Source organism: Pseudomonas sp. NPDC089408, from assembly GCF_044749445.1.
Lineage (GTDB): Bacteria > Pseudomonadota > Gammaproteobacteria > Pseudomonadales > Pseudomonadaceae > Aquipseudomonas.
Genome location: NZ_JBIVHY010000018.1, coordinates 57,672 through 102,680 on the forward strand (window position 1 = coordinate 57,672; position 45,009 = coordinate 102,680).

Here is a 45,009-nt window from a genome sequence, read left to right on the forward strand (position 1 = left end):
ATGAGCACCGGCACCCAGATCATCAGCCAGCCACGCACCCGCCACGAGCAGTGGCTGCTGCAAACGGTCGAAGAGCTGTCCCGCGAAGCCGGCATCAAAATGCCCGAAGTGGGGATCTTCCCAGCTTACGAGGCCAACGCCTTCGCCACTGGCTGGAACCGCAACGACGCGCTGGTAGCGGTGTCGCAGGGCCTGCTGGAGCGCTTCTCGCCCGATGAGGTGCGTGCGGTACTGGCCCACGAAATTGGCCACGTGGCCAACGGCGACATGGTCACCTTGGCGCTGGTGCAGGGCGTGGTGAACACCTTCGTGATGTTCTTCGCCCGCATCATCGGCAACTTCGTCGACAAGGTGATCTTCAAGAACGAAGAAGGCCAGGGCATTGCCTATTACGTGGCCACCATCGTGGCCGAGCTGATCCTGGGCATTCTGGCCAGCATGATCGTGATGTGGTTCTCGCGCCGCCGCGAATACCGCGCCGACGAGGCCGGTGCTCAGCTGGCCGGCACCTCGGCGATGATCGGCGCGCTGCAGCGCCTGCGCGTGGAGCAAGGCCTGCCGGTGCACATGCCGGACACCATGAAGGCCTTCGGCATCAATGGCGGCCTGAAGCACGGCCTGGCGGGCCTGCTGATGAGCCACCCGCCGCTGGAAGACCGCATCGAGGCGCTGCGCCGCCGCGGTTGATCCACCTGGTAATTAGAAAAGGGCGACTTCGGTCGCCCTTTTTTTGTGTTTGCCTGCACCGGCCTCTTCGCGGGTAAACCCGCTCCTACATGGGTACATATTCGCCTGTAGGAGCGGGTTTACCCGCGAAAGGGCCGGTACAGGCTACACACCTGTCAGCGGCCAACCCGGTACACCCGCTCCAACAAACTGGATACCCCGGCCTGCGCAAACTTCGGGCTCTCCCCGATCACCTGCACAACCTCCACCTCATCCACCTGCCAACCGGCAAAGCCCTGCCGCAGCTCGTCATCCCCCACCGAAAACGGCGGCCCGGCCAGCAGCGACTGGTCATAGTCCAGCGTCACCAGCAACCCACGGCAAACCGCTGGCAACAACGCCGACAGTGCCTGCATGTACGCCGCCCGCATCTGCACCGGCAAGGCAATGACCGCCGCCCGGTCATACAGCCCCCCGCAATCACCGACATCCTCGGCCCGCAAGGCAAAGAAATCGCCGCACCATAGCTCCACATCGCCACTGCGCCACACCTCGAACGCGCCCTGCTGACGCACTTCGGCTGCAAGCCCATGCTTGCTGAAGAAGCCCTCCACTGCCCGCCGCGACAGCTCCACACCCAACACCCGATAGCCCTGCCCGGCCAGCCAGGCCATGTCCAGGCTCTTGCCGCACAGCGGCACCAGCACGCGACTACCCGGCGCCAGCTGCAACGTTGGCCAATACTGCTGCAGGTACGGGTTCACCTGCGCCTGGTGAAAGCCGATCTGGTTGTCGGCCCACCGTTTTTGCCAGAACGCTGGCTCCATGTTCACTCCCGATTTTTAGATGGTTTGTTGGTAAAACTTGGTTTGGATTTCGATCTGTAGTTGATCGAAGATGGTTGCATCTTAACCTTCAGGACCCCCGCCATGCTGCCCAGCCTGTTCATTTCCCACGGTTCCCCCATGCTTGCCCTGCAACCCGGTGCCAGCGGGCCGGCACTGGCCGGGCTGGCTAATGCCCTGCCCCGGCCGAAGGCGATCGTGGTGGTGTCGGCGCACTGGGAAAGCCGCGATCTGCTAGTAACCGTTAACCCACAGCCAGAGACCTGGCATGACTTCTACGGCTTTCCACCCGCCCTGTATGCAGTGCAGTACCCGGCACCGGGAGACCCTGCGCTGGCCGGCCAGGTCAGTGAGTTGTTACAGGCCGCGGGGTTACCCGCGCGGCTGGATGCGCAGCGGCCGTTCGACCATGGCGCGTGGGTGCCGCTGTCGCTGATGTACCCGCAGGCATGCATTCCGGTGGTGCAGGTATCGCTGCCCAGCCACATGGGGCCGGCGCTACAGGTGAAGGTGGGCCAGGTGCTGGCCGGGTTACGTGGCGAGGGTGTGCTGCTGATTGGGTCGGGCAGCATTACCCATAACCTGGGCGAGCTGGACTGGCATGCCGGGCCGGAGGTGATCGAGCCTTGGGCGCTGGCGTTCAGGGATTGGGTGGTGGACAACTTGCAGGCGGATGACCGGGAGGCATTGCTGGGTTATCGGCAGCAGGCGCCGTTTGCGGTGCGCAACCATCCGAGTGATGAGCATTTGTTGCCGTTGTTTTTTGCCCTTGGGGCTGGAGGCCGATTCAAGGTGGTGCACCAGGGTTTCACCTTGGGGGCATTGGGAATGGACATTTATCGGTTCGACTGAAGGGCCTCTTCGCGGGTGAACCCGCTCCCACAGAAGATCCCACAGCTTTAAAGGCCTGTGCTGTACCTGTGGGAGCGGGTTTATCGAGGCGTCGAACCGCCGCGAAGAGGCCGGCACAGGCAAAAAAAATCCCCGACTTAGGCCGGGGATTTTTTCATTACGCCAGGATCAATCCTCGCGGTAGCGACGCAGCTTCAGCTGCTTGCCAGCCACGCGGGTGTCCTTGAGCTTGGACAGCAGCTTCTCAAGGCCATCTTCCGGCAGCTCGACCAGGCTGAAGCTGTCGCGCACCTGGATGCGGCCAATGGCGTCACGCGCCAGGCCACCCTCGTTGAGGATCGCGCCCAGCAGGTTCTTGGCGGCGATGCCGTCACGGGCACCCAGGGCAGTACGGCAACGCACGCGGCCTTCGGCCAGTGGCAGCGGCGCACGGCGCTCGCGGTCACCACGGTCAGGGCGCTCGCCACGCTCACCACGTTCGGTACGCTCGCCACGCGGGGCACCAACGCCCGGCACCAGCGGCTGCTCACGCTCTACCGCAGCCAGGTCCAGCGCCTGGCCATTGGTGGCCTTGCGCAGCAGGGCCGAGGCCAAGGCGCGGGCGCTGCAGCCCAGGTCGTTGGTCAGGCGGTCGAACAGGTCGCCATGGGTGGCTTCTGCTTCGGCTACCAGCGGCGCCAGGCTGTTGGTCAGCTTCTTGATGCGGGCATCCAGCACGGCCTGAGCATTTGGCAGGCGCGCTTCGGCAACCTTCTGCCCGGTAACACGCTCGATCACCTGCAGCATGCGGCGCTCACGCGGGGTGACCAGCAGCAGCGCACGGCCATCGCGACCGGCACGGCCAGTACGGCCGATACGGTGCACGTAGGACTCTGGGTCGTACGGCATGTCAACGTTGAACACGTGAGTGATGCGCGGTACGTCCAGGCCACGGGCAGCAACGTCGGTAGCGACGACGATGTCCAGGCGGCCATCTTTCAGCGAGTCGATCACGCGCTCACGCTGGTTCTGGGCGATGTCGCCGTTCAGCGCGGCAGCCTTGTAGCCCTTGGCTTCCAGCGCGGCGGCCAGGTCCAGGGTAGCTTGCTTGGTACGCACGAAGGCGATCAGCGCGTCGAACTCTTCCACTTCCAGCAGACGCAGCACAGCCGGGATCTTCTGGTCGGCGTGGACCATCAGGTGGGCCTGCTCGATCGCGGTAACGGTCTGGGTCTTGGTCTGGATCTTGACGTGCTTCGGTTCACGCAGGTGACGCTCGGCGATCGAACGGATCGACGACGGCAGGGTTGCGGAGAACAGTACGGTCTGACGGGTAGCCGGGATTGCGTCGAAGATCACTTCGAGGTCGTCCATGAAGCCCAGCTTGAGCATCTCGTCCGCTTCGTCCAGTACCAGGTACTGTACGGTCGACAGGACTTTTTCGTCACGACGCAGGTGGTCGCACAGGCGGCCCGGGGTAGCGACGACAATTTGCGCACCGTTGCGGATGGCGCGCAGCTGTGGGCCCATCGGGGCACCACCGTACACGGCAACCACGTTTACGCCTGGCATCTGCTTGGCGTAGGTTTCGAAAGCGGTAGCGACTTGCAGCGCCAACTCACGGGTTGGCGCCAGGATCAGGGCTTGCGGTTCGCGCTTGCTCACATCGATCTTGTTCAGGATCGGCAGGGCAAAGGCAGCGGTCTTGCCGGTGCCAGTCTGCGCCTGGCCGATCATGTCGTGACCGGCGAGGATGATCGGGATCGATTGTTGCTGAATGGCGGACGGCTCTTCGTAGCCGGTAGCCACAACGGCAGCAACAATGTTCGGATTAAGATCGAGAGCGGCGAAGCCGCCGGTTTCCTGGGTCATGGGTCTGCCTCTAAGTGCATCCGCAAAGACCCATGCTGCAAAGCTGCACATGCCTTGAAAGACCGGAAGGTCACCCAGGCAGCTTTGTCGGCGGGGATTTGCGAAAACGATTGAAAAAGAAAACTTTGGGAAGGTCCGCCTAGCGGACGTGCAGCCGAAGCTGGACTCGGGGGATTTGCACCACCTGATTTTGAGGTCCGCTAAAAGACCGGCGCGTACTATACCCGAAATAGTGCGGGTACGTGAGGAATATTTTCAGGGGGCGGGGCCAGTATCGGGCCATCAATCAGAGCGAGCTGAATCGATAATCCCCGAATGCTGTCGCGGCCCCTGTAGGAGCGGCCTTGTGTCGTGAAAGGGCCGCAGAGCGGCCCCGGCAATGTCCGCTGCGAAGCTGAAAATGTGGGGCCGCTGCGCGCCCCTTTCGCGACACAAGGCCGCTCCTACAGGGAACGCGACAGCGTTCAGGTTTCGCATAAGCCGCACCAGCCATTCAGGTAGCCGGCCGAATCTCGCGAATCAACCCTTCAAGGCTATACCCCAACCGCGGCGCCAGCGCCTCGGCCCGCGCGCGCAGCCCGTCCAGGTCCAGCCCCTGCTCCAGGTCCGCCGGCACCAGCAGAATCACATTGCCCTCCTTCACCGGCAACTCCCAGTAATGCCGGTGATACAACCCGCGCAGCAACGCCGCGCCCAGCGGCTTGCCGTCATCGGTGGCCCACTGGTTGATCACCAGCCAGCCACCCGGGTTCAGTTGCTGCTGGCAGTTCTCGAGGAAGTTCCACGCCAGGTGCCCGACCCCCGGCCCGTGGTCGGTATACAGGTCGACGAACAACAGGTCGGCCTTTTCTGCCGTGGGCAACAGCTCCAGGGCATCACCGATACGCACATACAGCCGCGGGTCGTCGTCCAGGCCCATGTACTCCATGGCCAGGCGCGGCACATCCGGGCGCAGTTCGATGGCTTCGATATCGTCCAGCGGCAGGTACTTCATGCAGGCCTGGGTCAGCGTGCCGGCCCCCAGCCCCAAAAATAGCGCGCTCTCCGGCTGCTCATGGCACAAGGCGCCCACCAGCATGGCGCGGGTGTAGTCGTACTCCAGCCAGCTGGGGTCGGCGGTGAACACGCAGCTTTGCTCGATGGCATCGCCGAATTCCAGAAAGCGGTAGTCGTCTACTTCGTACACGCTGATGACGCCAAAGGCATCCTCCACCCGTGCCAGTAGCCGCTCTTCCCGTTCCGCCGTCATGCTCACACCTACCCGCGCAAAAACGCGCATTGTCCGCCATCACCCTTGATGCAACAAGCACGGCGCCAACTGTTACCATGGCCCATAGCCGACAACCGACAAGACCGAGCCCGAGATGAACCAACCGTGGAGCCCTGACAGCTGGCGCGCCCTGCCGATCCAGCAGCAACCGACCTACCCCGATGCCGCGCACCTGCTGAAGGTCGAGCAGACCCTGGCCAGCTACCCGCCACTGGTGTTCGCGGGCGAGGCACGCGAGCTGCGCCGGCAATTTGCCGAGGTGACAGAAGGCCGCGCCTTCCTGTTGCAGGGTGGCGATTGCGCCGAGAGCTTCGCCGAGTTTTCGGCCGCAAAAATCCGCGACACCTTCAAGGTGCTGCTGCAAATGGCCATTGTCATGACCTTTGCTGCCGGCTGCCCGGTGGTCAAGGTCGGGCGCATGGCCGGGCAGTTCGCCAAGCCGCGCTCGGCGGGCGATGAAACCATCGGCGACATCACCCTGCCGGCCTACCGTGGCGACATCGTCAATGGCATTGGTTTCGACGCGAAAAGCCGCATCCCCGACCCGGACCGCCTGCTGCAGGCCTACCACCAGGCCACCGCCAGCCTCAACCTGCTGCGCGCCTTCGCCCAGGGCGGGTTTGCCGACCTGCATCAGGTGCACAAGTGGAACCTCGATTTCATCGCCAACTCGGCGCTGGCCGACAAGTACCACCAGTTGGCCAACCGCATCGACGAAACCCTGGCGTTCATGCGTGCCTGCGGCCTGGACAGCGCGCCGCAGCTGCGCGAAACCAGCTTCTTCACCGCCCACGAAGCGCTGCTGCTGAACTATGAAGAAGCCTTCGTGCGCCAGGACAGCCTGACCGGCGACTACTACGACTGCTCGGCGCACATGCTGTGGATCGGCGACCGCACGCGCCAGCTGGACGGCGCCCATGTCGAGTTCCTGCGTGGGGTGCACAACCCGATCGGGGTCAAGGTTGGCCCGAGCATGAACCCTGAAGAGCTGATCCGCCTGATCGACACGCTCAACCCGGCCAACGACCCGGGGCGCCTGAACCTGATCGTGCGCATGGGTGCGAGCAAGGTGGGTGACCACCTGCCGGGGCTGATCCGCACCGTAGAGCGCGAAGGGCGAAAGGTGTTGTGGAGTTCCGACCCGATGCACGGCAACACCATCAAGGCCAGCAGCGGCTACAAGACCCGTGATTTTGCGCAGATTCTGGATGAGGTGAAGCAGTTCTTCCAGGTGCACCAGGCCGAGGGTAGCCATGCGGGCGGCATTCATATCGAGATGACCGGGCAGAACGTTACCGAATGCATCGGTGGCGCGCGGCCGATTACCGAGGATGCGTTGTCGGACCGGTATCACACCCATTGTGATCCGCGGATGAATGCTGACCAGTCGTTGGAGTTGGCGTTTTTGATTGCCGAGACGCTGAAGCAAGTAAGGCGCTGAATCAAGGCTGGCTACACCGGCCTCTTCGCGGGTAAACCCGCCCCCACAGGTACAGCACAGCGTTCAGGCCCTGTGCCAAACTGTGGGAGCGGGTTCACCCGCGAAGAGGCCAGCACGGGATTACCTTATTTACGCAGTGGATCATCCCAGAAATGCCGCTCGGCCTCTTGCTGGATATCCGCCCGGCTCAACCCCAGATCATGCAAAGTCGCATCACTGAGGCGGGCCAGCTCCTGGCGCTGGCGGTACAGTTGCAGCCAGCGCGCCGGGCGCTGCAAGGCCGCATGCCACAGGTGGTTCAGGGTAAAGGCAGGTTGATGGATGCTGCTGACATGACCTTTCATCGTGAAGCCCTCCGTGTTGATGGCCCCAGTGTCACGCCGGGCATAAGATCAATCCAACGAATGTTTCTGATGCCATGCATCTCGGAGATTGATGCAATGTCCCAGTACCAGAGCCTCGATGCGGACGTGCTGCGCACCTTCATCGCCATCGCCGAGCAAGGCGGCTTCACCCGCGCCGGCGAGGTGGTCAACCGCACCCAGTCGGCGGTCAGCATGCAGATGAAACGCCTGGAAGAAGACATCCTGCAGCGCCAGCTGTTCGAGCGCGACGGCCGCCAGGTCCGGCTGACCGCCGAAGGCCAGGTGCTGCTGGGCTACGCCAGGCGCATCCTCAAGCTGCATGGCGAAGTGTTCAACACCCTGCGCATGCCGCACATGGTCGGCCTGGTGCGCATCGGCACGCCGGATGATTACGCCATGCGCTTTCTGCCAACCATCCTGTCGAGTTTTGCCCAGGCCTACCCGCTGGTGCAGGTGGAGGTGCATTGCGATTCGTCCAAGCAATTGATGCTGCGCCAGGACTTGGACCTGACCATCGTCACCCGCGAGCCGGGCAACGAGATAGGCCAACTGCTGCGCCAGGAACGCCTGGTGTGGGCTGCCGCCGAAGGCTTCTGCCCGCAGGAACAACGGCCGATGCCGGTGGCGTTGTTCAATACCGACTGCTTCTGCCGGGCCTGGACCTGTAATGCACTGGAGGCACAGGGCATCGATTACCGCATCGCCTACACCAGCCCGAGCCTGGCGGCGATCTTTGCCATTGTTACGGCGGGGTTGGCGGTGACGGCGCAGTTGCAGAGCCTGATTGGCGGCAACATACGGATTCTGGGTGAGAAAGAAGGGTTACCGCAGCTGCCGGTGGCCAATGTGATGCTGGTGCGCAGTACCCAGAACCCTTCGCCGATTACTGACTGCATGGCTGGCTATATTGTCGAAGGGTTCAAGTAAGCCGGGGCTGCTGGGCAGCCCATCCGACCGGTCCGGCGCCCCGGCAAGGCCGCTCCTACAAGGGTACGCGGTCCCCTGTAGGAGCGGCCTTGCGTCGCGATGGGCCGCAAAGCGGCCCCAAATTCTCAAAGTTCGAAACCAAGCATCACCGCACACACCACCAAAAACACACAGAACATCGCCCGCAACACCTTTTCCGGCAACGCATGGGCCAACTTCACCCCCCAGCTGATGCTCAGCAAACCACCCACCGCCAACGGCAACCCCACACCCCAGACAACACTGTGATGCACCCCGTAAGTCACCAGGGTGACCAAGGTACTGGGCGCCGCCAGGGCCAGCGACAACCCCTGCGCCACCACCTGGGTGGTGCCGAACACACTGGTCAGGATCGGCGTGGCCACCACCGCCCCGCCCACCCCGAACAGGCCGCCCATGGTGCCGGAAAAACTGCCCAGCACACCCAGCCAAGGCCATGCGTAACGCATTTCGGCACTGGCCGGCGCCACCTTCATGAACATCCGCGCCACGTTCCACACCGCCAGTGCCACCAGGAAGCCGACAAAGCCCAGGCGCATGGACTGCGCATCCAGCCCCACCGCCCAGATCGACCCCAGCCAGGCGAACACGAAGCTGCACAGCGACAGCGGCACAGCATGGCGAAGTTCGATGCGGTTGCGTTGGTGATAGCGCCACAGCGCCAGCAGCACGTTCGGCACCACCATCACCAGCGCCGTACCCTGCGCCAATTGCTGGTCCAGGCCAAACAGCACGCCCAGCGCCGGGATCGCGATCAGCCCGCCACCAATGCCGAACAAGCCCCCCATGGTGCCCAGGGCAGCGCCCAGCACGATATACAACAACCACTCGATCATCAGGGCCTCGTTTGCCTGTACAGATAATGCGAGCATGCTAACGATTGCGCGCTGGCGGGGAAACGCACAGCAGCGCACAATGGCTGTGCGTTTTTCGCAAAAGCAAGGCAGCCATGAGCCCCGATACTCTCACCGACCAATTGAGCCTGTTCCTCGATGTGCTGGAAACCGGCAGTTTCTCCGCCGCTGCCCGCCGCCATCCGCTGACGCCGTCCGCCGTGGCGCGGCGCATCGATAACCTGGAAAGTGCCGTGGGCAGCCGCCTGTTCACCCGCAGCACCCATGCCGTGCGCGCAACCCCTGCGGGCAATGCCTTTGCCGAGCGGGCCAGGCGCATCATCGAAGAGCTGCGCCTGGCCCGCGCCGAAGCGGTGTCGTTGAGCAATGCACCCGAAGGGCTGATTCGCATCGACGCCCCCGCCGCGTTTGGCCGCCGCCACCTGGCCCCGGCCATTGCCGATTTCCTGGTGGCCTACCCGGGCCTGGACGTGCAACTGCGCCTGATCGACAGCTTCGTCGACCTGCACGGCAGCCACCTGGGCGAGGTCGACCTGGTGCTGCGCGCCGGCCCGCTGGCCGACACCCGCCTGGTCGCCACGCCGCTGGCCTACATGGTGCGCATCGCCTGCGCCAGCCCGGCCTACCTGGCCAGCCGCGGCATGCCCACCTGCCCCAGCGAATTGCCCGGGCATGATGGCCTTGACTGGGACGGCCTGGCGCCGCCCTTCGCCTGGCGCTTCGAGGTTGGCGGGCAAACCCGCCTGTACCGCCCGGCACGCATGCGCATGGCCGCCAACAACGCCGAAACCCTGCTATTCGGCGCGCTCGCCGGCCTGGGCATTGCCCACCTGCCCACCTGGCTGATCAGCGAATATCTGCTGCGCGGCGAGTTGGTGCCATTATTTTGCGACGGCGGCCTGCCTGAAGCCGAGACCAGTGGCATTTATGCGCTGCGCCTTGAACATGAAACGAACTCTCGCAGCCGTTTGCTGCTCGAATTCCTCAAGAGCCGCTTCAGCCCGATTCCACCCTGGGACCTGGCCCTGCGCAGCGAACTGCGCGCGTAATGCGCGCACGCGTGATCAGTGCCAGAATTTCCCATTGATGACCCTCAAGGACCTGCATGAACGCCGACACCCAAGCCTCCTGTGACGAGCTGCTGCTGGACAACCAGGTCTGTTTCGCCCTGCACTCCACCTCGTTGCTGATGACCAAAGTCTATAAACCGCTGCTACAGGCGCTGGGCCTGACGTACCCGCAATACCTGGCCATGCTCGTGCTATGGGAGCGTGACGGGCTCACCGTGGGCGAAATCAGCCAGCACCTGCTGACCGACCCCGGCTCGCTAACCCCGCTGCTCAAGCGCCTGGAAAGCGAAGGCCTGCTGCAGCGCAACCGCAGCCGGGAGGATGAACGGGTGGTGCTGGTGCAACTGACCGACAAGGGCCGCGCCCTGCAACAGCAGGCCAAGGAGGTGCCACAGTGTATCCTCAAGGCCAGTGGCCGCAGCCTGCAGCAGTTGCAGCAATTGCAGGCCGACCTGCTGAACCTGCGCGAAAGCCTGCAGAAAAACCTCTGACGACTAAGCTGTGCAATGGCCGTTTGGCGGAACAGTGAATATTTATCTTGCGCGCTAACTAATTGCGCGCTAATTTAAATCCCACACCAACCCGCGCCCTCCTTCAACGGGAGCGCACAGCACATTAGCGAGGCTCAAGATGCAAAAGGTCACTCCGCTGTACATCGCAGAAGCTACCTCCACCGGTGGGCGCGACGGCAAATCCCGCTCCAGCGACGGCAAGCTGGAAGTCAAGCTGAGCACCCCCAAGGAACTGGGCGGCGCAGGCGGTGACGGCACCAACCCCGAGCAGATGTTCGCTGCCGGTTACTCGGCATGCTTCATCGGCGCCTTGAAGTTCGTGGCCGGGCAAGAGAAGAAAGCCCTGCCGGCAGACGCCTCGATCACCGCCAAAGTGGGCATCGGCCAGATCCCGGGCGGTTTCGGCCTGGACATCGACCTGCACATCAACCTGCCGGGCCTGGCCCAGGCCGATGCCGAAGGGCTCGTGGAAAAGGCGCACCAGGTGTGCCCGTATTCCAATGCCACCCGCGGGAATGTGGATGTGCGGCTGCACGTGACCGTCTAAAGCTGCAGAAATCGCACACAAAAAAACCCGGCCGAGGCCGGGTTTTTGGCGCATCACAAGAAAATTACTTCTTGGAACGGCCTTTGAAGCTGTTGTCGCGAGTGTCGATGTCGATCCACTCGTCGATCTGGATGAAGTCGGCAACCTGGATCTCGGTACCGTTCTTCAGTTTGGCAGGCTTCATGACCTTGCCCGAGGTGTCGCCGCGAGCAGCGTTCTCGGTGTAGACAACCTGACGGCTGATGGTGGTCGGCAGTTCTACCGATACCAGGCGGCCTTCGAAGAACACGGCTTCGCAGATGTCTTCCATGCCTTCTTCGATGTACGGTAGAACGGCGTCGATGTCTTCGGCGTTCAGTTCGTACATGGTGTAGTCGGTGGTGTCCATGAAGGTGTACGAGTCACCGCTGATGAACGACAGGGTCGCTTCTTTGCGATCCAGGATCACGTCGTCCAGCTTGTCGTCCGCACCGTATACGGTTTCGGTCTTGTAGCCGGTCAGCAGGTTCTTCAGCTTGGTCTTCATGATCGCGCTGTTACGGCCCGACTTGGTGAACTCAGCTTTTTGAACCAGCCACGGGTCGTTGTCGATCCGCAGTACGGTACCGGGTTTCAGTTCTTTACCAGTTTTCATTACGAAGTATCCGAATCTGGATGGATTTATAAAAATCGAGGCCGCATATCATAGCCAATTTCGGTAAAACTGTACCAGCGTCATGGCAAGGTCCGGCTGAGCGGCCTGCTGCGCCGCCCAGCGACGGGCATGCTGCTGCAGTTCCGGCCAATGCTGGCGGGCCGCCTGCCAGGCCTGGGCCATGTCGAAATCCATGTTCCAGGCGCGCCACAGGCCAAGCAGTGTGGTGTCGGCATCGTCTGACAAACCGCGTCGATAATGCGCGAGGAACGCTTCGAGCTTTTCCCAGTGGGCGTTCTCGTCCTGCACGTAGATGTGCCACAGCATCGGCTGCCCGGCCCATTGCGCACGCACGAACGAATCTTCGCCGCGCACCGCGTTGAAGTCGCAACTCCACAACAGCCGGTCGAAGTCGTCCTGGCTGACGAAAGGCAGCACCTGCACGGTCAGCGTGCCACGCTTGCGTACATCACCCACTTGCAAAGCCGCCTCGCCAAGCCACTGGCTGAGCCCTGCAACGATGCGACCTTGCGGCACCAGCAGATGGCAGGGTTGCCCGCCGGTGGCCAGGGCACCGAGCCAGTTGGCCAGTTGCGGGTTTTCATAGGCAAACAGCGACACCAGCAACGCACCCGGCTCAGGGTTTACGCCAAGCCCGTGCAGAAACGCCAGGCGCGCATCAGCCGACTGCTGCAAGGCATCACGCCGCGCCAGCAGCGAACCTTCGCGCAACAACCCCCCGGTTTTTTCGGTAAAGCCCGGGAAGAAAAACACCTTGCGCAGGCCGTTGGGCTGCGGCGAAGGCAGGCCATGGCAGCCTTCTACCCAGTCCTCGGCACTGAGGTACTCCAGGTTCAGCCACAGCGGCGGCCGAGGCAGGGCGCGCATCGCCTCGACATAGGCCGCCGGCAGCTGGCAGGCAAACGCGCCGATCACCACGTCGGCTGGCGCTACCGGCAACCAGGCCGCCGGCCACTGGCGCACGTCCACCCCTTGCTGCCATTGCTGCGCGGCGCAGGCATCGGCGCCGGGGCACATGGGCGTGAAGGCGTTAAGGTCATCCACCCACAGGCGCACCGCCAGGCCATGCTCGGCCACCAGTTGCCGGGCCAGGCGCCAGGTCACGCCGATATCGCCGTAATTGTCGACGACGCTGCAGAAGATGTCCCAGGTGGCTTTCATGCGCCCCTCCCGTGCTGGTGCAAAAACCGCGAATTCTGCGCATGATTTGCTGCAATTTGCCAGTCGGGAAGGCGGGTGGGGGTTGCCAGGCGGTTGGCTGGAGTTGGCTAGTGCCTTTCAGGTGCCTGGCTTTAGCTCTTCAGGGTTGCTGATATCGAGCGCCGCCCGCGCGGCGCTTCGCGGGACAAGCCCGCTCCCACATCTGTTTCGGGCCAATCCCTCCTGTTACATTCGCGCGCGCACCCTTGGTGCATGTCAGGAGATAGGTGAAGGACGACTGGCCTCCCCCGATACCAAATGGAACAAACAAGGCGGACAGAGGTAACTTCACAGGATTGACTGGCCCGAAACAAATGTGGGAGCGGGCTTGTCCCGCGAAGCGCCGCGCGGGCGGCGCTCGATATCAGCACCACCACAAAAACCAAAGCCAAGCACCCTACAGCCCAAATCCTTCCTCCCCCCTAAAAACCACTCGCGTGCGACAATGCCCCCGACCAACCCCTGCCAGGAGGCAGCCATGCCCCGCCACCGTGAACTGAAGATCACCCTCAAGCCGCTGCCGTTGATTCTGTGCGTTGCCCTGGGCTTGTGGCTGGGCGCCGTGGCCATTGCTGCCAGCCTGTGGCTGAGCCTGCAGTTGTGGCCCCAGCAGGTGCAGCCACTGGCCCAGGCGGTGGCCCCAAGTGCGTATCGCCCTGCCGCACCTGCTGCCCCGGCCCCGACACAGGACGCCCAGGCCGAAATGTTCGAGCGCTACAAAGACATCCTGCAAAAGCAGGAACTGCAACAGGCCACCGACGCCGTCCAAGGCAACCCGCGCAACCTCAACAGCCCCAAGTGCCAATTCTGGCTGCAACAGAACCGCACAGCGCCTACCGACAAAAGCCAGGCCAACGTGCTGGAGTTCTGTTACTGACCATGGACAAGCCCGGCCTGCTGGCGCAGATCGTCGCCACCCTCGAACATGACCTGGACGTGCTGACCCGCGCGGCGCAAACGGCTTATGAAGCGGCTACCGCCGAAGAAAACATCGCCGAGAACAAGTACGACACCCTGGGCCTGGAAGCCTCGTACCTGGCCACCGGCCAGGCGCGGCGCAGTGCCGAGATTCGCCAGGGGCTGCTGATCTACCAGCAACTGCTGCTGCGTGATTATGACCCGGCGCGCGGGGTGCAGGTGAGCAACCTGGTGACGCTGGAGGATGAAGACGGCGGGCAACGCCGGATGTTCCTCGGGCCGGAGGCGGCAGGGTTGAAGATTGGCGAGGGGGATGAGCTGGTGACAGTGATCACCCCGCGTTCGCCGCTGGGGCAGTTGTTGCTGGGCAAGAAGGTTGATGATGAGGTGAGCCTGGGGGCGCAGATCTTGTTCATTGTTGAGGTTACCTGAACCGGCCTCTTCGCGGCGGTTCGACGCCTCGATGAACCCGCTCCTACACAGGTATCACCGCTTGTTGTAGGAGCGGGTTTACCCGCGAAGAGGCCGGCACAGCAACAATTCTCTAAAGGGCCTGCAGTGCATCAAACCGCCCCGCCAACCCCTGCCCTTCAAACTGCTCCACCACAAAATCGACAAATGCCCGGGTCTTGCCCGGCAGCAGCTTGTGTTCGGCGAAATACAGGCTGATGTGCCCATCGTCCACATACCAGTCCGGCAACACCCGCCGCAGCCGACCGGCCTGCAGGTAAGGCACGGCAAACGGCAAACTCACCAGGGCGATCCCCAGCCCTTGCTCGGCCACCGCACACGCCGCATCCGAATCACTCATGGTCATCGCCTGGCGCAATTGCAACGGCTGCTGCGCCTGCCAGCGGCTGGTCAGCGGCCACGAACGCACCCGCCCGGTCTGCGGTGAACGGATCAGGATGCCGTCATGCCGCTGCAGCACCTGCGGGTCTTGTATCTGCGCATGCCGCTGCAAATACGCCGGCGCCGCCACCAGCACCCGATGCGCCGGGGTCAGCTTGCGCGCTACCACCCCGGGCGGCAGCTCGAACCCCCCACCAATCGCCGCATCGAAGCCTTGGCCAATCAGGTCGACCTGGCGGTTGTCGAAATGCCAGTCCGGGGTAATCGCCGGGTAGCGGCGCAAGAACTCGCCCAACAACGGCAACACATACAGCCGCCCGAACACCGTGCCCATGCTTACCCGCAACAACCCCGCCGGCTGCCCCTCGGCACTGGCCAGGTTGGCCACGGCGTACTGAATGGTGCGAAAACTGTCACTCACCTCACCGAGAAATCGCTGCCCCGCCTCGGTCAAGGTCAGCTTGCGGGTACTACGCTGGAACAACCGCACCCCCAGGCGCGCTTCCAGCTGGGCAACATGCTTGCCCACGGCGGCGGGGGTAATGTGCAAGCGCCTTGCCGCCTCGGCAAAGCTGCCGACCTCGGCACTGCGGATGAAGCACTCCAACGCGTTGAACGATTCCATAGCCACGATTGGCAACCAAAGGTTTACTCTGCTGATAGTGATTGCCATCTTATCAGCAGGTAATCAAGCGCCGATACTGCGCCCATCCAAGGCATTTCGGCCTGGCTTCCAGCAGGAGATCAGCATGTCCAAGCAACTTACACTCGAAGGCAAAGTAGCCCTGGTACAGGGCGGTTCCCGTGGTATTGGCGCGGCCATCGTGCGGCGCCTGGCCCGCGAAGGCGCGCAGGTGGCCTTTACCTACGTCAGCTCTGCCGGCCCGGCCGAAGAACTGGCCCGGGAAATCAGCGAAAACGGCGGCAAGGCCCTGGCGCTGCGCGCCGACAGCGCCGATGCAGCGGCCGTGCAACTGGCCGTGGATGACGCCGTGAAGGCCTTCGGCCGGCTGGACATTCTGGTCAACAACGCGGGCGTACTGGCCGTGGCCCCGGTGACCGAGTTCGACCTGGCCGAGTTCGACCGCATGCTGGCGGTGAACGTACGCAGCGTATTCGTTGCCAGCCAGGCAGCAGCGCGCTACATGGGTCAGGGTGGGCGCATCATCAACATCGGCAGCACCAACGCCGAGCGCATGCCGTTTGCCGGCGGCGCGCCGTATGCCATGAGCAAGTCGGCGCTGGTCGGCCTGACCCGCGGCATGGCGCGCGATTTAGGGCCGCAGGGAATTACCGTGAACAACGTGCAGCCAGGGCCGGTGGACACCGACATGAACCCGGCCAGCGGCGAGTTTGCCGAAAGCCTGATCCCGCTGATGGCGATCGGGCGGTATGGCGAGGCGGATGAGATTGCCAGCTTTGTGGCTTACCTGGCGGGGCCTGAAGCGGGGTATATCACCGGGGCCAGTTTGACTGTGGATGGTGGGTTTGCAGCCTGATTGAGGGGTGGCCTGTGGGGGCCTATTCGCGGGTGAACCCGCTCCTACAACGGGCGGTGATACCGTTGTAGGAGCGGGTTTATCGAGGCGTCGAACCGCCGCGAAGAGGCCGCCACAGGCTCACCCATTCCCCATGCCCAAACGCTGCTCCATCACCTCCAGAAAAGCCCGCGCAGCCGGCGTAGGGCTGGCCGACCACACCGCATACAGGTGCCGCACCGGCGCATCCACCAGCCGCGCCACCGCCACGCCCTCAAAGCTGCGGGCCACCTGTTCCGCCACCAGGCCCACCGCCATGCCCCGCTGCACGAACTTCTCCACAAGGCGCACATGCCCGATTTCGAACTGCACCCGCCGCTGCAACCCCGCCGCCTGAAACGCCTCGTCGGTCTGCCGCCGCGCCCCGGTGCCTTCCGGGAAGTCCACCAGCACCTCGCCCGCCAGGTCGGCCAGCGCCAGCTGCGCCCTGCCCGCCAGCCGGTGCCCCAGTGGCAACAGCGCCACCAGCTCTTCGCGGGCCAGCAAGCGGTGCTGCACCCCCTGCACCACTTCGCCCTGCCACAGGCCGATAAAGCCCACGTCCAGGCGCCGCTCAAGCACATCGGCTATCAACAGCTCGCTCTTGGCCGTGAGCCAGCGCACGTCCACATCCGGGTAACGGCCATGGAACACCGCCAACAGGTCGACCAGGTCCAGCGCCGTCAGCGAGCTGATCTCGCCAATCGCCAACCGCCCGCGCACCTGGCCGCACGCGGCCGCCACATCGTCAGCAATGCGCCGGGCCGCCTCTACTGCCGGCCGGGCGCTGAGCACGAAGGCCTCCCCTGCCGGAGTCAACCGCACCCGCCGCGAACTACGCTCAAACAAGCTCACACCCAGTTGCGCCTCCAGCCGCGCCACCTGGTGGCTGAGCGCCGACTGCACCACATGGCAGCGCTCGGCTGCGCGGGTAAAGCTGCCGGTGTCGGCCACGGCAAGGGCGTACTCAAGCTGCTTGAGGTTCATCGATCTATCTGCTTTCAAGATGGATTAGTTGAAAACTATACATTGGTGTCATGCCAGATACTTGCTGATAATCCTGCCCACTTACCACTGCCGCCACGAGAACCGCATGCACACCCCCACCCTCAGCCGCGCCCTGATCCTGCTGATGGCCACCGCCACCGGCCTGGCCGTGGCCAGCAACTACTACGCCCAACCGCTGCTGCACAGCATTGCCCAGCAGTTCGGCCTGAGCACTGCCAGCGCCGGCAGCATCGTGATTGCCGCGCAGCTCAGCTATGGCGCCGGCCTGTTGCTGCTGGCCCCGCTGGGCGACCTGTTCGAACAGCGCCGGCTGATTACCGTGATGACCCTCATTGCCACCGCTGGCCTGGTGATCAGCGCCTGCGCACCCAACCTGCCCTGGCTGATTCTCGGCACGGCGCTGACCGGGCTGTTCTCGGTGGTGGCGCAGATCCTCGTACCGATGGCCGCCAGCTTGAGCGAGCCGCATCAGCGCGGGCGTGCGGTGGGCACGCTGATGAGCGGCCTGCTGCTGGGCATTCTGCTGGCGCGTACCGCGGCCGGTTTCATGGCCGAGCTGGGCGGCTGGCGCAGCATCTACGTGCTGGCCGCAGTGCTGATGGCGATTACTGCCGTGGCGCTGTACCGCAGTCTGCCGCAGCACCACAGCCATGCCGGGCTGAAGTACCCGGCACTGATCGGCTCGGTATTCCGCTTGTTCCTTGAAGAACCGGTGCTGCGCCTGCGCTCGCTGCTCGGCCTGCTGGCGTTCAGCCTGTTCGCGCTGTTCTGGACACCGCTGGCGTTCCTGCTCGCCAACGGCCCGTACCACTATTCGGATGCTGTGATCGGCCTGTTCGGCCTGGCCGGTGCGGCGGGTGCGCTGTCGGCCAACTGGGCCGGGCGCCTGGCCGACCGTGGCAAGGGGTCGCTGGGGACCACGGTGGGCCTGGTGGTGCTGTTGCTGTCGTGGGTGCCACTGGGGTTTGCCGAGCAATCGCTGTTGGCCTTGCTGCTGGGCGTGCTGATGCTCGACCTGGCGGTGCAGTTGGTCCATGTGAGCAACCAGAACGCAGTGATCGCCCTGCGGCCCGAGGCGCGTACGCGGCTGAATGCCGGGTACATCACCTGCTACTTCATTGGCGGGGCGCTGGGGTCGTTGCTGGGGACGCAGTTGTTCCAGCGCCAGGGCTGGATGGGCATTGTGGTGGCGGGGTTGGTGATTGGGGCTTTGGCGTTGCTGGCCTGGCTTATCTCTCCCCGCAAAGCTGACGCATAACCCCTGTAGGAGCGGCCTTGCGTCGCGATGGGCCGCACAGCGGCCCCACCTTTGTAGCTTCGCCGCCGATATTGCCGGGGCCGCTGCGCGGCCCTTCGCGACGCAAGGCCGCTCCTACACCGTGAGGGCGACAATCCACCACGCTACCCTCCGTCGCCTTGCCGTTGACTTGCCTACCCCGGCAGCGCTCAGTAGGCGCTGGTCAAATGCGCTATCCCTGACAGGACAACTTTATGACAAGACTCACGGTGCAATCCGGCGATTTCTTGCAAGGTGAAGGCGAGTATCGCAATGGATCGCTCACACTCAAGACCCCGCGCAGCCCGTCCCCGGGTGAGCGGATTTCCCTGGCCCGTATCAGCGACTTGCGCCTGGCCAGCCTGGAGCCCAGCCGTAGCCTGGGCAGCGCCCTGGGCTGGGGCGTGGCCGGCGCCCTGGTAGCCGGGCCGGTGGGGCTGCTGGCTGGGCTGTGGCTGGGGGGCAAGGAAGAAGAAGCCACCTTCCTGGCCACCTTCAAGGACGGTCGCAAACTGATGGCCATTACCGATGGCAAGACCTGGTCGAAGATCGATGACAACTGGCGCCAGCACAAGCGGCCTACGCGGGCTGGCTGACTGCATATCGCGGGGCGTGGATCGTTTTATGTTGGAGGTGGCTGGTAAGATGCCGCCTTTTTCATGGCCTGTGCGGGCCTCTTCGCGGCGGTTCGACGCCTCGATAAACCCGCTCCTACAGGGATATCACCGCCTGTTGTAGGAGCGGGTTTATCGAGGCGTCGAACCGCCGCGAAAGGGCCCGCACAGGTACCGCGCCCCAGGAGCCCCACCGCATGCCCCCGCGTCACCCTCGCCTGCCCCTGAGCCTGCTCAGCCTGGGCCTGGCCCTGCATTGCCCCCATGCGCTTGCCGAAGACAGCGTGCTCCTGGCCCCGCTGCAGGTGACCGATACCTACGCCAACGACGGCTACCAGGCCCATCAGGCCGCAGTGGGCGGCTTTCAGCCTGCGCCGTTGCTCGACACCCCGGCTTCGATCAGCGTGTTCAGCCAGCAACTGCTGGAGGACCGCCAGGTGCGCAAGCTCAGCGAAGTGCTGCAAAGCGACGCCTCGGTCGGCGAAAGCTATGCCCCCATCGGCTACTACGAAAACTTCAACGTGCGCGGCTTCGAGCTGAATGCCGCCAGCAGCTACCGCATCAACGGCCAGACCATCGCCGGCGAGCAGAATGTGGCCCTGGAGAACAAGCAGCAGGTGGAGTTGCTCAAAGGCCTGTCCGGGCTGCAGAGTGGTGTGTCCGAGCCGGGCGGCCTGATCAACTACGTGACCAAGCGCGCCGAAGATGTGCGCAGCATCACCGTATCGACCAACGAACAGGGCGAACGCTACCTGGCCACCGACCTGGGTGGCTGGTTTGGCAGCGAGAAACAGTTTGGCCTGCGCGCCAACCTGGCCCACGAAGACATCCGCTCGTACGTCGACCACGCCGACGGCAAACGTGACTTCGCCTCGCTCGCCTTCGACTGGCAGATCAGCCCGGATGCCACCCTGCAGCTGGACGCCGAATACCAGCACCGCGAACAGCGCTCGGTGCCGGGTTACCAGCTGCTCGGCGGCAGCGAAGTGCCGCACGGCGTCGACCCGGATGACCGCCTGGCCTACCAGGACTGGGCCAAGCCGGTACAGAACGACTCGCTGAACCTGGGCGGGCGCTTCGAGTACCGCTTCAACGAGGCTTGGACCGGCACCCTGAGCGCCTCGCGCAGCAAGGTGGTGATCGATGATTACAGCGCGTTTGCCTGGGGTTCCAGCGAAGGGGCGTTCTTCGGCAGCAATGGTGACTACGACATCTACGACTTCCGCAGCCCCGACGACACCCGCCGCACCGATGAGGCCCAGGCCATGCTCAACGGGCGTTTCGATGCACTGGGCGTGGGCCATGAGCTGACCATGGGCAGCAGTGCGCAGTGGCGCACGCTGGACCAGCGGCCGTACTACAACGAGTGGCTCGGCACCGGCAACATCCACACTGGCGCCCCGGCCTTCGAGCCGTCCGACAAGCCGATCGGCGCCAGCGAGCGGCGCCTGGACAGCCGCCAGTACGGCCTGTTCGTCAGCGACCGCATCAGCTTCAACGAGCAATGGCAGACGGTGCTGGGCGCCCGTGAAGTGCGCCTGGATGAAAAGACTTGGGATGAGAATGGCCTAGCCGGGCGCCATACCCGGCAGTACGAGTTGTTGCCCAATGCTGCCCTTATCTATAAGCCGCAGGCAGATACCACCGTCTACGCCAGCTATTCCAAAGGTCTGTCAGCGGGCGGTACTGCTCCGTGGTTTGCTGAGAACAAGTTTGAAATTCTCGCCCCCACCACGTCACACCAGCTGGAACTGGGCCTCAAGCACGATTGGCAGGGCCTGAGCCTGAGCGCCGCGCTGTTCCAGATTCGCCAGGCTTACCAGTACGCGCGCCCGGACGGTGCCGGCAACTTCACCTACGTGCAGCAAGGCCAGCAGAAGAACACCGGCCTGGAACTGGGCGCCAGCGGCTGGGTGACCCAGAAACTGCAGGTGCAAGCCAGCGCTGCGGCCATTCGGGCACGGGTGAAAAACAGCGGAACCGATGACTATGAAGGCCACCAGGCGATCAACGTACCCCGGTTCCGCGCGGCATTGCACGCCGAATACAGCCTGCCGGTCGCGGGGCTGGCGCTGCTGGGCGGGGCGCGCTATAGCGCCAGCAAGTATGCGAGCCAGGCGGGGAATGTGGAGGTTGGCGGCTATACCGTGTTCGATGTGGGTAGCCGCTACCGCACGCGCATTGGGGGCTATGACACGGTGCTGCGGCTGACGGTGGATAACGTGTTCGACAAGCGTTACTGGCGGGATGTGGGGGATTACCTGGGGGATAACTACCTGTTCCAGGGGGCACCGCGGACGGCTCGGCTTTCGGCTTCGGTAAGTTTTTGAGATTTTGGGGCCGCTTTGCGGCCCATCGCGACACAAGGCCGCTCCTACAGGGACCGCGCTCACCTGAATTCGACGCGATCCCCTGTAGGAGCGGCCTTGCGTCGCGATGGGCTGCGCAGCAGCCCCAATGGCCCAAAAACAAAAAGCCCCCGGGCTTTTCAGCACGGGGGCTTTTCGTAGAATGTGGCGGTGAAGAAGGGATTTGAACCCTTGATACGATTTCTCGTATACACACTTTCCAGGCGTGCTCCTTCGACCACTCGGACACTTCACCGTTTCTCTTCAAGCCTTGCAGCCTGTCGAGGTGCGCTAATTTAGTGAAAGCGCTGCCCTTTGGCAAGCATTTTTTTCAAATTTTTCATGTATTTGCACTTGAGCCCGGCTGAACGCTGACCGACCAGTCAGCCTTGCTGCTTTACCTTGCCCCCGACGCTGGGTAACGTCGTCGCCACGCCAACAAAAGGACTCTGCCATGAGCGAGCTGATTACCTACCACGCCGAAGACGGCATCGCCACCCTGACCCTGAACAACGGCAAGGTCAACGCCATCTCGCCAGACGTCATCAACGCCTTCAATGCCGCGCTGGACCGCGCCGTCGAAGAGCGTGCAGTGGTGATCATCACCGGGCAGCCGGGCATCCTCTCGGGCGGTTACGACCTGAAGGTGATGACCAGCGGCCCGAAAGAAGCCATCAGCCTGGTCACCGCCGGCTCCACCCTCGCCCGCCGCCTGCTGTCGCACCCGTTCCCGGTGGTGGTCGCCTGCCCGGGCAATGCCGTGGCCAAGGGTGCCTTCCTGCTGCTGTCGGCCGACTACCGCATTGGTGTCGAGGGGCCGTACAAGGTGTGCCTGAACGAAGTGCAGATCGGCATGACCATGCACCACGCCGGTATCGAACTGGCCCGCGACCGCCTGCGCCGCTCGGCCTTCCACCGCTCGGTGATCAATGCCGAGGTGTTTGACCCGCAAGCTGCGGTGGATGCCGGCTTCCTCGACAAGGTGGTGCCGGCTGAACAGTTGCAGGACGCGGCGCTGACGGTGGCGCGGGAGTTGAAGAAGCTGAACATGCTGGCGCACAAGAACACCAAGCTGAAGGTGCGCAAGGGGTTGCTGGAGGCGCTGGACAAGGCGATCGAGCTGGATCAGCACCATATGGGCTAGCCGCACCGGCCCTTTCGCGGGTAAACCCGCTCCTACACAGGTTATGCATGCCCGTTGTAGGAGCGGGTTTACCCGCGCATAGGCCAGCACAGGCTTACACCGGTATTTGCCCCAATCAGTGCACACCCGTACACTCCTCCGCGACTGTCTGGTGTGAGTCGTACCATGCTTTATTCGTTACGCATGCTCCTGCTGGCGCTGCATTTTCTTACTGTCGGCGCCGTTGGCCTACTCATTGGCTTCTGCCGCCCGTTCAACCCCGACAACAGCCGCGTATTCGCCTACCTCTACAGCCGCCCAGCCACCTGGCTGATGCGCATCAAGGTCAAGGCCGAGGTCGGCCCACTGTGGGACCAGCCGCCCGGCTGCGTGATCATCGCCAACCACCAATCCAACTTCGACCTGTTCGTGCTGGGCCAGGTAGTACCGCGTCGCACCGTGGCCATCGGCAAGAAGAGCCTCGGCTGGCTGCCGCTGTTCGGCCAGCTGTTCTGGCTGGGTGGCAACGTGCTGATCGACCGCAAGAATGCCTACCAGGCGCGCAAGGCCCTGCAGAAGACCACCCGGGTACTGCAAAACGACACCTCGATCTGGATTTTCCCCGAAGGCACGCGTAATGCCGGCGAGCAGTTGCTGGCGTTCAAGAAAGGCGCGTTTCACATGGCCATCGAGGCGGGTGTGCCCATTGTGCCGGTGTGCGTCAGCCGCTACGCCGGGCGCATGAGCCTGAACAGCTGGCGCCAGCGCACGGTGATCGTACGTTCGCTACCGCCGATTGGCACGGCAGGCATGAGCCTGCAGGACCTGCCGGCGCTGATCGAACAGTGCCGAGGGCAGATGCAGCAGTGCATTGACCGGATGGAAGGGGAACTGGCCCAAGGCTAGGTTGCCTGTGCCGGCCTCTTCGCGGGTGAACCCGCTCCTACAACGGCTTGCACATGCCGTTGTAGGAGCGGGTTTATCGAGGCGTCGAACCGCCGCGAAGAGGCCGGCACAGGTTGCTCTCCTGCCAGCTACAGCCCAAGCTGTAACCCGTGTTCAACCGGAATAAGCGGGCAACCATGGGTCGAGTAGTGGCGTCAGCGGTGTACAGCGCCGGCAGGAAGGTCACCAACATCAGCATCGACGAAGGCAGCGAGTGGGCGCGCAAGCCGGGGCACTTCGTGTGGATCGGCCTTGAAGAGCCCAACGCCGAGGAGCTGGCCAACCTGCAATGCCAGTTCAACCTGCACGAACTGGCCATCGAAGATGCCCTGGAAAAACACAGCCGGCCCAAGCTGGAAACGTTCGGCGATGCGCTGTTCATCGTCACCTATTCGCCAGTACGCCACGAAGGCAAGCTGGAGTTCATCGAAACCCACATCTTTGCCGGCAACGGCTACATCATCACCTGCCGCAACGGCCACTCCAAGTCCTACGCCATGGTGCGCCAGCGCTGCGAAGCGCGGCCCCTGCTGCTGGAGCATGGCGAAGACTTTGTGCTGTATGCCCTGCTCGACTTCGTCACCGAGAACTACCAGCCGGTCAGCGAAGCCATTCATGGCGAGATCGAAGCGTTGGAGCAGAGCGTGCTGGGTGGTTCGCTGCAAGAAGATGACATTCGCCGCCTGCACAGCCTGCGGCGTGACATCCTGCGCTTGCGCCGCTACGTGGCGCCGATGGTTGAGGTGAGCGAAGAACTGCAGCGCCTGAGCTTCCCGTTCATCGACAAGAACATGCGCCCCTATTTTCGTGATGTGCAGATTCACGTGACGCGGCAGATGGAAGACCTGGCCGGGATCCGCGACATTGCCAGCCAGACCATCGAGATCGGCATGCTGCTGGAGGCGTCACGGCAAAGCATCGTGCAGCGCAAGTTTGCGGCGTGGGCGGCGATCCTGGCGTTTCCCACGGCGATTGCCGGGGTGTACGGGATGAACTTCCAGAACATGCCGGAGTTGAGCTGGCATTACGGGTACTTTGCGGTGCTGGGGGTGATTGCCGCGGGGTGTGCGGGATTGTATGCCAGCTTCAAGAAGTCGGGTTGGCTTTAAGGGCCTCTTCGCGGGTAAACCCGCTCCTACAGGATCTCCACAATGCCAAACATTGCGGGTTACCTGTGGGAGCGGGTTTACCCGCGAATGGCTGCAACCCTTTATGCTGCGCTGTCACTAGCCTTTGATGGCTGCTGGATAAACCGCAACATCCACTCCCCCACCAGGTCACCTTGGTGCTCGGTCGCCAAGCTGGCCACGGCCTTGTGGTACACCTCATCCCCCAAATATTCCTGGCGCGCATCGAGCAGTGCCCGGGAGTAGTCGTGCACAAACTCCGGGTGCCCCTGGAAGCACAGCACCTGGTCGCGAATGTGGTACGCCGCGTTCGGGCAAAAATCGCTGGAAGCAATTACCGTGGCGCCTTCCGGCAACTCGGTCACCTGGTCCTGATGGCTGATCAGCAAGGTCAGCTCTGACACTTCAGGGTCCATCCACGGCGCATGCGCCGCCAGCGAATAACGGTGAATGCCCACGCCCCAGCCCTTGTCGGCCCGCTCGGCCTTGCCACCCAGGGTCAACGCCAGTAGCTGGTGGCCAAAACACACACCCAGCAGCTTCTCGCCACGCTCGTACAACTTCAACAAGTAAGCCTTGAGCGTCTGAATCCACGGATCGCTACCGAACGAATCAGCCTTGCTACCCGTCACAAGATAGGCATCGAACACTTCAGTGTCGGCGGGGTAGTCGCCGTTCATTACGTTGTACACACGAAATTCGGCGGCGATCGGCTGACGCGAGAAGAGCTGCTCGAACATCCTGCCGTAGCCCTGGTACTGCGCGGTCAACTCCGGTCGCAGGACATCGGTTTCAAGGATGCAGATGCGTAACGACATAGGGATAGTCCTGAACGACATGGGTGGGAATCTGCTGTAGAGACTGCCGCGAAAGGCACGTACAAGCAAGTAGGCTGCACTGACGAACGGTCACATTTTGTCGGGTCGCCGCTGGCAGTTACGCCAGTGTCTAGCCAGAGCATGTCAGCGAACTGGCACATGGCCTCATAGCAAACCGCAATTATCGGACCAGGCAACTAGAACAAAAGGTTCTCAAACATGGATGACGCACACCCTACTGTTGGTTGTATATCCACTTACAAGAGGCAGGCAGTTCAGGCGCCATGCAGCGCTACTGCGATCGACCCGAAGCGCGACAAGGAAGCCAACGGGTATTCAGGAATAACAACAAGAAGGCGGTCCGCCATGTTCAGACACTCGAAAATTCGCCAAGCCGGGCTTATTTTATTCGCCACCACCTTACTGCTGATCTTGCCGAACCTGACACGTTTGTTCGGCTGACTGCAGCGGTGGCGCCAACTGGCAGCGCACAGGTAACCTGCTGGCCCTGATGGTCGGAGGTTGCCCATGCGTCAATGCCTTGCCCTGTTAGCCTTGTTACTGAGCCTGCCGCTGTCGGCGGCGCAACTGCACCTTGAACTGGGCGCCCACGGGCGCCAGTGGAGCAGCGCCGAACTGCTCGGCCACCCGCAGGCCCAGGACATCAGCATCGACCAGGACGTTTCCTACAAACGGCCCATGCACTACCGGGCAGTGCCGCTGGCTGCGCTGTTGCAAGGCGTGAGCGCCAGCGACCACCTGCAGGCCGTGGCACAGGATGGTTTTGCCGCAGAAATGCCCGCTGCACCGCTGCTGCAGCCAGGGCCGGCACGGGCCTGGCTGGCCGTGGAAGACCCAGGCAAGCCGTGGCCGCCCCTGGGCCAGGGCAAACCGAGTGCAGGGCCGTTCTACCTGGTGTGGACCGCACCGCAGGCCAGCGGCATTCGCCCGGAGCAGTGGCCGTTCCAGATTTCCACGATTCGTCAATTGGCCCCGGTAGCGCAGCGCTTTCCGGCGTTGCTGCCCGACCCGAAGTTGCCGGCTGATAGCCCGGTGCGCCAGGGCTTTGCCTTGTTCCAGCAGAACTGCCTGGCCTGCCACCGGTTGAACGGCGCCGGGGATGCGCAGGTGGGGCCGGACTTGAATGTGCCGCATAACCCGACCGAGTATTTTCAGCCGGGTTATTTGCGCATGTTGATAAGGGACCCGCAGCGGTTGCGACAGTGGCCGCAGGCGAAGATGCCAGGGTTTGCGCAGAGTGTGTTGAGTGAGCGGGAGCTGGATGCATTGCTGGCTTATTTGGGGCATATGGCTGGGCGTAAGCTTTGAGGGCCTATTCGCGGGTAAACCCGCTCCTACAATGGCCTGCACATACCTGTGTAGGAGCGGGTTCATCGAGGCGTCGAACCGCCGCGAACAAGACCACACATGACTGTCAGGCTATAGGCCGCTCATGCTTGACCCCCCACCCTTCCACCTCACCCCCATAGGGTGTCACCAACTGTTCGAAGGCCTCTTCAAAGTCGCCGATCCCGAAGTAGGTGGCGTACATGACCTTGCTCAGTTCCAGGTGCCAGGCACCGTCGCCCATCTCCTTGACCTGGGCATTCAGCGATTCACCGCGAAACTGCCTGGCCGCACGTCGCGCCCCTGCTTCGTCGGGGAATACGGCATAGAACTCGATGGGGTGGATCTGGGTGAAGTCGAAACCGCCTGCTTTCATCTGGCGCAGGACGTTGCTACTGATATCGTCGTTCTGGCTGCTCATGAAACGTCCTCCTGAATAATGCTATGGATAGACTTTCCGTGCACTACGCACCTGCCGGCAGCGGCCGGGCAGTACGAGCTGATGCAAGACGCGAATTGATGCGGTACCAACCCGCAGAATAGGCTGGCACCTTCCACCAGCGTAGTGCCTGCCAGGGCACCGCGCAAACGTGTGGTTCAGGGCGCTTCGTGGATGCCGGTGATGGTCACGCCACTGTGCTCCCGGAGCCAGCGCGCGGTGGGGGAAATGGTGCGGTCCTGGAAGTCGTTGAGGTCCAGCTCGTCCATCACCGGAAACAGGTGTGAACGGATGGCACGCGCGGCGTCTTCCTCACTGGGGCAATGCTCGGCATGCAGCAGCAATGTGGACGGTTCGCCTTTCTGGTCGGCAAAGATGACTTCCCACTCTTTCATTGAACGAGCCCTCTGAGTCAAGGAACACACGGTGTGTGATGCCTGAATAACTGACCTTGGGGTGGGGGGAATGTTCAGTCCGGGAACATTTGTGGTGGGCCATTCGCGGGTAAACCCGCTCCCACAGGATCAGCACAAGGTTCGAATCCTGTGCAATCCCTGTGGGAGCGGGTTTACCCGCGAATGGGCCGCAAAGCGGCCCCGATATTTACTTCGGCGTACCGTGCACCACACCCGCCGTGTTATCCAGCAGGCTCTTGGTCGCCGTCTGGATATACGCCTCAAGCTTCTTGAGCATTTCCGGCTGGTCCGGGCTTTCGATCAGCTCGGCCTTGAACTCGCTGCCCAGCTGGTAGCGGTACATGCGCGGGGTCATGTCCTTGGACTCGATCAGGATGCGGTCGCCCTGCACCAGGCCGACGATCTGCTCGCTGCCCGACGGCTTGATCATGCCCACGCCCTGGTCGCCCTCAGGCAGGTTGAGCAGGTCGCGACCCCAGCACTGGTGACGGGTCTGGCCACCCAGGCGGCCCATGATGGTCGGCACGATGTCGACCTGGGTGCCCACGGTGTGGTTCACCGCACCGAACTTCTCCTGAATGCCCGGGGCAATCAGCAGCAGCGGCACGTTGAAACGGCCCAGGTCCAGCTCGGTGACCTGCTGGTGGTTGCCAAAGCCGTGGTCGCCAACGATGACGAACAGGGTCTCCTTGAAGTAGGGCTCTTTATGCGCCTTCTCGAAGAACTGGCCCAGCGCCCAGTCCGAATAACGCATGGCGGTCAGGTGCTCGTCCAGGCGGCCCTGGCCGGTCACAGGCTCGACCGGCAGGTCTTTGGGCAGCGCGTACGGGGTGTGGTTGGACAGCGTCTGCAGCAGCGCGTAGATCGGCTTCTTGCCATCGTGCTTGGCCAGTTCCTCGTTGCCGCGGTCGAACATGTCCTGGTCGGACACACCCCAGGTCGGGTCGGAGAACACCGGGTTGACGAAGTCGTTACGGCCAATGAACGTGGTCATGCCCTGGTTGCCGAAGAAACCGGACTGGTTGTCCCAGGCAAAGTCGCCGTTGTAAACGTACACGTCGTCGTAGTCACGGGCGCTGAGCAAGGCTGGCAGGCCTGACAGCTTGTGGCCGCCTTCCGGGGTCTGCATCAGGTATTCGAAGCCTGGCAGGTTGGGGAAGCAGGCCATGGTGGCGAACATACCCTGGTGGGTATGGGTGCCGTTGGAGAAGAAGCGGTCGAACAGCAGGCCTTCTTTGGCCAGCTTGTCGAAGTACGGGGTGATGTTGTTCGGGCTACCCAGCGCGCCAACCGAGTGGCCGGCGAAGCTTTCCATCAGGATCACCACCACGTTCTTGATCGGCAGGGTGCGCTCGGCCGGCGGCAGGAAGTCGCGGCGGATGGCAGCCTCGTCGGCATCGACCAGGGTGTCGTTCGGGGTGAGCAACTGCTTGCGCACGCTTTCGGTCGCTACGCCCTGCTCCAGCACTGGCTTCCAGATGTTGGCGCGGTCCTCGCCGAAGCGGCTCTTGGCGGCGTCGATCAGGGTCAGGGTGCCGTTCAGGCCCAACTGGTTGACGAAGTTGGAGTCGGTGGTGAAGGCGTCGCCCCAACGCATCGGAGGGCCCTGACGCAGCGTGCCACGGGCGGCAACCACGGCCACCAGCAGGATCACCATGAACACCGCCAGGCGGTTGTACCAGGGCGCCACGCGTTGTTCGCCCTGGCCACGGGTGATGCGGTCGATACCCTTGAACAGCAGGCTCAGCAACCAGGTGCCAAAGGCCCAGGCCAGCAGGTAGCGCACCACCGGGAAGCCGTACCAGAGCATGCTCATGACGGTTTTCGGGTCTTCCTTGATGTACTGGAACACCAGGCCGTTGAGGCGCTGGTGGAACTCACGGTAGAAGTCCATTTCCATCAAGCCGAGGAACATCACCACGCTCGAGGCGAGGGTCAGCCAGAAACGGAACACCCCGCGACGGGCCATGGCCCAGGGGCTGAGCATGGCCAGCAACAGCGGAATGCTGATGTACACCACCACCCGCAGGTCGAAGCGCAAGCCGTTAAGGAAGCCTTCGGCGACCGTCGAGTACGGGGTATCGCCGACCATATCGCTGTTGTAGACCAGTAGCGCAAGGCGCACGAGGCTGAGCATCAGCATGATCACCAGGCCGCTGAGCAGCGTGTAGGCCAGGTGGGATTTCAGGGTCGGCGAGAACGATGCTCGCGCGCCCCGTTGCTTCAAGGCGTCCGTGTTAGCCATGAATGGGAAGGTCCTAGGATTGCGGTTTGCGGAGAGGGCGGTGGTGCTAGACCATCGCAGCATTGTGCGGGTGCGGATTCTGTTTAAACCAATGTGAAAATTTTGTCACGGCTGCATTTCCGACTATGTCAGTGCAGCAGTCCCCTGTAGGAGCGGGGGGGGGGGGGGGGGGGGGGGGGGGGGGGGGGGGGGGGGGGGGGGGGGGGGGCGGGCGGGGGGGGGGGGGGGGGGGCGGCCGGGCCCCCCCCCCCCCCCCCCCCCACCCCCCCCCCGCCCCCCCCCGCCCCCCCCCCCCCCCCCCCCCCCCCCCCCCCCCCCGCTCCTACAGGGGTGCGTGGAACATTCAGATGCGCACATTTCCCCGCGGCCCGGCAATCGCCCAGATCACCAGCCCCACCACCGGCAGCAGTGCAATCAGCAATATCCACAGCACCTTGATACCCACCTCACTGCCACTTTTGATCACATTGAGAATGGCCCAGATATCCAGCGCCAGAATGATCAGCCCGACCAGGCTGTTGAATGTCGATCCCATGCCTAAACTCCCGTCCAGAGGCTTTGCTGCACAGCATAGTCAGCTATCACGTCGATAGAAGGGAATCCTTGGCGGGGCGCGAAGGTCACTGCTTAAACTGCCCCAATCCGTTCAGTTCGAGGTTTACATGCCCCCTGCACACACGCAAAGCGCCGCAGCGCCCTCGCCCTTCAGTGCCTGGCGCCAGCAGATAAGCAACAGCCCGTGGGTCGGCGCTGGCCTGGCCCTGAGCCTGCTGGCAGTGATCGCGCTGCTGGGGGCAAGCCTGTGGAATGCTATTCATGGCGACCACTCGGAAAACCTGCACCTGGCGGGCCTGGGTGGGCTTGCCGGGTTTGGTGCTACAGCACTGGGCGCGGTGCTGGCAGTGGTATTGCGCGACGTCAGTACCCGCAACCAGGACGTAATGCTCGGCTTTGCCGCCGGCATGATGCTCGCAGCCAGCTCGTTTTCGCTGATTTTGCCCGGCCTGGATGCCGCCCGCGAGATTACCGGCAGCGGCCCGGCGGCGGCGCTGACGGTGGTGGTGGGCATGGGCCTGGGCGTGTTGCTGATGCTGGGCCTGGACCGTTTTACCCCGCACGAGCATGAAAGCGTCGGCGTCGCCGGGCCTGAAACCGAGCGTTTCAGCCGGGTGTGGCTGTTCGTGATGGCAATTACCTTGCACAACCTGCCTGAAGGCATGGCGATTGGGGTGAGTTTTACCAACGGCGACATGAACATCGGCCTGCCGCTGACCAGCGCCATTGCCATCCAGGACATCCCTGAAGGGCTGGCGGTGGCGCTGGCTTTGCGCGCTACCGGGCTGTCGAGCCTGAAGGCAGCGCTGGTGGCGATTGGCTCAGGGCTGATGGAACCGCTAGGGGCGGTGATCGGCCTGGGGATCTCGACCGGCTTTGCCCTCGCCTACCCGATCAGCATGGGCCTGGCGGCCGGGGCGATGATCTTTGTGGTCAGCCACGAGGTGATACCCGAAACCCACCGCAATGGGCACCAGACAGCAGCGACCCTGGGGTTGATGGGTGGGTTTGCGGTGATGATGTTCCTGGATACCGCGCTGGGCTGAAATGCCTTGCACAGCCCCCTGTAGGAGCGGGGGGGGGGGGGGGGGGGGGGGGGGGGGGGGGGGGGGGGGGGGGGGGGGGGGGGGGGGGGGGGGGGCGGGGGGGCGGCGGGGGGGGGCCCCGCCCCCCCCCCCCCCCCCCCCCCCCCCCACGCCCCCCCCCCCCCCCCCCCCCCCGCCCCCCCCCCCCCCCCCCCCCCCCCCCCCCCCCCGCTCCTACACGGGGACTGCGTAAGGGTTTAGATGTGTACGGCGACCTTCAGTGCCTCCAGCGCGGGCTCAACCTTGATCCCCACCTCTGCCCCCAACTCCAGCACCCGGGCCAGGTCATGCTGCCCCACCATCACCATCTGCAACTCGTCATCCAGTAGCTGGCTGAAGTTCAGCAGCACATAACCACCGGCCTCTTTGTTCAGCGCGCCCATCTGCACCTGGATGCGGTTCAGCGCAGTCAGTGGCTCGGTACGGGCCAGTTGCTTGGGCTTGAGGGTGAACGGCACGCTGTTGTCGAACGAGTCGCTGATCTGCTGGAACAGGTCCTGGTAGCTGTCGGCCTGGAACACCACGGTGTCCGGCAGGCTGCCCAGCACTACCCATTCACCCAGCGGGATGGGGAAGCTGTCGTCGTAGTTGATGTCGGGGTTGGCAGCCAGGAACGCGGCCGGGTCGGCGTAGGCCTGGGCGGCTTCGCCGGCAATGCGCTCGATGTCGGCCTCGCGCATGCAGCCAGCGCCAATGAGGCTGATGAATTCGAGCAACTGAGTTTTCATGAAAGGGGGCCTGCGACGGGTGAAAAGTCGCCAATGATAGCCGCAAATGCCCCCGGGCAGTTAGCCGGCCAGCGCTTGCAGGCGCGCAGCAGCGTCCACCGCCCCCATGGTTTGCGCCGCCATCAGCGCCGTGGCGCCGCGGGCATCCTGGCGCGCCGGGTCGGCGCCCTGGGCCAGCAGGTAGTCGAGGATTTCGCTGCGGTTGAACATGGCCGCCAGCATCAGCGCAGTACGCCCGTCCTGTGCGGCGGCGTCGACCGGCACACCTTGCTCCAGCAGCAGGCGGATCATCGCCAGGTCACCCTTGAACGCGGCACCGGCAATCGGCAGCTGGCCGTTGTCGTTGGCAATCAGCGGGTCGGCCCCTTGCGCCAGAAGCACGCGCACCGCGTCGTGGTGGCCGTGGTAGCTGGCCAGCATCAGCAAGGTGTCGCCCTTGTGGTTGCGCAGGTCGGCCGGCAGGCCGCTGGCGAGCAGGCGCTCGAGCATGGCGGCATCGCCCTGGCGGGCGCATTCGAACACCTGCGCGGCAAAGGCAGCGGTTTCGTCGTCGGTCATGGTGGCGGGCGCGGTTTGGGTGGACATCGGGAACCTCCTGGCATAAATGATTGCCCAAGTTTTTGTCAGGCATGCCATTGCGGTCAAAGGTTCAGATTCTATTAGCCCGATAGGCAAAGCCGACGCCGTGCAAAATGCACTGTGCAAAATGCACGACCATGCACCCTGCACGATGCCGCTTCCGCCAATCCCCCGCAAAGCCCCGTAATTGCTGGGTTTTCCCTTACTGAGGTTTCTGGCACGGTCGCTGCAACCATCAACTCACGTCTGCCACATACAGCCAGGAGTTGATATGGACCTCATCCAGCAAAAGTTCGTTTCGGTATTTTCGGCCTATCAGGTGAACACCCAGGCTCGCCCCGATGGCGGCGTGCTGCTGACCCTGCGCGCGGCTGATGGCAAGGTGACCCGCCGGGTATTGACCTATGGGCAACTGCACAGTGCCGAGCAGCTCTCGTGGGCGATTAGTGCAATTCGTCGGGACTTGGCCGAGCAGGCCAGTGAATTGCCGGTGATCAATATGCTGCAGAGCCAGCAGCGGTTTGCCCTGCCGACTTATCGTTGAGTTTTGTATTACCTGATCTGGCCTCTTCGCGGGTGAACCCGCTCCTACAATGGACGTGCAATGCCTGAGGGCGGCGCAACCTTTGTAGGAGCGGGTTCATCGAGGCGTCGAACCGCCGCGAAGAGGCCGGCACAGGCATTACAACTCGTCGATCCCGAGAAACGCCCGCGCAGTCACATCCCCGGTAAACCGCGCCTCCACACCCTGCTCGCTGCCATACAAACGCAACGCCAGGCAAAACGGCGTATCGCCCAGTTCCACCCAGCGCCGGGTGCCGGCCGGCACCAACAGTTGGTCGCCCTTCTCGCACAACACCGAATACACCCAATCCCCCACACGCAGCCCAACCTGTGCGCGCCCGCTGACTACGGCAAACAGCTCGTCGGCGTCATGCACATGTTCGTCACGCACATCGACCTGTGCCGGCGCCTCACCGTCGCGGTTCAGCAGCACAAAGGCCTTGCTGCCCTGCGCGGTCATCAACTGGTCCAGGTACCCGCGGCAAGCCTCTAGCACTTCATCCTGGGCCGTGCCCGGGCGCACCCGCAGGCCATGCTCGGCATGCACAAAGCGCACGCCCTGCGCAGCCAGGGTGGCGGCGATGTCATCGTGGTGGGTCAGCACCTTGTTCGGCAGTTCCGGGCTGGCGGAGTTAAAAACGCTGAGAATGCTCATCAGGGGCGGGTCCTGGTCGGTTGCGAACAAAGGCCAATGATAACGGCTGCAGCCAAGGCTGCGGCACTGGCCATACCAAAGGTGAAGGTGGGCCCCAGCAGTTTCCAGCTGTAACCCGAATACAAGGCCCCCAGCGCGCCACCGGTCCCTGACAGCGCTGCGTACAGCGCTTGGCCCTGGCCTTGCTGACGGGCGCCGAAACTGGCCTGGACAAAGGCGATGCTGGCGGCGTGGAAGCAGCCGAAGGTGGCGGCGTGCAGCAACTGGGCGAAAATCAGTACGCCCGGCTCGGCAGCCAGGTTGCCCAGCAACAGCCAGCGCAGCGCGGCCAGCAGGAAGCTGACCAGTAGCACCCGTTGCACGCTGAAACGCGCGAACAGCCGGCTCATGAGCATGAACATCAGCACTTCGGCCACCACCCCCAGCGCCCACAGCAAACCGATGGCACCGCGGCTGTAGCCCAGGTGCTCCAGGTGCAGGGTCAGGAAGGTGTAGTACGGCCCGTGGCTGAGCTGCATCAGCGCCACGCAGGCATAGAAGGCGATCACCCCCGGGGCACGCAACTGCTGCAAAAAGCCGCCCGCGCCGCTACGCTCGCCCTGCTCCACCGGTTGGGCATTGGGCACCCACAGGCTGGCGGCGACGATGCCGGCCATGATCGTCACCAGCGCCACCGGGTAGATGTCCAGGCTCAGCCATTCGAACAGCCGGCCCAGGCCGACCACGGTAAGAATGAAACCGATCGAGCCCCACAGCCGTACCTGGCTGTAGCGCGCCGTTTGCCCGTGCAGGTGGGCCAGGGTGATGACCTCGAACTGTGGCAGTACCGCATGCCAGAAGAACGCGTGCAGGGCCATGACCAACGCCAGCCAGGCGTAGCTTTTGCCGAAGAAGATCAGCGAGAAGGTGGCCAGGGTGCATAGCGCGCCAAGCCTTACGATCAGCAGGCGCTGGCCGGTGCGGTCGCCCAGCCAGCCCCACAGGTTGGGGGCAATGCAGCGCATCAGCATGGGGATGGCCACCAGCTCGCCAATGCGCGCCGGGGAGAAGCCCAGGTGGTCGAAGTACAGCGCCAGGAAGGGCGCGGTGGAGCCGAGCAGGGCGAAGTAGAACAGGTAGAAGCTGGACAGGCGCCAGTAGGGGATGGGTTGCATGGGGGTGGCCTTGTGGGGACCTGGGCGGGCATCTTCGCGGGTAAACCCGCTCCTACAGGGAGCGCGTTACCTGTAGGAGCGGGTTTATCGAAGCGTCGAACCGCCGCGAAGAGGCCAGTGCAGGCGAATCAGAGCTGGCCCAGCACCGGGGTATTCACTTTCACGTCGGCATTCTGTGCCCGGTGGCGCAACAGGTGGTCCATCAGCGCAATGGCCATCATCGCCTCGGCAATCGGCGTGGCGCGGATGCCCACGCACGGGTCGTGGCGGCCTTTGGTAATGACGTCCACCGGGTTGCCATCGACGTCGATCGAGCGGCCCGGGGTGGTGATGCTGGAGGTCGGCTTGAGTGCCAGGTGAGCAACGATCGGCTGGCCGGAAGAAATACCGCCCAGGATGCCGCCAGCGTTGTTGCTGAGGAAGCCTTCCGGGGTCAATTCGTCACGGTGCTCGGTACCGCGCTGGGCAACGCTGGCGAAGCCGGCACCGATTTCCACGCCCTTGACTGCGTTGATGCTCATCAGCGCATGGGCCAGTTCGGCATCCAGGCGGTCGAAGATCGGCTCGCCCAGGCCAGGCATGACGCCTTCGGCGACCACGGTGATCTTGGCGCCTACCGAATCCTGGTCACGGCGCAGCTGGTCCATGTAGGCCTCAAGCTCGGGCACTTTGCTGGGGTCGGGGCTGAAGAAGGCGTTCTGCTCTACCGATTCCCAGGTCTTGAACGGGATTTCGATCGGGCCAAGCTGGCTCATGTAGCCGCGCACGGTGATGCCCTGGCTGGCCAGGTACTTCTTGGCAATGGCGCCCGCCGCCACGCGCATGGCGGTTTCGCGGGCCGAGCTGCGGCCACCGCCGCGGTAGTCGCGGATGCCGTACTTGTGGTGGTAGGTGTAGTCGGCGTGGGCCGGGCGGAACAGGTCCTTGATCGCCGAGTAGTCCTTGGACTTCTGGTCGGTGTTGCGGATCAGCAGGCCGATCGAGCAACCGGTGGTGCGGCCTTCGAACACGCCGGAGAGGATTTCCACCTCGTCGGCTTCCTGGCGCTGGGTGGTGTGCCGGCTGGTGCCGGGCTTGCGCCGGTCAAGGTCGTGCTGCAGGTCGGCGAGGGAAATTTCCAGGCCCGGAGGGCATCCATCGACAATGGCGACCAACGCCGGGCCATGGCTCTCGCCAGCGGTGGTGACAGTGAACAGCTTGCCGTAGGTATTGCCGGACATGGACGCTCCGCGAGATCTGCCTGAAAGGGGTGAAGGCGGCAGTATACAGATGGTTGGGTTGCCTGTGCTGGCCTCTTCGCGGGTGAACCCGCTCCTACAGGGTTCGCACAAGGCCATGGTTTGTGGTGACTTTGTAGGAGCGGGTTTACCCGCGAAAGGGCCAAACCTGCCAAGCACACCCCGAGAACCTTCCCCAAAACATTAGGTCAAACCCACATCTCCCCATGTAGTACCGCATGATGTCGCGCCTCGTCGCCTTGTTCTTCCTGCTGTGCACCGGCCTGGCCCAGGCCGCCGCCCCCACCGTACTGCAACGCCCGATCGACCTCGACACCGGCCAGGGCGTGCTGCACGGCAGCCTGCTACTGCCGCAACAGGCCACCCCGCCACCCGTGGTGCTGATCATTGCCGGCTCCGGCCCCACCGACCGCGACGGTAACAACCCGGCTTCCGGCAGGGTCGACAACCTCAAGCGCCTGGCCCTGCTGCTGGCCAGCGAGCACATCGCCAGCGTGCGCTACGACAAGCGTGGTGTCGCCGCCAGCCAACCGGCCACCCCCGACGAGCGTGACCTCAGCGTGGAGCGTTACGTGGCCGATGTGGTCGCCTGGAGCCACAAGCTCAAGGCCGACCCGCGCTTCGGGCCGCTGATTCTGATCGGCCATAGCGAAGGGGCATTGATCGCCAGCCTGGCCGCCGAACAGGCCGGCGCCAGCGCGGTCATTACCCTGGCCGGCAGTGGCCGGCCACTGGCCGATGTGCTGCGCGAGCAACTGGCCCAGCGCCTGCCACCGGCGCAACTGGCCGGTGGCAGCGCCCTGCTCGACCGGCTGCAAGCCGGGCAGACCAGCCTGGAAGTGCCGGCCCCCCTGCGCCAGGTGTTCCGCCCCAGCGTGCAGCCGTACCTTATTTCGCTGTTCCAGCAAAACCCCGCCGCCGCCTTCGCCCGCCTGCCCATGCCGGCGCTGATCGTGCAGGGGCGCAACGACGTGCAGGTGGACGTGGCCGATGCCGAACGGCTGAAGGCCGCCAAGCCGGATGCCCAGCTGGTGCTGATCGACGGCATGAACCACATGCTGCGCATCAGCCCCAAGGGCATGAGCCAGCAGCGCGACAGCTACCTCAACCCCGAATTGCCGCTGGCGCGCGAGCTGGGTGAGCGAATTGTGACGTTCATCCAGCATTTGCCTTCAGCCTGAGGGGAATGGCTCAGGTCTGCGGCGTGCCTGCCGATACAGCAGGCATAGCCGAGGACAAGCCCCGATGACCATCGCCCCCGCCGCCGTAGAGCCGGCCGAAGAACCCCAGGAACACCCTGCCCTGCCCTGGGCCGACCTGAGTGCAGAGCACTTCCAGCTGCTGCGCCTGGCCGCCCTGCCCACCGACCGCAGTACCGGCGCACGGCCGCTGCGTTTTGTGCAGTTCGGCTACGCCGAGCGCCACGACAAGGCGCACAGCCTGCTGCGCATGGAAATCACCCTGCCCGGGCAAAAGGTGCACAAGCAACAGAACCGCCTGGACATCCGCGTCGACCATGCCGAACACCGGGTGCGCATAGGCAGTGAACAGGGCCTGCAACTGGAACCGGCCAACCGTGGCCTGGGCCGATACATGCTGGCCCAGGCCGCACAATGGCTGCAGCGCAAGTGGCCGCATTACCAGGTAGAGGGCATGGCCCTGCCGAACAAGGATGCACTGAACGAGGACTCACGCCTGCGCCGTGACCACTGCTTGCGCGGGGTGGGGATCGAGGTGCAGTACGAGGACAGCCAGCACCTGAAGGGCCGTACCGTGGAAATGACGGTGGGCCAGCTGAAGGCCGCCTGGAGCAACGAACGCTTGCAGCGGGTGGATATTCTGGATGCTGCCAACCTGTTGCAGCAGGCAGACCAGCAACTGCAGGAGAAAGACGCACAGCTGCGCGAGCGTGATGAGCGGGTGGCCAAGTACCGGCGTGAAGATGGCGGGTTGCGTTTTACCATCACCTGCCTGGTGGCGTTTGCGGTGTTTCAGGCGGGGTTGTTGATCTGGATTGCTACCCGCTGAGACCGCGTTGCCTGCTTCGCGGGTAAACCCGCTCCTACAAAGGGCCGCGCATCGCAAGGACAGCGCGTACGTTGTAGGAGCGGGTTTACCCGCGAATGGGCTGCAAAGCAGCCCCCTCCACAATCAGACGCGGGCTTTGAACAGTTCCTGATGCTGACGGCACTGTTCAGCCGTCAGCATGAACACCCCATGCCCACCCCGCTCGAACTCCAGCCAGGCAAAGTCCACCTCGGGGTACAACGCCTCGACATGCACCTGGCTGTTGCCCACCTCGACAATCAGCAAGCCCTTGTCGGTCAGGTGGTCGGCCGCTTCGGCCAGCATGCGCCGCACCAGGTCCAGGCCGTCGTTGCCACAGGCCAGGCCCAGCTCCGGCTCGTGGTGGTACTCGGCTGGCATGTCGTCGAAGTCTTCGGCATCGACATACGGCGGGTTGGACAGGATCAGGTCGAAACGCTGCCCCGGCAGGCCGGCAAAGCCGTCGCCCTGCACGGTGTACACACGGGTGTCCAGGCCATGGCGCTCGATGTTCTGGTTGGCCACTTCAAGGGCCGGGAACGACAGGTCGGCCAGCACCACCTCGGCCTCGGGGAACACATCAGCGGCCACGATGCCGATGCAGCCCGAACCGGTGCACAGGTCGAGGATGCGTGCCGGCTCGCTGGCCAGCCACGGCTCGAAGCGTTTTTCGATCAGTTCGCCAATCGGTGAACGCGGCACCAGCACGCGCTCGTCGACAATGAACGACATACCGCAGAACCACGCCTCGCCCAGCAGGTAGGCGGCCGGCACGCGCTCTTCGATGCGGCGCTTGAGCAGGTGTTGCAACTGCACACGCTCGGCGTCTTCGAGCATGCAGTCCAGGTAGCTGTCGGCCACCTCCCATGGCAGGTGCACCGCACCCAGCACCAGCAGGCGGGCCTCGTCCCAGGCGTTGTCGGCGCCGTGGCCGAAGAACAGGTCGTGCTCGTGGAAGCGGCTGACCGCCCAGCGGATGTAGTCGCGCAGCGTGCGCAGACGGGATGTGATCACGGGGTACTCCTAATTCAGATCGACCAAAAGTCTAACAGCCCGGGGCACACATTTGTTCCATCCGATCGTCCCAAAGCTAGCCACAAGCCAGTAACCATGCCACTTGCGTTGTCAACCATTCCCATTGGCGCCAATGCAGGGGAGAATAGGTGTACAAAAGCCCTGCTCAAGGAGCCATTGATGTCCGTTCCAACCACGATGTTCCGCCTCACTGGCCGCGACTACCCGCCGGCCAAGCTGAGCCACGCCAGCCTGATCATCATCGATGCGCAAAAGGAGTACCTCAGCGGTCCCTTGCAACTGTCGGGCATGGACGAGGCCGTGGCCAACATCGCCAGGTTGCTCGACGCGGCGCGCAAGAGCGGCCGCCCGATCATCCATGTTCGCCACCTGGGCACGGTCGGTGGCCGTTTTGACCCACAGGGGCCAGCTGGCCAGTTCATTCCAGGGCTGGAGCCACTGGAAGGCGAAATCGTCATCGAAAAGCGTATGCCCAACGCGTTCAAGAACACCAAACTGCATGAAACGCTGCAGGAGCTGGGCCACCTGGACCTGATTGTCTGCGGTTTCATGAGCCACTCCAGCGTCAGCACTACCGTTCGCCGCGCCAAGGACTATGGTTACCGGTGCACGCTGGTGGAAGACGCCTCGGCAACCCGCGACCTGGCGTTCAAGGACGGAGTTATCCCGGCGGCACAGATTCACCAGTGCGAAATGGCCGTGATGGCCGACAACTTCGCTTGCGTGGCACCCACCGCCAGCCTGATCTGAAGCGCGGGCATGACCGCCCGGCAGCCGGGCGGAACCCGATGGGCGGCAGCAGGTCGAATTCCGGATATCCACAGAGGAGAGCGGAATGAAGCTTAAAGGCAGTTTCGACGCCAAGCGCCTGCGCCCGCGCCAACCGCGTAATTGGGGTGCCCGCCTGGCGGCCGGTCTGTCGGCCCTGCTAGCGACCCTGGGCGTGCTGCTGGCCATGGCCGGCGTCGCCGGCTTGCTGGGCAACTACCCTGCCCTGCAGGAACTCAATGCCAACAAACCGTTGTCCAGCGTGCTTGCCGTGGCAGGCCTGCTGCTGCTGTGGCTGGGTGTGCGTTTCTGGCGGCGCAGCCGGATTCGTTTGCGCCGGGGGCGGGAGCTGAACCTGTCGCCGCATCTGATGAAAAAACACGACTGATCGCCATGGGCTGACACGGTCCCTGTAGGAGCGGCCTTGTGTCGCGAAAGGACCGCAAAGCGGTCCCGGCAATATTTGCAGCGAAGCTGAAATCGCTGGGGGCGCTTCGCACCCCTTTCGCGACACAAGGCCGCTCCTACAGGGGGGCCAATCAGGCCTGAGATGGCTGCACACCGCCCCACAGTCGCGTAAACTACGCCGCCCCACGTGGAGGCATCATGCAAGACGACGATTTTTCCCTGTTCAAGGCCGAAGTGCGCGGCGTCAAGCCGATCCGCCATGACCGCGCCGAAGTCGGCAAGCCCAAGGCCGACCGCCAGCAGCTGGCCGGCCTGCGCCAGGCGGCGACCGTACGCAGTGACAAGGCCCTGGTCATCGACGGCATGTCCGACCAGTTCGTCATCGACGTGGGCGCCGAAGACGAGCTGATGTGGCGCCGCGACGGCGTGCAGGAAACCCAGCTGCGCAAGCTCAAGCTGGGGCAGATTCCGTTCGAAGGCAGCCTCGACCTGCACGGCATGACCGTGGAAAAGGCCCGCGAAACCCTGTGGGACTTCATCGCCGAAGCCACCAAGCTGGAAGTGCGCTGCGTCCGCGTGACCCACGGCAAGGCCGCACGCCTGGACGGCAAGCGCCCGATGATCAAGAGCCACGTCAACACCTGGCTGCGCCAGCACCCGCAAGTGCTCGGTTTTGCCTCGTGCAGCGCCCGCCACGGCGGCACTGGCGCGGTGTATGTGATGCTCAAGCGAACCATGCTCGAAGGCCGCGACGAGTAACGCCGCGCTTGCAGCGCCGCGCGCACCGCCGTACCCTTCGTTTTTGCGATTTTTTCCCAAGGTAGATCCATGTCCCTGGAACAGAACTACACCGAGATCCTCAGCCAGCTTGGCGAGGACGTCTCCCGTGAGGGCCTGCTCGACACGCCCAAGCGGGCTGCAAAGGCGATGAAGTACCTTTGCCGCGGTTATCAGCAAACACTGGAAGAAGTGACCAACAACGCGTTGTTCAGCTCTGACAACAGCGAAATGGTGCTGGTCCGGGACATCGAGCTGTATTCGATGTGCGAACACCACATGCTGCCGTTCATCGGCAAGGCGCACGTGGCCTACCTGCCCAAGGGCAAGGTCCTGGGCCTGTCGAAGGTCGCGCGCATCGTCGACATGTTCGCCCGCCGCCTGCAAATTCAGGAAAACCTCAGCCGCCAGGTGGCCGAGGCCATCCAGCAGGTCACCGGCGCCGCCGGCGTGGCCGTGGTGATCGAAGCCAAGCACATGTGCATGATGATGCGCGGTGTGGAAAAACAGAATTCGACCATGATCACCTCGGTGATGCTGGGTGAGTTCCGCGAAAACGCCGCTACCCGCAGCGAGTTCCTCAGCCTGATCAAGTGATTGGCTGCTGACCCCGAGCCGACCCTTGCGGGTCGGCTTTTTGCATTTCAGGAGTTGCCCATGATCGTCAAAGCCCTGCGGGTTGGCCTCGGCCAGCTCATCGTGTTCGGTGACTGGATCAGCCGCCCGGCCAAGCGCAAGCGCGACGCCGCCGCCCAGGCCCGCGTCGAGCAAGCGGCCAAGGGCCTGGCGCTGTACCAGTTCCATGCCTGCCCGTTCTGCGTCAAGACCCGCCGCACCCTGCACCGCCTGAACGTGCCGGTGGCGCTGCGCGATGCCAAGAACGACCCGGTGCACCGCCAGGCCCTGCAGGAAGGTGGCGGCCGGGTGAAAGTGCCGTGCCTGCGCATTGAAGAGGGCGGCAAGGTGACCTGGATGTATGAGTCCAAGGCCATTATTGCTTACCTGGATGAGCGGTTTTCCGCCATCTAATACCGCGATCGACCTGTAGGAGCGGCCTTGTGTCGCGATCGGGCCGCAAAGCGGCCCCAGCAATTTATGCAGTGATGCCAAAATCCTGGGGGCGCTTCGCACCCCTATCGCGACACAAGGCCGCTCCTACAGGGGGCGAAGTTTGCTTCAGAAAGGTGCTTAGCCCACCATCGGCACATGCCTAGGGTGGCTGCTGACCCGCTCCAGCCAAGCCCTTACCGCCGGGTACTCGGCCAGGTCAAAGCCCCCCTGCTGCGCCACATGGGTGTAGGCATACAACGCCACATCGGCAATCGAATACTGCTCACCGACCAGGTACGGGGTCATTTGCAGTTGGCGTTCCATCACCCTCAACGCCTTGTAACCACCCTTGTGCAGCTTGCGGTATTCCTCCACGCGCTCGTCCGGCAGGCCCAGGTAAAACTGGATGAAACGCGCCACGGCAATGTACGGCTCATGGCTGTACTGCTCGAAGAACTGCCACTGCAACACCTGGGTACGCAGGCGCGGCTCGCTGGGCAAGAACTCGCTGCCATCGGCGAGGAAGTTGAGAATGGCATTGGACTCCCACAGGTAGCTGCCGTCTTCCAGCTCCAGCACCGGCACCTTGCCGTTGGGGTTCATCGCCAGAAACTCGGGGGTTTCGGTTTCGCCCTTGAGGATATCCACCGGGTGCCATTCATACGGCCGGCCCAGCAGGCTAAGCATCAGCTTGACCTTGTAGCAGTTGCCCGACTGGTAGTCGCCATAAACCTTGTACATCGCCCCTCCACTGCCAAGCAGTTCTGCAATTACGCCCAATAGTTGGTGACTGTACGGCTAAATGCAATGGCCGCTGTATGGCAAGGATCAACCTTGCCCGCTGTAGTCTGAAAAAACTGCTTACACCTTTACAAGGATTTTGTTCATGACCGATGCCACTTCCGCACGCCTGCGGCCCCTGGCAGATAGCTCACCGTCGGCGGTGGTCGCCGGCTTCATTGCCATGCTCACCGGCTATACCAGTTCGCTGGTGCTGATGTTTCAGGCCGGCCAGGCCGCCGGGCTGACCACTGCGCAAATTTCGTCGTGGATCTGGGCACTGTCGATCGGCATGGCGGTGTGCAGCATCGGCCTGTCGCTGCGCTACCGCACGCCGATCACCATCGCCTGGTCCACCCCCGGCGCGGCGTTGCTGATCACCAGCCTGGGCGGGGTCAGCTATGGCGAGGCGATTGGTGCCTACATTACCTGCGCCGTGCTGGTGCTGGTGTGCGGCCTGACCGGCAGCTTCGAGCGCCTGGTCAAGCGCATTCCGGCATCGCTGGCCTCGGCCTTGCTGGCGGGTATCCTGTTCAAGATCGGCAGCGAAATTTTTGTGGCCGCGCAGCACCGTACCGTGTTGGTGTTGGGCATGTTCTTCAGTTACCTGCTGGTCAAGCGCCTGTCGCCGCGCTATTGCGTGCTGGCCGCGCTGCTGGTGGGCACGGCGTTGTCGGGCGCACTGGGCTTGCTGGACTTCAGCGGCTTCCACCTGGAAGTGGCCAAGCCGGTGTGGACCACGCCAAGCTTCTCGCTGGCGGCCACCATCAGTATTGGCATTCCGCTGTTCGTGGTGGCGATGACCTCGCAGAACATGCCCGGCGTGGCCGTGCTGCGGGCTGACGGCTACCAGGTGCCGGCCTCGCCACTGGTTTCGGCCACCGGGTTTGCCTCGCTGCTGCTGGCGCCGTTTGGCTCGCACGGGGTCAACCTGGCGGCGATCAGCGCGGCTATCTGCACCGGGCCGCATGCCCATGAAGACCCAAGCAAGCGCTACACCGCAGCGGTGTGGTGCGGGATTTTCTACGGCATCGCCGGGGTGTTTGGGGCAACCCTGGCAGCGCTGTTTGCCGCATTGCCGAAAGAATTGGTGCTGTCGATTGCGGCACTGGCGCTGTTTGGTTCGATCATGAACGGGCTGACCGTGGCCATGAGCGAAGCGCGCGAGCGTGAGGCGGCGGTGATTACCTTCATGGTGACCGCTTCGGGGCTGACCCTGTTCTCGATCGGGTCGGCGTTCTGGGGGATTGTGGCGGGGGTTTTGGCCCTGTTGATTCTCAACCCGCGCAAGGCCTGAGGGTATCTGTTTCCTGTTCTTGCCTCTTCGCGGGTAAACCCGCTCCTACAGGGATCGCACAGGGCCTGAGGGCGGTGGAGAACCTGTGTCTTCTCACCAGCACTGGCACTTGTAGGAGCGGGGGGGGGGGGGGGGGGGGGGGGGGGGGGGGGGGGGGGGGGGGGGGGGGGGGGGGGGGGGGGGGGGGGGGGGGGGGGGGGGGG

At 63.7% G+C, this 45,009-nt stretch carries 48 protein-coding genes, 1 tRNA gene and 1 pseudogene (1 of these 50 cut by a window edge); 28 read left to right on the forward strand and 22 right to left on the reverse strand.

Features of this window, described 5'->3' with window-relative positions; all coding sequences use genetic code 11:
- Positions 1-687 carry the 3' portion of a protease HtpX gene (htpX, locus tag ACIP02_RS22785; RefSeq protein ID WP_012271122.1) on the forward strand. It extends 201 nt beyond the left edge of the window, so only the last 687 of its 888 coding nucleotides appear in the window; its start codon lies beyond the left edge, outside the window; its stop codon occupies positions 685-687.
- Between the two features lie 155 nt (positions 688-842).
- Here the strand turns inward: htpX and ACIP02_RS22790 are convergent, their stop codons facing one another.
- Positions 843-1,493 (reverse strand): thiopurine S-methyltransferase, encoded by a 651-nt coding sequence (locus ACIP02_RS22790; protein ID WP_400620935.1) that lies wholly within the window; start codon positions 1,491-1,493, stop codon positions 843-845.
- A 102-nt stretch (positions 1,494-1,595) separates the two neighbouring features.
- On the opposite strand from ACIP02_RS22790, the gene ACIP02_RS22795 reads away from it, so the two are divergent.
- Positions 1,596-2,363, forward strand: coding sequence for a DODA-type extradiol aromatic ring-opening family dioxygenase (locus tag ACIP02_RS22795; RefSeq protein ID WP_400620938.1), 768 nt, complete (start codon positions 1,596-1,598; stop codon positions 2,361-2,363).
- A 168-nt stretch (positions 2,364-2,531) separates the two neighbouring features.
- Here the strand turns inward: ACIP02_RS22795 and ACIP02_RS22800 are convergent.
- A pseudogene (locus ACIP02_RS22800) lies at positions 2,532-4,248 on the reverse strand (DEAD/DEAH box helicase).
- Positions 4,249-4,707: 459 nt separating this feature from the next.
- Positions 4,708-5,463, reverse strand: coding sequence for a spermidine synthase (locus tag ACIP02_RS22805; protein WP_400620941.1), 756 nt, complete (start codon positions 5,461-5,463; stop codon positions 4,708-4,710).
- A 115-nt stretch (positions 5,464-5,578) separates the two neighbouring features.
- Here ACIP02_RS22805 and ACIP02_RS22810 point away from each other — a divergent pair, with 115 nt between their 5' ends.
- A complete protein-coding gene (locus tag ACIP02_RS22810; RefSeq protein ID WP_201207809.1) occupies positions 5,579-6,925 on the forward strand; it encodes a class II 3-deoxy-7-phosphoheptulonate synthase in 1,347 nt (448 codons plus the stop codon).
- A 125-nt stretch (positions 6,926-7,050) separates the two neighbouring features.
- Here ACIP02_RS22810 and ACIP02_RS22815 read toward each other — a convergent pair whose 3' ends face one another.
- Complete coding sequence (locus tag ACIP02_RS22815) at positions 7,051-7,269, reverse strand: DUF1127 domain-containing protein (RefSeq protein ID WP_400620945.1); 219 nt, start codon at positions 7,267-7,269, stop codon at positions 7,051-7,053.
- A 96-nt stretch (positions 7,270-7,365) separates the two neighbouring features.
- On the opposite strand from ACIP02_RS22815, the gene ACIP02_RS22820 reads away from it, so the two are divergent.
- Positions 7,366-8,217, forward strand: a complete 852-nt coding sequence (locus ACIP02_RS22820; RefSeq protein ID WP_400620948.1) for a LysR substrate-binding domain-containing protein — start codon at positions 7,366-7,368, stop codon at positions 8,215-8,217.
- Positions 8,218-8,342: 125 nt separating this feature from the next.
- Here the strand turns inward: ACIP02_RS22820 and ACIP02_RS22825 are convergent, their stop codons facing one another.
- Complete coding sequence (locus ACIP02_RS22825) at positions 8,343-9,092, reverse strand: sulfite exporter TauE/SafE family protein (protein WP_400620951.1); 750 nt, start codon at positions 9,090-9,092, stop codon at positions 8,343-8,345.
- A gap of 113 nt (positions 9,093-9,205) precedes the next feature.
- Here ACIP02_RS22825 and ACIP02_RS22830 point away from each other — a divergent pair, with 113 nt between their 5' ends.
- The 3 genes from ACIP02_RS22830 (at position 9,206) to ACIP02_RS22840 (ending at position 11,239) form a co-directional block, all read left to right on the forward strand.
- A complete protein-coding gene (locus ACIP02_RS22830) occupies positions 9,206-10,159 on the forward strand; it encodes a LysR family transcriptional regulator (RefSeq protein ID WP_400620954.1) in 954 nt (317 codons plus the stop codon).
- A gap of 56 nt (positions 10,160-10,215) precedes the next feature.
- Positions 10,216-10,671, forward strand: a complete 456-nt coding sequence (locus ACIP02_RS22835) for a MarR family winged helix-turn-helix transcriptional regulator (protein WP_201207914.1) — start codon at positions 10,216-10,218, stop codon at positions 10,669-10,671.
- Positions 10,672-10,810: 139 nt separating this feature from the next.
- Positions 10,811-11,239 (forward strand): organic hydroperoxide resistance protein, encoded by a 429-nt coding sequence (locus ACIP02_RS22840; RefSeq protein ID WP_012053329.1) that lies wholly within the window; start codon positions 10,811-10,813, stop codon positions 11,237-11,239.
- A 64-nt stretch (positions 11,240-11,303) separates the two neighbouring features.
- On the opposite strand, the gene efp is transcribed toward ACIP02_RS22840, so the two are convergent.
- Positions 11,304-11,873, reverse strand: coding sequence for an elongation factor P (efp, locus tag ACIP02_RS22845; protein WP_012271109.1), 570 nt, complete (start codon positions 11,871-11,873; stop codon positions 11,304-11,306).
- Positions 11,874-11,921: 48 nt separating this feature from the next.
- A complete protein-coding gene (gene earP / locus ACIP02_RS22850; protein ID WP_400620959.1) occupies positions 11,922-13,055 on the reverse strand; it encodes an elongation factor P maturation arginine rhamnosyltransferase EarP in 1,134 nt (377 codons plus the stop codon).
- A gap of 517 nt (positions 13,056-13,572) precedes the next feature.
- Here earP and ACIP02_RS22855 point away from each other — a divergent pair.
- Positions 13,573-13,971, forward strand: a complete 399-nt coding sequence (locus ACIP02_RS22855) for a hypothetical protein (RefSeq protein ID WP_400620962.1) — start codon at positions 13,573-13,575, stop codon at positions 13,969-13,971.
- A 2-nt stretch (positions 13,972-13,973) separates the two neighbouring features.
- A complete protein-coding gene (locus ACIP02_RS22860; protein WP_400620965.1) occupies positions 13,974-14,444 on the forward strand; it encodes a transcription elongation factor GreAB in 471 nt (156 codons plus the stop codon).
- 112 nt (positions 14,445-14,556) lie between these two features.
- On the opposite strand, the gene ACIP02_RS22865 is transcribed toward ACIP02_RS22860, so the two are convergent.
- A complete protein-coding gene (locus tag ACIP02_RS22865) occupies positions 14,557-15,495 on the reverse strand; it encodes a LysR family transcriptional regulator (protein WP_400620968.1) in 939 nt (312 codons plus the stop codon).
- Between the two features lie 118 nt (positions 15,496-15,613).
- On the opposite strand from ACIP02_RS22865, the gene ACIP02_RS22870 reads away from it, so the two are divergent.
- A complete protein-coding gene (locus ACIP02_RS22870; RefSeq protein WP_400620971.1) occupies positions 15,614-16,363 on the forward strand; it encodes a 3-oxoacyl-ACP reductase family protein in 750 nt (249 codons plus the stop codon).
- Between the two features lie 120 nt (positions 16,364-16,483).
- Here ACIP02_RS22870 and ACIP02_RS22875 read toward each other — a convergent pair whose 3' ends face one another.
- Positions 16,484-17,368 carry a LysR family transcriptional regulator gene (locus tag ACIP02_RS22875; RefSeq protein ID WP_400620974.1) on the reverse strand — a complete coding sequence of 295 codons (885 nt, stop codon included), beginning with the start codon at positions 17,366-17,368 and terminating at the stop codon, positions 16,484-16,486.
- A 106-nt stretch (positions 17,369-17,474) separates the two neighbouring features.
- Between ACIP02_RS22875 and ACIP02_RS22880 the strand changes: the two genes are divergently transcribed.
- The 3 genes from ACIP02_RS22880 (at position 17,475) to ACIP02_RS22890 (ending at position 21,609) form a co-directional block, all read left to right on the forward strand.
- Positions 17,475-18,647, forward strand: coding sequence for an MFS transporter (locus tag ACIP02_RS22880; RefSeq protein ID WP_400620977.1), 1,173 nt, complete (start codon positions 17,475-17,477; stop codon positions 18,645-18,647).
- 233 nt (positions 18,648-18,880) lie between these two features.
- Entirely contained in the window at positions 18,881-19,261 is a 381-nt protein-coding gene (locus ACIP02_RS22885) for a hypothetical protein (protein WP_400620981.1), read from the forward strand.
- Positions 19,262-19,476: 215 nt separating this feature from the next.
- Complete coding sequence (locus ACIP02_RS22890; RefSeq protein WP_400620984.1) at positions 19,477-21,609, forward strand: TonB-dependent siderophore receptor; 2,133 nt, start codon at positions 19,477-19,479, stop codon at positions 21,607-21,609.
- A gap of 184 nt (positions 21,610-21,793) precedes the next feature.
- On the opposite strand, the gene ACIP02_RS22895 is transcribed toward ACIP02_RS22890, so the two are convergent.
- Positions 21,794-21,883: transfer RNA gene (locus tag ACIP02_RS22895), tRNA-Ser, on the reverse strand.
- Positions 21,884-22,081: 198 nt separating this feature from the next.
- On the opposite strand from ACIP02_RS22895, the gene ACIP02_RS22900 reads away from it, so the two are divergent.
- The 3 genes from ACIP02_RS22900 to ACIP02_RS22910 all read left to right on the forward strand — a co-directional run bounded on the left by ACIP02_RS22900 (position 22,082) and on the right by ACIP02_RS22910 (position 24,804).
- Positions 22,082-22,771, forward strand: a complete 690-nt coding sequence (locus tag ACIP02_RS22900) for a crotonase/enoyl-CoA hydratase family protein (protein ID WP_400620987.1) — start codon at positions 22,082-22,084, stop codon at positions 22,769-22,771.
- Between the two features lie 165 nt (positions 22,772-22,936).
- Positions 22,937-23,656 carry a lysophospholipid acyltransferase family protein gene (locus ACIP02_RS22905; protein WP_400620989.1) on the forward strand — a complete coding sequence of 240 codons (720 nt, stop codon included), beginning with the start codon at positions 22,937-22,939 and terminating at the stop codon, positions 23,654-23,656.
- 176 nt (positions 23,657-23,832) lie between these two features.
- Complete coding sequence (locus tag ACIP02_RS22910; RefSeq protein WP_400620992.1) at positions 23,833-24,804, forward strand: magnesium and cobalt transport protein CorA; 972 nt, start codon at positions 23,833-23,835, stop codon at positions 24,802-24,804.
- A 101-nt stretch (positions 24,805-24,905) separates the two neighbouring features.
- Here the strand turns inward: ACIP02_RS22910 and ACIP02_RS22915 are convergent, their stop codons facing one another.
- Positions 24,906-25,640 carry an amidotransferase gene (locus ACIP02_RS22915; protein WP_400620995.1) on the reverse strand — a complete coding sequence of 245 codons (735 nt, stop codon included), beginning with the start codon at positions 25,638-25,640 and terminating at the stop codon, positions 24,906-24,908.
- A 219-nt stretch (positions 25,641-25,859) separates the two neighbouring features.
- Here ACIP02_RS22915 and ACIP02_RS22920 point away from each other — a divergent pair, with 219 nt between their 5' ends.
- Both ACIP02_RS22920 and ACIP02_RS22925 read left to right on the forward strand, forming a co-directional pair.
- Complete coding sequence (locus tag ACIP02_RS22920) at positions 25,860-26,102, forward strand: hypothetical protein (RefSeq protein WP_400621045.1); 243 nt, start codon at positions 25,860-25,862, stop codon at positions 26,100-26,102.
- 66 nt (positions 26,103-26,168) lie between these two features.
- A complete protein-coding gene (locus tag ACIP02_RS22925; RefSeq protein WP_400620998.1) occupies positions 26,169-26,969 on the forward strand; it encodes a c-type cytochrome in 801 nt (266 codons plus the stop codon).
- Between the two features lie 106 nt (positions 26,970-27,075).
- Here ACIP02_RS22925 and ACIP02_RS22930 read toward each other — a convergent pair whose 3' ends face one another.
- The 4 genes from ACIP02_RS22930 to ACIP02_RS22945 all read right to left on the reverse strand — a co-directional run bounded on the left by ACIP02_RS22930 (position 27,076) and on the right by ACIP02_RS22945 (position 30,622).
- The gene (locus ACIP02_RS22930) at positions 27,076-27,408 is read right to left on the reverse strand and encodes a ribonuclease E inhibitor RraB (RefSeq protein WP_400621000.1); all 333 of its coding nucleotides are present in this window, start codon (positions 27,406-27,408) and stop codon (positions 27,076-27,078) included.
- A 176-nt stretch (positions 27,409-27,584) separates the two neighbouring features.
- Positions 27,585-27,821, reverse strand: a complete 237-nt coding sequence (locus tag ACIP02_RS22935; protein WP_201206935.1) for a hypothetical protein — start codon at positions 27,819-27,821, stop codon at positions 27,585-27,587.
- A gap of 208 nt (positions 27,822-28,029) precedes the next feature.
- The gene (locus ACIP02_RS22940) at positions 28,030-30,087 is read right to left on the reverse strand and encodes an LTA synthase family protein (protein WP_400621003.1); all 2,058 of its coding nucleotides are present in this window, start codon (positions 30,085-30,087) and stop codon (positions 28,030-28,032) included.
- Positions 30,088-30,430: 343 nt separating this feature from the next.
- Complete coding sequence (locus ACIP02_RS22945; protein WP_012271091.1) at positions 30,431-30,622, reverse strand: PLDc N-terminal domain-containing protein; 192 nt, start codon at positions 30,620-30,622, stop codon at positions 30,431-30,433.
- A 127-nt stretch (positions 30,623-30,749) separates the two neighbouring features.
- On the opposite strand from ACIP02_RS22945, the gene ACIP02_RS22950 reads away from it, so the two are divergent.
- Positions 30,750-31,688: a ZIP family metal transporter gene (locus tag ACIP02_RS22950; protein ID WP_400621007.1), complete on the forward strand. Its 939-nt coding sequence runs from the start codon at positions 30,750-30,752 to the stop codon at positions 31,686-31,688.
- Between the two features lie 236 nt (positions 31,689-31,924).
- Here the strand turns inward: ACIP02_RS22950 and ACIP02_RS22955 are convergent, their stop codons facing one another.
- Positions 31,925-32,455, reverse strand: coding sequence for a hypothetical protein (locus ACIP02_RS22955; protein WP_400621010.1), 531 nt, complete (start codon positions 32,453-32,455; stop codon positions 31,925-31,927).
- 60 nt (positions 32,456-32,515) lie between these two features.
- A complete protein-coding gene (locus tag ACIP02_RS22960; protein WP_400621013.1) occupies positions 32,516-33,040 on the reverse strand; it encodes an ankyrin repeat domain-containing protein in 525 nt (174 codons plus the stop codon).
- Between the two features lie 265 nt (positions 33,041-33,305).
- On the opposite strand from ACIP02_RS22960, the gene ACIP02_RS22965 reads away from it, so the two are divergent.
- Positions 33,306-33,578, forward strand: a complete 273-nt coding sequence (locus tag ACIP02_RS22965; protein ID WP_201206939.1) for a DUF3509 domain-containing protein — start codon at positions 33,306-33,308, stop codon at positions 33,576-33,578.
- Between the two features lie 138 nt (positions 33,579-33,716).
- Here ACIP02_RS22965 and ACIP02_RS22970 read toward each other — a convergent pair whose 3' ends face one another.
- The 3 genes from ACIP02_RS22970 to aroC all read right to left on the reverse strand — a co-directional run bounded on the left by ACIP02_RS22970 (position 33,717) and on the right by aroC (position 36,627).
- Positions 33,717-34,253 carry an oxidase gene (locus ACIP02_RS22970; RefSeq protein ID WP_400621015.1) on the reverse strand — a complete coding sequence of 179 codons (537 nt, stop codon included), beginning with the start codon at positions 34,251-34,253 and terminating at the stop codon, positions 33,717-33,719.
- On the reverse strand, positions 34,253-35,407 hold the full coding sequence (locus ACIP02_RS22975) for an MFS transporter (protein WP_400621018.1): 1,155 nt from the start codon (positions 35,405-35,407) through the stop codon (positions 34,253-34,255). The genes ACIP02_RS22970 and ACIP02_RS22975 overlap by 1 nt, the downstream gene beginning before the upstream one ends.
- A gap of 128 nt (positions 35,408-35,535) precedes the next feature.
- Positions 35,536-36,627, reverse strand: a complete 1,092-nt coding sequence (gene aroC / locus ACIP02_RS22980) for a chorismate synthase (protein WP_201206942.1) — start codon at positions 36,625-36,627, stop codon at positions 35,536-35,538.
- A gap of 236 nt (positions 36,628-36,863) precedes the next feature.
- On the opposite strand from aroC, the gene ACIP02_RS22985 reads away from it, so the two are divergent.
- Together ACIP02_RS22985 and ACIP02_RS22990 are read left to right on the forward strand one after the other, a co-directional pair.
- Positions 36,864-37,826: an alpha/beta hydrolase gene (locus tag ACIP02_RS22985; RefSeq protein WP_201206943.1), complete on the forward strand. Its 963-nt coding sequence runs from the start codon at positions 36,864-36,866 to the stop codon at positions 37,824-37,826.
- Between the two features lie 64 nt (positions 37,827-37,890).
- Positions 37,891-38,673, forward strand: a complete 783-nt coding sequence (locus tag ACIP02_RS22990) for a hypothetical protein (RefSeq protein ID WP_400621022.1) — start codon at positions 37,891-37,893, stop codon at positions 38,671-38,673.
- 123 nt (positions 38,674-38,796) lie between these two features.
- On the opposite strand, the gene prmB is transcribed toward ACIP02_RS22990, so the two are convergent.
- Positions 38,797-39,705 (reverse strand): 50S ribosomal protein L3 N(5)-glutamine methyltransferase, encoded by a 909-nt coding sequence (gene prmB, locus ACIP02_RS22995; RefSeq protein ID WP_400621025.1) that lies wholly within the window; start codon positions 39,703-39,705, stop codon positions 38,797-38,799.
- A 180-nt stretch (positions 39,706-39,885) separates the two neighbouring features.
- Between prmB and ACIP02_RS23000 the strand changes: the two genes are divergently transcribed.
- From ACIP02_RS23000 to ACIP02_RS23020, 5 genes are all read left to right on the forward strand, one after another.
- On the forward strand, positions 39,886-40,476 hold the full coding sequence (locus tag ACIP02_RS23000; RefSeq protein ID WP_009683237.1) for a cysteine hydrolase family protein: 591 nt from the start codon (positions 39,886-39,888) through the stop codon (positions 40,474-40,476).
- Between the two features lie 85 nt (positions 40,477-40,561).
- Positions 40,562-40,882, forward strand: a complete 321-nt coding sequence (locus ACIP02_RS23005) for a hypothetical protein (protein ID WP_400621029.1) — start codon at positions 40,562-40,564, stop codon at positions 40,880-40,882.
- 218 nt (positions 40,883-41,100) lie between these two features.
- Complete coding sequence (locus tag ACIP02_RS23010; RefSeq protein WP_110747924.1) at positions 41,101-41,661, forward strand: Smr/MutS family protein; 561 nt, start codon at positions 41,101-41,103, stop codon at positions 41,659-41,661.
- A gap of 69 nt (positions 41,662-41,730) precedes the next feature.
- The gene (folE, locus tag ACIP02_RS23015) at positions 41,731-42,276 is read left to right on the forward strand and encodes a GTP cyclohydrolase I FolE (RefSeq protein WP_400621033.1); all 546 of its coding nucleotides are present in this window, start codon (positions 41,731-41,733) and stop codon (positions 42,274-42,276) included.
- A gap of 60 nt (positions 42,277-42,336) precedes the next feature.
- Complete coding sequence (locus ACIP02_RS23020; protein ID WP_400621036.1) at positions 42,337-42,708, forward strand: glutaredoxin family protein; 372 nt, start codon at positions 42,337-42,339, stop codon at positions 42,706-42,708.
- 159 nt (positions 42,709-42,867) lie between these two features.
- Here ACIP02_RS23020 and ACIP02_RS23025 read toward each other — a convergent pair whose 3' ends face one another.
- Positions 42,868-43,470 carry a glutathione S-transferase family protein gene (locus tag ACIP02_RS23025; protein WP_400621039.1) on the reverse strand — a complete coding sequence of 201 codons (603 nt, stop codon included), beginning with the start codon at positions 43,468-43,470 and terminating at the stop codon, positions 42,868-42,870.
- Between the two features lie 145 nt (positions 43,471-43,615).
- On the opposite strand from ACIP02_RS23025, the gene ACIP02_RS23030 reads away from it, so the two are divergent.
- Positions 43,616-44,806, forward strand: a complete 1,191-nt coding sequence (locus ACIP02_RS23030) for a benzoate/H(+) symporter BenE family transporter (RefSeq protein ID WP_400621042.1) — start codon at positions 43,616-43,618, stop codon at positions 44,804-44,806.
- The last annotated feature ends 203 nt before the right edge of the window (positions 44,807-45,009 follow it).

What these genes read in the sequence shown, in the direction of transcription:
- ACIP02_RS22790 (WP_400620935.1), bottom strand. Translation starts at nt 1,493, where the DNA reads ATGGAGCCAGCGTTCTGGCAAAAACGGTGGGCCGACAACCAGATCGGC.
- ACIP02_RS22795 (WP_400620938.1), top strand. Translation starts at nt 1,596, where the DNA reads ATGCTGCCCAGCCTGTTCATTTCCCACGGTTCCCCCATGCTTGCCCTG.
- ACIP02_RS22805 (WP_400620941.1), bottom strand. Translation starts at nt 5,463, where the DNA reads ATGACGGCGGAACGGGAAGAGCGGCTACTGGCACGGGTGGAGGATGCC.
- ACIP02_RS22810 (WP_201207809.1), top strand. Translation starts at nt 5,579, where the DNA reads ATGAACCAACCGTGGAGCCCTGACAGCTGGCGCGCCCTGCCGATCCAG.
- ACIP02_RS22815 (WP_400620945.1), bottom strand. Translation starts at nt 7,269, where the DNA reads ATGAAAGGTCATGTCAGCAGCATCCATCAACCTGCCTTTACCCTGAAC.
- ACIP02_RS22820 (WP_400620948.1), top strand. Translation starts at nt 7,366, where the DNA reads ATGTCCCAGTACCAGAGCCTCGATGCGGACGTGCTGCGCACCTTCATC.
- ACIP02_RS22825 (WP_400620951.1), bottom strand. Translation starts at nt 9,092, where the DNA reads ATGATCGAGTGGTTGTTGTATATCGTGCTGGGCGCTGCCCTGGGCACC.
- ACIP02_RS22830 (WP_400620954.1), top strand. Translation starts at nt 9,206, where the DNA reads ATGAGCCCCGATACTCTCACCGACCAATTGAGCCTGTTCCTCGATGTG.
- ACIP02_RS22835 (WP_201207914.1), top strand. Translation starts at nt 10,216, where the DNA reads ATGAACGCCGACACCCAAGCCTCCTGTGACGAGCTGCTGCTGGACAAC.
- ACIP02_RS22840 (WP_012053329.1), top strand. Translation starts at nt 10,811, where the DNA reads ATGCAAAAGGTCACTCCGCTGTACATCGCAGAAGCTACCTCCACCGGT.
- efp (WP_012271109.1), bottom strand. Translation starts at nt 11,873, where the DNA reads ATGAAAACTGGTAAAGAACTGAAACCCGGTACCGTACTGCGGATCGAC.
- earP (WP_400620959.1), bottom strand. Translation starts at nt 13,055, where the DNA reads ATGAAAGCCACCTGGGACATCTTCTGCAGCGTCGTCGACAATTACGGC.
- ACIP02_RS22855 (WP_400620962.1), top strand. Translation starts at nt 13,573, where the DNA reads ATGCCCCGCCACCGTGAACTGAAGATCACCCTCAAGCCGCTGCCGTTG.
- ACIP02_RS22860 (WP_400620965.1), top strand. Translation starts at nt 13,974, where the DNA reads ATGGACAAGCCCGGCCTGCTGGCGCAGATCGTCGCCACCCTCGAACAT.
- ACIP02_RS22870 (WP_400620971.1), top strand. Translation starts at nt 15,614, where the DNA reads ATGTCCAAGCAACTTACACTCGAAGGCAAAGTAGCCCTGGTACAGGGC.
- ACIP02_RS22875 (WP_400620974.1), bottom strand. Translation starts at nt 17,368, where the DNA reads ATGAACCTCAAGCAGCTTGAGTACGCCCTTGCCGTGGCCGACACCGGC.
- ACIP02_RS22880 (WP_400620977.1), top strand. Translation starts at nt 17,475, where the DNA reads ATGCACACCCCCACCCTCAGCCGCGCCCTGATCCTGCTGATGGCCACC.
- ACIP02_RS22885 (WP_400620981.1), top strand. Translation starts at nt 18,881, where the DNA reads ATGACAAGACTCACGGTGCAATCCGGCGATTTCTTGCAAGGTGAAGGC.
- ACIP02_RS22890 (WP_400620984.1), top strand. Translation starts at nt 19,477, where the DNA reads ATGCCCCCGCGTCACCCTCGCCTGCCCCTGAGCCTGCTCAGCCTGGGC.
- ACIP02_RS22900 (WP_400620987.1), top strand. Translation starts at nt 22,082, where the DNA reads ATGAGCGAGCTGATTACCTACCACGCCGAAGACGGCATCGCCACCCTG.
- ACIP02_RS22905 (WP_400620989.1), top strand. Translation starts at nt 22,937, where the DNA reads ATGCTTTATTCGTTACGCATGCTCCTGCTGGCGCTGCATTTTCTTACT.
- ACIP02_RS22910 (WP_400620992.1), top strand. Translation starts at nt 23,833, where the DNA reads ATGGGTCGAGTAGTGGCGTCAGCGGTGTACAGCGCCGGCAGGAAGGTC.
- ACIP02_RS22915 (WP_400620995.1), bottom strand. Translation starts at nt 25,640, where the DNA reads ATGTCGTTACGCATCTGCATCCTTGAAACCGATGTCCTGCGACCGGAG.
- ACIP02_RS22920 (WP_400621045.1), top strand. Translation starts at nt 25,860, where the DNA reads ATGGATGACGCACACCCTACTGTTGGTTGTATATCCACTTACAAGAGG.
- ACIP02_RS22925 (WP_400620998.1), top strand. Translation starts at nt 26,169, where the DNA reads ATGCGTCAATGCCTTGCCCTGTTAGCCTTGTTACTGAGCCTGCCGCTG.
- ACIP02_RS22930 (WP_400621000.1), bottom strand. Translation starts at nt 27,408, where the DNA reads ATGAGCAGCCAGAACGACGATATCAGTAGCAACGTCCTGCGCCAGATG.
- ACIP02_RS22935 (WP_201206935.1), bottom strand. Translation starts at nt 27,821, where the DNA reads ATGAAAGAGTGGGAAGTCATCTTTGCCGACCAGAAAGGCGAACCGTCC.
- ACIP02_RS22940 (WP_400621003.1), bottom strand. Translation starts at nt 30,087, where the DNA reads ATGGCTAACACGGACGCCTTGAAGCAACGGGGCGCGCGAGCATCGTTC.
- ACIP02_RS22945 (WP_012271091.1), bottom strand. Translation starts at nt 30,622, where the DNA reads ATGGGATCGACATTCAACAGCCTGGTCGGGCTGATCATTCTGGCGCTG.
- ACIP02_RS22950 (WP_400621007.1), top strand. Translation starts at nt 30,750, where the DNA reads ATGCCCCCTGCACACACGCAAAGCGCCGCAGCGCCCTCGCCCTTCAGT.
- ACIP02_RS22955 (WP_400621010.1), bottom strand. Translation starts at nt 32,455, where the DNA reads ATGAAAACTCAGTTGCTCGAATTCATCAGCCTCATTGGCGCTGGCTGC.
- ACIP02_RS22960 (WP_400621013.1), bottom strand. Translation starts at nt 33,040, where the DNA reads ATGTCCACCCAAACCGCGCCCGCCACCATGACCGACGACGAAACCGCT.
- ACIP02_RS22965 (WP_201206939.1), top strand. Translation starts at nt 33,306, where the DNA reads ATGGACCTCATCCAGCAAAAGTTCGTTTCGGTATTTTCGGCCTATCAG.
- ACIP02_RS22970 (WP_400621015.1), bottom strand. Translation starts at nt 34,253, where the DNA reads ATGAGCATTCTCAGCGTTTTTAACTCCGCCAGCCCGGAACTGCCGAAC.
- ACIP02_RS22975 (WP_400621018.1), bottom strand. Translation starts at nt 35,407, where the DNA reads ATGCAACCCATCCCCTACTGGCGCCTGTCCAGCTTCTACCTGTTCTAC.
- aroC (WP_201206942.1), bottom strand. Translation starts at nt 36,627, where the DNA reads ATGTCCGGCAATACCTACGGCAAGCTGTTCACTGTCACCACCGCTGGC.
- ACIP02_RS22985 (WP_201206943.1), top strand. Translation starts at nt 36,864, where the DNA reads ATGATGTCGCGCCTCGTCGCCTTGTTCTTCCTGCTGTGCACCGGCCTG.
- ACIP02_RS22990 (WP_400621022.1), top strand. Translation starts at nt 37,891, where the DNA reads ATGACCATCGCCCCCGCCGCCGTAGAGCCGGCCGAAGAACCCCAGGAA.
- ACIP02_RS23000 (WP_009683237.1), top strand. Translation starts at nt 39,886, where the DNA reads ATGTCCGTTCCAACCACGATGTTCCGCCTCACTGGCCGCGACTACCCG.
- ACIP02_RS23005 (WP_400621029.1), top strand. Translation starts at nt 40,562, where the DNA reads ATGAAGCTTAAAGGCAGTTTCGACGCCAAGCGCCTGCGCCCGCGCCAA.
- ACIP02_RS23010 (WP_110747924.1), top strand. Translation starts at nt 41,101, where the DNA reads ATGCAAGACGACGATTTTTCCCTGTTCAAGGCCGAAGTGCGCGGCGTC.
- folE (WP_400621033.1), top strand. Translation starts at nt 41,731, where the DNA reads ATGTCCCTGGAACAGAACTACACCGAGATCCTCAGCCAGCTTGGCGAG.
- ACIP02_RS23020 (WP_400621036.1), top strand. Translation starts at nt 42,337, where the DNA reads ATGATCGTCAAAGCCCTGCGGGTTGGCCTCGGCCAGCTCATCGTGTTC.
- ACIP02_RS23025 (WP_400621039.1), bottom strand. Translation starts at nt 43,470, where the DNA reads ATGTACAAGGTTTATGGCGACTACCAGTCGGGCAACTGCTACAAGGTC.
- ACIP02_RS23030 (WP_400621042.1), top strand. Translation starts at nt 43,616, where the DNA reads ATGACCGATGCCACTTCCGCACGCCTGCGGCCCCTGGCAGATAGCTCA.